Origin of the sequence: Comamonas sp. BIGb0124 (assembly GCF_003752175.1) — a bacterium.
Lineage (GTDB): Bacteria > Pseudomonadota > Gammaproteobacteria > Burkholderiales > Burkholderiaceae_C > Comamonas_F.
Map to the genome: position 1 here is coordinate 228,465 of NZ_RJVF01000015.1, position 57,671 is coordinate 286,135.

Here is a 57,671-nt window from a genome sequence, read left to right on the forward strand (position 1 = left end):
GGGGTAGCGGCCGAATGGGGTGGCCGGGCTCGTTCGCGGTGTCATAACCGGGTTGCCTTTCTCGTCCTTGTGAGGGGTTGCGTAAATACCTCGGGCCAGCGGCCCCAGGCAATGCTGCGCATGATTTTACAACAAGCGCCCCACCCCGTCATGGCCGCACGCCGGCCGAAGCTGCCGGAGAACTGCGGCCCAGATACGTGGCACCCACGCGCGGGTCGCTCGCCACGGCGGCGGCCGGCCCTTGCAGCGAGACCGCGCCGGTCTCGAGCACATAGGCCCAGTCGGCCACACGCAGCGCGGCGCGTGCGTTCTGCTCGACCAGCAGCACCGCCACGCCCAGGGCCTTGAGCCGGGTGACGATGGCGAAGATGTCGCGCACGATCAGCGGCGCCAGTCCCAGACTGGGTTCGTCGAGCATGAGCACGGCCGGCTTGGCCATGAGGGCGCGCCCGATCGCCAGCATCTGCCGCTCGCCGCCCGAAAGCGTCGCCGCGGCCTGGCTGCGGCGCTCGAGCAGGCGGGGGAACAGCGCATAGACGGCATCGAGCTGGTCGCCCGGATTCGCCTCGCCCCGGCGATGCCTGCGGTAGCTGCCCAGCAGCAGGTTGTCCGCCACATTCATGCTGCCGAACAGCTCCCGGCTCTCGGGCACCAGGCACAGGCCGGCCCCCACCCGCTGCTCGATGGGCCAGCGCGAAACATCCTGCCCGGCCAACCAAAGACCGCCCTGCGCCTGGCCATTGGCCGGCAAGGCACCGCCGATGGCGTTGAGCAGGGTCGATTTGCCCGCGCCATTGGGGCCGATCACCGTCACCACCTGGCCCGGCGCGACGTCGAGATCGAGCGGGGACAATGCCGGCACATCGCCATAGCGCACGAACAGGCCGCGCAGCGACAGGATGGGCGGGGCGGTAGCGGCAGGCGAAGAGCGATCGGGCATGGCGGAGGTCAAGGCAGAGAACACGGCAGGTCGGGGTCGCGCGGGCAGACGGGCATGGGGAACGCGGTCGGCTCCTCAGGCCACACGGCTGTCGGTGAAAACGGAATCCGGCGCGGAAACGGGACGCGGTGGCACGGAGGCCGGGACATCGGACCGCACCGCGCCGTCGCTTCCATTCAGCGCATCGTCGTCGGGCTCGTCGCCCAGGTAGGCCCGCCGCACCGCCGGATCGCGTTGGATGGCGGCGGGGTCGCCCTCGGCGATCTTGCGGCCGAACTCCATGACGATCAGTCGGTCGGTCAACTGCATGACGAAATCCATGTCGTGCTCGACGATGAGCACGCCCATGCCTTCATCCCGCAATTGACGCAGCAGCCGGGCCAGCGCTTCTTTCTCTCGATGGCGCAGACCGGCTGCAGGCTCGTCGAGCAGCAGCAAGCGAGGACCCGCGCACAGCGCGCGGGCGATCTCCAGAATGCGTTGCTGACCCAGGGGCAGGCTGCCTGCGGCGTGCCGAGCCACATCGGCCAGGCCGACGCGCGCCAGTTGGCGGCGGGCTTCGGCAAACACCCTTTGTTCTTCTGCGCGGTTGAGCCGCAGCATGCTGCGCAGCATGCCGGCACCCGAGCGCAGGTGTGCACCGAGGGCGACGTTCTCGATCACGCTCATGTCGGCGACCAGCTTGACATGCTGGAAGGTCCGCCCCATGCCCAGGGCCGCCACCTGCCGGGCGCCCTCCCCGGCCAGCGAACGCCCCCGCCACTCGACGCGGCCTTCGCTCAGGGGCAGGACGCCGGAAACGAGGTTGAACATGGTGGACTTGCCGGCGCCGTTGGGGCCGATGAGGCCCACGATTTCGCCGGCATGCAGCTCGAAGCTCATGCCGCCGACCGCCTGCAATCCACCGAAACGTTTACCGGCCTCGCGCACGCGCAGCAGCAGCTCGCCGGTCGCGGTCGCATCCGGGGCCTGGGCCGGCCGGCCTTCGGGCCGTTCGGCGGCGCCCGAAGAAACGCCGGCAGGGTCTGCAGGAAAAGACTGCGGCCCCTGCGGAACAGGCTGGGGCAGCGGCTCGCGCAGGCCCGGCGTGCCGCGAGCATCCGCAGCCCGTGCGCGCTGGGCCATGCCGCGGCGTGCCACGGCCTGTCCGAAACGCTGCACCTGAGGCCACAGGCCTTCGCGCGTGCGCTGCAGCAGGAGCACCAGCAAGGCCCCCAGGACGATGATCTCGTAGTTGCCGTCCGCGCCCAGCAGGCGGGGCAGCCAGCCCTGCAACTGATCCTTGAGCAGCGTGAACACGGCGGCACCGGCCACCGCACCCCACAAATGACCCGCGCCGCCCACCACGGCCATGAACAAGTACTCGATGCCGGCATTGATGCCGAAGGGCGTGGGATTGACTGCGCGCTGCAGGTGCGCATAGAGCCAGCCCGAGACCGACGCCAGCAGCGCCGCCAGCACAAAACACTGGATGCGCAGCGCCAGCGTGTTGACGCCCATGGACTCGGCCATCTGCGCGCCCGTCCGCAGGGCCCGCAAAGCCCGGCCCGGCCGCGACGCCAGCAGGTTGAAGCATGCCAGCAAGGCTGCCACCACCACCAGCCAGATGAGGTAGTACATCTGATGGCCGCTTTGCAGCGCATAGTTTCCCAGCGAAATGGGCGCGATGCCGTTGATGCCGTCGAAACGCCCCAGCACGTCGAGGTTGCCGAAGAGGTAGAACAACGCCAGCCCCCAGGCGATGGTGCCGAGCGGCAGGTAGTGGCCCGACAGCCGCATGGTGATCAGGCCCAGCGCCAGCGAGACGACACCGGTCGATGCCAGCCCGGCCAGCAGGCCCAGCCAGGGCGAGACGCCGTAGGCAGTGCTCAGCCAGGCCGTCGCGTAGGCGCCGATGCCCACGAAGGCGGCCTGACCGAACGAGGTCATGCCGCCCACGCCGGTCAGCAGCACCAGTCCCAGCGCCACCAGCGCGTAAAGCCCGATGTAGTTGGCCAGCGTGATCCAGAACACCGGCACGGGCAGTTGCGGCCAGCAGGCCATGAAGACGGCAAAGGCCAGCAGCCCCAGCGCGGTGCGGCGGGTCCCGGTCATGACTCGTCCTCGTCGTGGCGGCCCTGGCGCGAGCTCGCGATCGAGCGCCACAGCAGCACCGGGATGATCAGCGTGAAGACGATCACTTCCTTGAAGGCACTGGCCCAGAACGACGCAAAGGATTCGATCAGGCCCACCAGCAGCGCACCGCCGACGGCCAGCGGAAAACTGGAGAGCCCGCCGATGATGGCGCCCACGAAGGCCTTGAGTCCGATGAGGAAACCGGTGTCGTAATAGATGGTGGTGAACGGTGCGATCAGCATGCCGCACAGCGCACCGATGGCCGCGGCCAGCAGGAACGCCAGACGCCCGGCCTGCGTGATGGGAATGCCGACGATCTGGGCCCCGCGGCGGTTGACCGCGGTGGCGCGCAGCGCCTTGCCCGAGAGCGTGCGTCCGAAGAACAGGTAAAGGGCCAGCATGATCAGCGCCGTCACGCCCACCACCAGCAGGCTCTGCCACGACACGGCCAGCAGGCCTGCATCGAACGAACCGTCGACCAGGCCGTCGGCGCGGGCGCCCTCGGCGCCGAACATCCAGAGCCCCAGCCCCATCAGGGCAAAGTGGACACCGACCGAAACGATCAGCAGCACCAGCGGCGAACTCGCCGCCAGCGGCTGATAGGCCACCCGGTACAGCAACGGGCCCATGGGCACGACCACGGCGAGGGCGAGCGCCATCTGCACCGGCTGGGCCAGTTGATCGGCCGGATAGCCGGCCTGCGGCAGCGCCCAGAACACGCCGGCCACCGCGGCCGGCCAGCACAGCATGTACCCGGTGGCGCGCAGTACTTCCTGACCCAGCCGCGCACGGCGGTCGGGCGCACGCAGGATGGCGGCCAGCTCCATCAGCCAGGCCAGCAGCGCCAGCCCCAGCAGCAGGTTGATGGAGGCCGGCCAGCGGCCGAGCTGCATCATGGCGAACGTCAGCGCGCCATAGGCCACGAACTCGCCCTGCGGGATGAAGATGACGCGGGTGACGGTGAAGACCACCACGATGGCCAGGGCCAGCAAGGCGTACACGGCGCCGGAGGTCAGACCGTCCTGCGCGAGGATCGCGGCAATCGACAGATCCATCATCAGCAGCCCTCCGGGCATGCTGGGCGGGAAAACGGGACAGGGGCTGCGTCGGTCACGGCGGCAAGGTCAGAAGCGGAGACAGGGTTCGGCATGGGCGGCGGCAGGCCGGTTCAAGGCTGGGCCTGCGCGGCGGACGACTCGGCGAACTGGCGGAAGTAGGTGTCGAGCTGAGCCACGTAGCCCTGCCGGACTTCGGGCTCGACGAAGCTGGCCTCGAAGCTGTTGGCCGCGAGCTGCCACGCCTGCCGTGCATCGAGGCCGGTGGCGGCGAAGGTCTGCACGTAGTTGTCGTTGACGTAACCGCCGAAATAGGCCGGATCGTCGGAGTTGACGGTGACGCACAGCCCGGCATCGAGCAACTGTCCCAGGTTGTGCTGGCCCAGGTCGGGCACCACGCAGAGCTTGAGGTTGGAGAGCGGACACACCGTCAGCGGCACGCGTTCCTTGGCCAGACGGGCCATCAGCGCCGGATCGCGGCTGCTCTGCACCCCGTGGTCGATGCGCTCGACGCGCAGCACGTCCAGCGCGCTCCAGATATAGGCCGGCGGCCCCTCCTCGCCGGCATGGGCGACTAGGCGCAGTCCGCGTTCGCGGGCCCGCAGGAACACCTCCGAGAACTTCTCCGGCGGATGCCCGACTTCGCTGGAGTCGAGCCCGACGCCGATGAAATGGCTGCGATACGGCGTGGCCTCGCGCAGGGTATCGAGCGCGTCGTCTTCGCTGAGGTGGCGCAGGAAACACAGGATGAGGTCGCTGCCCAGGCCCCACTTGGCCTGCGCATCGGCACAGGCCCGCGACAGACCCAGGATCACGGTCTCCATGGCCACGCCGCGCGCGGTATGGGTCTGCGGATCGAAGAAGATCTCCGTCCGCACGACGTTGTCGGCCACGGCGCGCTGCAGGTAGGCCATGGCCATGTCGTAGAAATCCTGCTCGTGGAGCAGCACGCTGGCGCCGGCGTAATAGATGTCGAGAAAACTCTGCAGGTCGGTGAACGCATAGGCCGCGCGCAGCGCTTCGACCGAGTCGTAGGGCAGTTGCACCTTGTTGCGCTGGGCCAGGGCAAAGATCAGCTCGGGCTCGAGCGAACCTTCGATGTGCATGTGCAGCTCGGCCTTGGGCATGCCGCGCAGCAGTTCGGGCAGGCGCTCGGGCGTGATGGCACCGAAATCGATCAGCGGATCCGGCTGGAACGGGGGCTGGGTCATGGGGGCTCCGGTGGGGGGGTGAATGTCGATCGAGGCGCACGGCAGGGGTCGACCTGGCCGGAACGCTCTTTTAGAAGGAGCATGCAGCAGCCCTGACCGGCACATCGCTTCCGGGATTGGACCATAAAAAACCGCCCGAAGGCGGTTCTGTGGAGGCGGCGACCCGGCACGCCGGGCCACTCGGCAAGCCGGCTTACTTGCTGCCGGGCACCTTGCCTTCGACGCCTTGCACGTAGAAGTTCACACCGCGCAGGAAATCGTCGGTGGCGGCTTCACCGGCCTTGACCACTTCCTTGCCGCCGTTGTCGACGATGGGGCCCTTCCAGATCACGAAGGAGCCGTCCTTCAGGCCGGCCTTGGCGGCATCGACCTTGGCCTTGGCTTCGGCAGGCACGTCGCTGGCCAGCGAGACCAGGTCGATCGCGCCTTCCTTGACGCCCCACCAGGTCTGGCCGGTGCTCCAGGTGCCGTCGATCGCATCCTTGGTGGCCTTGATGTAGTAAGGCGCCCAGTTGATGACGGCCGAACCCAGGTGGGCCTTGGGGCCGTAGTTGGTCATGTCCGAATCCCAGCCGAAGCCGCGCTTGCCCATTTTCTCAGCGGTCTGCAGCACGGCCGACGAGTCGGTGTTCTGGAACAGCACATCGGCGCCGCCGTTGATCAGCGCGGTGGCGGCTTCGGTTTCCTTGGGCGGGTTGAACCACTCGTTGACCCATACCACGTTGGTCTTGATCTTGGGATTGGCGACCTGGGCGCCCAGCGTGAAGCTGTTGATGTTGCGGATCACTTCGGGGATCGGCACCGAGGCCACCACGCCCAGCGTACCGGTCTTGGAGGTGTAGCCGGCCACCAGGCCTGCCAGGTAGGCGCCTTCGTAGGTGCGGCTGTCGTAGGTGCGAACGTTGTCGGCGGTCTTGTAGCCGGTGGCGTGTTCGAACTTGACGTCCTTGAAATCGCGGGCGACGTTCTGCACCGGGTCCATGTAACCGAAGGTCGTGCCGAAGATCAGCTTGTTGCCCTGGCTGGCGAGGTCGCGCAGCACGCGCTCGGCGTCGGCCGATTCGGGCACGTTCTCGACAAACGTCGTCTGGATCTTGCTGCCGTACTCGGCTTCGAGCGCCTTGCGACCGTTGTCGTGCGCAAACGTCCAGCCGCCGTCGCCCACCGGGCCGATGTAGGCAAAGGCGATCTTCAGGGGCTCGGCCGAGGCGGCGGCGGGAGCGGCTGCCGGCGCATTCGAGGCGGCCGGCGCGGCCGGCGCCTCGTCCTTCTTGCCGCAGGCTGCGAGTGCCGCCAGGGCCACGGCGGACACCGCGGTCGCCCGCAGCAGGGAACGTTTGTTGAGGTCGGTCATGTCATCTCCTAACGACTGTTGAGAATGGGAAAAAGGGGTGCCGCCGGCGGACTCAGCTGCCGGGATGGAAGGGCTTGCCGAGCGAAGCAGGCATGTTAATGCGTATCCACGTGGGGTTGCGCGACATCAGCGCCAGGACCACGATGGTGGCGAGATAGGGCAGCATGCTGAGCACCTGGGTGGGCACCGACAGGCCCTGCCCCTGCAGCTGGAACTGCAGCATGGTGACGCCGCCGAACAGGTAGGCCCCCAGCAGCACGCGCGCGGGCCGCCAGGTGGCGAAGGTGGTCAGGGCCAGGGCGATCCAGCCCTTGCCGGCTATCATGTTCTCGACCCACAGCGGCGTGTAGATGACCGAGACGTAGGCGCCGGCCAGGCCGCACAGGGCGCCGCCCGCCACCACGGCCAGCAGGCGGATGCGGCGCACGGGATAACCCAGCGCATGGGCGGATTCGGGCGATTCGCCGACCGAACGCAGCACCAGTCCGGCGCGGGTGCGGTAGAGGAACCACACCAGTCCGGCAGCCAGGACCATGGCCAGGTAGACCATCGGATGCTGGCGGAAAATCGCCACGCCCAGCCAGGGGATGTCGGCCAGCAGCGGGATCTCGAAGGCGGTCCGCGGCGGCAGCGTCGCCTGCACATAACCGGTGCCGATGAACGCCGAAAAACCGGCCCCGAACAGGCTGAGCGCCAGCCCCGTGGCGTATTGGTTGGTGCCCAGCCAGATCACCAGCACGCCGAAAGCCGCGGCCAGCACGGCACCGGCAGCCATGCCGGCCACGAAACCGGCCAGGTTGCTGCCGGTATGCACCACCGCAGCGAAACCGGCCAGTGCGGCACACAGCATCATGCCTTCGGCGCCGAGGTTGACCACGCCCGCCTTTTCGTTGATGAGCAAGCCCAGCGAGGCGATCGCCAGGATGGTGCCGCCAGCCAGCGTGGCGGCGACGAGCATTGCACTGCCTTCCATCTCAGGCACTCCTTTGCAGTTTGATGCGGTAGGCGACCAGGGTGTCGCAGGCCAGCAGCGTGAAGAGCAGCAGGCCCTGGAACACGCCGGTGATGGACTTGGGCAGGCCCAGTCGCGATTGCGCCAGTTCGCCGCCGATGTAGAACATGCTCATCAGGATGGCCGAGAGCACGATGCCCACCGGATGCAGGCGGCCCACGAAAGCCACGATGATGGCCGCGAAGCCATAACCCACCGGGATATAGGGGGTGAGCTGCCCGATGGGGCCGGCGACCTCGAGCCCGCCGGCCAGGCCGGCCGCGCCGCCCGAGATCAGCAGGGCCACCCACAGCGAACGCCGGCCGGAGAAACCGGCATAACGCGCTGCCGCCGGGGCCTGGCCGCCCACCAGTTGGGCAAAGCCCGCGCGGGTGCGGAACAGGAAGATCCAGACCGCCACCACGCCCACCAGGCCCAGCACCAGGCCGATGTTCATGCGCGAGCCGTCCATGAGGCGCGGTACGCGTGCCACGGCCTCGAACGTCTTGGTCTGGGGGAAGTTGTAGCCCAGCGGGTCTTTCCAGGGCCCGAAGACCAGGTAGCTCAGCAACTGGATGGCGACATAGACCAGCATGAGGCTGACCAGGATCTCGTTGGCGTTGAAACGGTCGCGCAGCAGCGCGGTGATGCCCGCCCAGGCCATGCCCCCGACCACTCCCGCGATCAGCACGGCCACGACGATGGCACCGCTCGACCCCTTGTCGGCCATCAGCGCCACGCCGGTGGCGGCGATGGCGCCGATCACGTACTGGCCCTCGGCGCCGATGTTCCAGACGTTGGAGCGGAAACACACCGCCAGTCCCAGCGCGATGATGAGCAGGGGCGTGGCCTTGACCATGAGTTCGCCCAGCGCATAACTGGATTTCACGGGCTCCCAGAAAAAGATCTGCAGGGCGCGTACCGGATCCTTGCCCAGGAACGCGAACAGCGCCACGCCGATGATCACGGTGATCAGCAAAGCCAGCACCGGCGATGCGTAGACCCAGAGGCGCGAGGCGACGGGGCGTGCTTCGAGCTTGAGCTTAAGCATGGAGCGCCTCCTGTTCGGCCAGGCTGAGGGCCTCGCCGAGCTCGTGGTCCCACAGTCCGCTCATCCAGGCGCCGATCTGCTCGATCGTGGCGTCGCGCGCCATCACCGGCGGCGACAGCCGTCCCTTGGCCATCACATACAGCCGGTCACTGATTTCAAACAACTCGTCCAACTCCTCGCTGAGCACCAGCACGGCACAGCCCGCATCGCGCAGGGCCAGGATTTCGCCGCGGATCTGCGCCGCGGCCCCGACGTCGACACCCCAGGTGGGCTGCGACACGATCAACAGTTCCGGTCGGGCATCGATTTCGCGGCCGACGATGAACTTCTGCAGATTGCCCCCCGACAGCGAGCGGGCAGCGACATGCACGCCCGGCGTCTTGACGTTGAAGCGGCGGATGATGGAGCGGGCCTGCTCGGCCAGCGCCCCCTGGCGGATCCAGCCGCCCGATCCCACGGCCTCGCGCCGGGTCAGCAGCAGGTTGTGGGCCAGCCCCATGGCCGGCACGGCCCCGCGGCCCAGACGTTCCTCGGGCACGAAGTGCAGGCCCAGTTCGCGGCGCTGGCGCGGGCCCAGATGGGCTACGGGCGCACTGCCGATGCGGATGCTGTCGCGGCCGGAGCGGCGAGCCGCACGGGTGTCTTCGCCGGACAGCGCATACAGCAACTCGCGCTGGCCGTTGCCCGACACGCCGGCGATGCCCACCACTTCGCCGGCACGCACCTGCAGATCGATGCCCTCGAGCGCCACGCCGAACTGGTCCTCGCTGGGCAAGGCCAGTTGACGCACGTCCAGCACCACGCGGCCGCCGGCCGTGCCCCGGGCCTGCAGCCGCAGCGGCTCGGCCCCGATCATCAGGCGCGACAGCGAGGCGTTGTCCTCCTGCCGGGGATCGCAGGCACCGGTCACCTTGCCGCCGCGCAGCACGGTGCAGGCGGTGCACAGCGAACGGATCTCATGGAGCTTGTGACTGATATAGAGAATGCTGCAGCCCTCGGAGGCCAGTTGGTGCAGCACCACGAACAGTTTCTCGACCGCCTGCGGCGTCAGCACCGAGGTGGGCTCGTCGAGAATGAGCAGACGGGGATTGGACAGCAACGCACGGATGATCTCGACCCGCTGCATCTCGCCCACCGAAAGGGTGTGGACCGGCCGGGTGGGGTCGACGTCCATGCCGTATTCACTGGCCTTCTCGACCATGCGGCGCTGCACCTCGGCCAGGCTGAGCGACTTGTCGAGTCCGAGCCACACGTTCTCGGCGACCGTCAGCGTATCGAACAGGCTGAAATGCTGGAACACCATGGCCACGCCCAGGGCCCGTGCCTCCTGGGGATTGCGGACCTGCACCGGCTGGCCGTCGATCACGACCTGCCCCTCGTCGGGGCGGACGGAGCCGTAGATGATCTTCATCAGCGTGGACTTGCCCGCGCCGTTCTCACCCAGCACGGCGTGGATCTCGCCCGGCGCTACAGCCAGCGTGACATCGCTGTTGGCGACCACGCCGGGATATCGTTTGGTGATGTTCTGCAGGACAAGGCGTGGCGAGGTCATGTTCGTAGGGTCTTTGAAGCGTGCGGGATTTTAGTCGGGGCGGACGGGCTGGCTGCGCTCGAACCGCGGCGCGATCCGGACGGGACTAGGCTTTTTCGGCCAGCGTCCTTCTGGCGGCGGGTGGCGGGGGTGCTGCGGGTTCGCCGCCGCCGCGCAGCCCGGCCGCCACGCTCTTGACCGTGTCGCGCAGCCAGCGCACGGCATCCGACTGGTGGGCCCGGGCATGCCAGAGCTGGTAGTACATCATCCGGGGCATGGGCACCGGGCACGGCAGGATCGCCACGGGCAATTCGTCCACGAAGCGCTCGCAGTACTGCCGCCCGGTGGTGAGCACCAACAGGGTATCGGCCACCATGGCGGGAATCTGCCCGAAGTGCGCACAGCGTGCCGTGACGCGCCGGCTCATGCCCTGCAGCGCCAGATGGTCGTCGATGAAACCCTTGGCACCGGGGTGCAGCGGGGTGGGCGCGACGTGGTCGGCGGCCAGCCAGTCGTCGGCGGTCCAGCCCCGCCGAACGGCCGGATGCTGGCGCGACACCAGGCATACCACCTCGTCGCCGAACAGGCGGCCCATGTGCAGATCGTCCGACGGACTGGGCCAGTTGCCGATGACCACGTCGACCTCGCCCTGCTCGAGCTGCTGCCGGTAGCTGGTCTCGCCCGAGAGCGGATAGAACTCGACCGCACACAGGGGCGCCTCCTGCCGCAGACGCACCATCAGGCGCGGCAGGAAGACCGGGTCGAGGTAATCGCTGGCAGCCAGCCGGAAGGTGCGCTGGGCCGTGCGGGCGTCGAAACGGCGCACGTCGGTGAACAGCACCTCGGCGGCGCGCAGGATGCTGGCGCTGGGCTCGATCATGCGCTGCCCGGCGTCCGTCGGCACCATGTTGGCACCGGAACGCACCAGCAAGGGGTCGCCCGCGAACTCGCGCAGCCGCTTGAGAGCGGCCGACACGGCGGGCTGGTGCATGCCCAGCTTGACGGCGGCACGCGAGACACTGCGTTCAGTCATGACGGTGTGGAGGACTCGGATGAGATGGAGGTCTATCTTGTCCAAAAGCGTCTGTTCTCTCATACCGCTCTCCGGATGTATTTCATATGCCCTATCTTATGCAGAGGACGGCGATTGCCACTACCCTCCATGTAACGAAGCCTGCACGCCCAGGCCGCACCCCGATTGTCCGTAGCCCGCTCCACGATGACCTCCGCCTCCACGCCCGCCCCTACGCCGTCCTGCACGCCCATCACCTTCGTGCGGCGAGGCGAACTCGTCACCTTGCACGACGTGCCGCCCGACCGCACCCTGCTCGACCTGCTGCGCGAGGACCTCGGCTGCAGCGGGACCAAGGAAGGCTGCGGCGAGGGCGATTGTGGGGCCTGCACGGTCGTGCTCGCCGAAATCGACGGCGGTTCGCCGGACACGGCGGCCTCGTCCACGGCCGGTCTCAAGTACCGCGCGATCAACAGCTGCATCCGGCTGGCCCACTCCATCAACGGCATGGCGCTGTGGACGGTCGAAGACATCGCAGCCGACCAGCCCGGCTTCGTCTTTCCCGACGAGACGGGCGCAGCGCCCGCGGCGGCCTCAGAGCCGGCCGCTGCCCTGGCCGACCTGCACCCGGTGCAACAGGCCGTGGTGCAGTGCCACGGTTCGCAGTGCGGCTTCTGCACCCCGGGTTTCGTGATGAGTCTGTTCGGCATGTACCAGGCTCAGGCATGCAAGGACAAGGCCAGCCCGGGCGGACGCTGCAGCCAGCCGGCCGTCACGCGCGGCGAGGCCCAGGCGGCGCTGTCGGGCAACCTGTGCCGCTGCACCGGCTACCGTCCGATTCTCGACGCCGCCCAGTCGATGCAGGCGATGCCTCGCCAGTGGGTCGACGAAGCGGCCGTGGTGGCGCGCCTGGACGAAGCCGCGCAGCAGATCATCGGTCGCCCCGGCAGTGCCGGCGAGGCCTATCTGCGCCCCACCACCCTGCCCCAGTTGCTGGCATGGCGCGCCGCTCGTCCGCAGGCCCAGCTGGTGGCGGGCTGTACCGACGTGGGCCTTTGGGTGACCAAGCAGCACCGGCAGTTCACGCAGGTGCTCGACGTCACCGCCGTGCGTGAACTGCAGGCGGTGGCCGAATCGGCCGACGGCCGCTGGCTGGAGATCGGCGCGGCCGCACGGCTGGCCGACGCCTTCGACCACCTTGCCCGGCGCTGGCCCGAACTCACGACCTTCACGCGCCGCTTCGCCGGCCTGCCGGTGCGCAACTCCGGCACCCTGGGCGGCAATGTGGCGAATGGCTCGCCCATCGGCGACTCCATGCCGCTGCTGATCGCCCTGGGTGCGCAGGTGGTGCTGGCCAGCGTGCGCGGCGAGCGCGAGCTGCCGCTGGAATCCCTCTACACCGGCTACCGCCAGAATGTGATGGCGCCGGACGAGGTCCTGGCCCGGATCCGCGTTCCGCTGCGCGACCCCGCAGCGGCGCAGCGGGCCGGCTGGCTGCGCGTCTACAAGGTGTCCAAGCGCTACGACGACGACATCTCGGCCGTGTGCCTGGCCCTCTCGATCCAGCTCGACGCCCATGGCCAGGTGGCCTGGGCATCGATCGGCGCCGGTGGCGTGGCGGCCACCCCGGTGCGCGCCCGGCAGACCGAAGCCCGCCTGCTGGGGCAGCCATGGAACGCCGCGACCGTGCAGGCGGCCATGGCCGCCCTGCGCGCCGAGTTCCAGCCCATCTCGGACATGCGCGCCTCGGGCGCCTACCGCCGGGCCCTGCTCGGCAACCTGCTCTGGCGGTACTGGCTCGAAAGCCAGGCCCCCGCCGGCACGTCCCCGATCCGGCTGGAAGACCCCGACACGATCTGCCCAGGAGTTTCAGCATGAAGATCTCAGGCCACCCCGCGCAAGGCGAAACCGCCGCGCCCTCGCCTGCCGACACGACACACACCGCCCGCACCGCCAGCGGCCAGTCGCACATCCACGAAAGCGCAGCCGCGCAGGTCGCCGGTGCGGCCACCTACATCGACGACATTCCCGAGATCAAGGGCACGCTGTACGCGGCGCCCATCCTGTCGACCGTGGCGCATGGCCGGCTCAAGGGCGTGGATGCCCAGGCCGCGCTGGCCATGCCCGGCGTCAGGGGCGTGGTGCTGGCCAAAGACGTTCCGGGCGACAAGATGCTGGCCTCGTTCACGCACGACGAACCGGTCTTCGCCCTGGACGAGGTCAACTACATCGGGCAGGTGATCGGCCTGGTCGTGGCCGAGACGGTGATGGCCGCCCGCCGCGCCGCCCGCAAGGTCGTGGCGGACATCGAGCCCCTGCCCGCGATCCTGACCGTGGCCGAAGCCCTGCAGGCCGGCAGCCAGGTCGCGCCGCCGGTGACCGTGGTGCGCGGCGATGCCGAGGCCGCGCTGGCACGCGCCCCCCATACCCTCGAGGGCCGTTTCGAAGTGGGCGGCCAGGAACATTTCTATCTCGAGGGCCAGATCGCCTACGCCCTGCCGCTCGAGCAGAAGCAGTGGTGGGTGTACAGCAGCACGCAGCATCCCGGCGAAGTACAGCATTGGGTGGCGCATGCACTGGGCCTGGATGTGAACCGCGTGCGCATCGAGTGCCGGCGCATGGGCGGCGGCTTCGGCGGCAAGGAAACGCAGGCAGGCCACCTGGCCGTGTGGGCCGCCGTGGCCGCCCGCAAGTTCGCCCGGCCGGTGAAGCTGCGCTTCGACCGCGACGAAGACTTCATGATCACCGGCAAGCGCCATCCCTTCGCCTATGCGTACCGCGTGGGCTACGACGACACCGGGCGGCTGTGCGGTCTGCAACTGCAGTTGGCGGCCAACTGCGGCTTCTCGGCGGACCTGTCCGGCCCGGTGGCCGACCGTGCCATCTTCCACAGCGACAACGCCTATTACCTGGAAGACGTGTCCATCGTCTCCCACCGCTGCAAGACCCACACCCAGAGCCACACCGCGTTCCGGGGCTTCGGCGGGCCGCAGGGGGTGATCGCCATCGAGACCATCCTGGGCGACATCGCCCGCAAGCTCGGACTCGATCCGCTCGACGTGCGGCTGCGCAACCTCTACGGCATCGAGGATCGCAACGTCACCCACTACCAGATGACGGTGGAGGACAACATCCTGCAGCCCCTGCTGGCCGAACTGGAGACGAGCGCCGACTACCGCCGCCGCAAGGCCCTGATCGAGACCTGGAACCGGGCCAGCCCCGTGATCCAGCGCGGCATCGCCATCACGCCGGTCAAGTTCGGCATCTCGTTCACGGCCACCCTGTTCAACCAGGCGGGTGCGCTGGTCCATGTCTACACGGACGGCAGCGTGCAGGTCAACCACGGCGGCACCGAGATGGGCCAGGGCCTGCACACCAAGGTCGCCCAGATCGTCGCCGACGAGCTCGGCGTGCCTTTCGATCAGGTCGTGATGACGGCCAGCGACACGGCCAAGGTCCCCAATGCCAGCGCGACCGCCGCATCGAGCGGCACCGACCTCAACGGCCGGGCCGCGCAGTTCGCAGCCCGGCAGGTGCGTGCCAACCTCGCCGAGTACGTCGCCGGCGTGGACGGCTGCACGGCCGAAGCGGTGCAGTTCGTGCACGGCCAGGTGATCACGCCGCGGAACGTGCGCGACTTCGCCGACGTGGTCCACGCGGCCTACGCGGCCCGGGTACAGCTCTGGAGCGACGGCTTCTACCGCACGCCCAAGATCCACTACGACAAGCACACCCTCACCGGCCGCCCCTTTTTCTACTTCTCGTACGGCGCGGCCTGCACCGAAGTGGCGATCGACACCCTCACGGGCGAAAGCCGCGTGCTCAAGGTCGACATCCTGCACGACGTCGGGCGCAGCATCAATCCGGCGATCGACATCGGCCAGATCGAGGGCGGCTTCGTGCAGGGCATGGGCTGGGTGACCACCGAGGAACTGGTGTGGACCGAGCAGGGCCGGCTGGCGACCCATGCCCCGAGCACCTACAAGATCCCGGCCACCGGCGACATTCCCGAACACTTCAAGGTCGCGCTCTGGCCGGAGCCCAACCGCGAGGACAACGTCTTCGGCAGCAAGGCCGTGGGCGAACCGCCCTTCATGCTCGCCGTCAGCGTGTGGGAGGCCCTGCGCGACGCCGTCGCCAGCGCGCGCAGCCGTTCGAACCCGGCCGGCGGTCCGCTGGAAATGGACGCGCCCGCCACGGCGGAGCGGGTGCTGCGGGCACTGGGCGGCATTCCGGACTGAAAGCCGCACGGGCGAGCTGCGGTGGTCGGCGGGGCCCCGGCAGAGCCCAGCGGCTTCGGCAATACTCGGCGCATGACGTCTCCCCCCTCCCCAGCCGGCGCATCGCAGCCCGCCGCTTCGCCGCGCCGCGGCCTGTCGACACCGGTGCTGCTGCTCATGGCCGTGGCCTCGGGCCTGTGCGCGGGCGGCAACTACTTCAATCAGCCGCTGCTGCACTCGATTTCCGTCAGCCTGCGCATCAGCGAGGATCTGGCCGCACTGACGGTCACCCTGGCCCAGGTGTCGTATGCGCTGGGCCTGGTCTTTCTGGTGCCTCTGGGCGACAAGTTCGAGCGCCGTGGCCTGGCCGTGGTGCTGATGCTGCTGGCCGCCGCCGGGCAGTTCGTCAGCGGCTTTTCGGGCAGCCTGGGCCAGTTGGCGCTGGGCACCGCGATGGCCGGCCTGTTCTCGGTCGCCGCCCAGGTGCTGGTGCCGACGGCCGCGGCCCTGTCGGCCCCCCGGCACAGCGGGCGCGCCGTCGGATTGGTCATGAGCGGGTTGCTGGTGGGCATTCTGGCGGCGCGCAGCGTGGCCGGCCTGCTGTCGGGGCTGGGCGGCTGGAACCTGGTCTACCGCGTCTCGGGCGTTGCCATGCTGCTGGTCGCCCTGGTGCTCTGGCGGGTGCTGCCCCCCTCGCGCAGCGAGCTGCGGGCCAGCTACCCCGCCATCCTGCGTTCGCTGGGGGCGCTGGTCGTGCAGCATCCCCGGTTGCGCAGCCGTTCGCTGCTGGGCGCCCTCTCGTTTGCCTCCGTCAGCGTGCTCTTCTCGACCATGGCACTGATGCTCTCGGGTCCGGCCCATGGCCTGGACGACACGGCCATCGGCCTCATCGGCCTGGCCGGCATCGCCGGGGCGCTGATGGCCAACCTGGCCGGGCGGCTGGCGGACCGGGGCTACGAGCAGTCCGTCACCGCCGGCTCGGTGCTGCTGCTCGGCGCCAGTTGGTACCTGCTGTGGCTCGGCGGCGAGACGCTGGCGTGGTTCCTGGCCGGCATGCTGGCCATCGACCTGGCGCTCCAGGGGGTTCATATCAGCAACCAGAACGTGGTCTACCAGCTCGACCCGGCGGCCCGCTCGCGCATCAATTCGGTGTACATGACCAGCTATTTCATCGGCGCGGCCAGCGGCTCAGCCCTGGGGGCGCTGGCCTGGCGGCATGGCGGCTGGAGCAGCGCCTGCCTGCTGGGACTGGCTCTCATGCTGCTCGCCCTGGGGGCGCTGCTCTGGGACCGGCGCCTGGCGGCGCCACGCCACGCCAACGATTAACGGGCGAAAGAGCGGCGCTCGTGCGACAATGGGGGTTGTGCCATGGCTCCAGTTCCATGGCCAGGGCAACGCGCAGGCCTCAGGCCGATCCGCTGCGAGCCTGACCTCTTCAACCCCATCTGCCTTTGACTGGCGCGCATCTGCCCCTGGCGACTGCGTGACAGGCCGATTCCCAGGCCACGCCTAGCCGTGCGCCTGGCTCCCTATTTTCTGTATGACGTTTGAATCACTGAATCTGGCTCCGGCCATCCTGAAGGCCGTCCAAGAGCAGGGCTACGACTCGCCCACCCCCATCCAGGCCCAGGCCATTCCCGCCGTGCTGGCGGGCGTCGATCTGCTGGCCGGCGCCCAGACCGGCACCGGCAAGACCGCCGCCTTCACCCTGCCCCTGCTGCAGCGCCTGAGCACGGGCCGCAGCGCGGTCAGCAAGTTCGGCGGCACCGGCGTGCGCGCCCTGGTGCTCACCCCCACCCGCGAACTGGCCGCCCAGGTCGAAGAGCAGGTGCGCAACTACGGCAAATACCTGCAACTCAAGTCCACCGTGATCTTCGGCGGCGTGGGCATGAATCCCCAGGTCGACCGCCTGCGCCGCGGCGTCGACATCGTCGTGGCCACGCCCGGCCGCCTGCTCGACCTGCAGCAGCAGGGTGCACTCGACCTCTCCACGGTCGAGATCCTGGTGCTCGACGAAGCCGACCGCATGCTCGACATGGGCTTCATCCACGACATCCGCAAGGTGCTGGCCCTGCTGCCCCGCCAGAAGCAGTCGCTGCTGTTCTCGGCGACCTTCAGCGACGAGATCCGGACGCTGGCCACCGGCCTGCTGAACAATCCGCAGTCCATCCAGGTCACGCCGCGCAACACCACCGTGCAGCGCATCACCCAGGTCGCCCATCTGGTGGGACGCAACCAGAAGAAGGCGCTGCTCACGCACATCATCGACAAGAACAACTGGAGCCAGGTCCTGGTGTTCACGCGCACCAAGTTCGGCGCCAACAACGTGGCCGAACACCTGACCAAGGCCGGCATCCCGGCAATGGCCCTGCACGGCAACAAGAGCCAGTCGGCCCGCACGCAGGCCCTGGCCGGCTTCAAGAGCGGCACCGTGCGCGCCTTGGTCGCCACCGACATCGCTGCCCGCGGCATCGACATCGAAGACCTGCCGCACGTCGTCAACTACGAACTGCCCAACATCAGCGAAGACTACGTGCACCGCATCGGCCGTACCGGCCGTGCCGGCGCCAGCGGCGAAGCGGTGAACCTGGTGTGCCTGGACGAAGAAGGTTTCCTGCGCGACATCGAGAAGTTCATCAAGCAGGCCATCACACGCGAAGACATTCCCGGCTACGGCCCCGAGGCCGGCGAGCAGGCCGAACCCATCGCCATGGGTCGCCAGACCCTGTGGGGTGGCGTCGGCAAGCCGCCTAGCCGTGAAGTGATGGCGGCGGCAGCCAAGAACGCCCGTCGCGAAATGATGGAACGCGTGCAGCAGAACAAGCCCCGCCAGGGCGGCAACGGCGCAGGCCGGGGCGCTGCACCCGCCGGTGCCGCACCGCGCGCGGACGGCCGCCGCAGCGGTGGCGGCAACACGTCGGGCAGCGGCCGTGCGGCCAATGCCCACGGCGGTGGCCGCGGTCCCGGCGGCAACGGCGGCGGTGCCCGCAGCGGTGGAGGCGGCACGGGTGCCGGCCGCGGCAATGGCGGCGGCGGTCATCATTCCGGCCGTTCCAGCCGCAACGGCAGCTATTGAGTCTCAGGCGGCCCGGACGTCGACCGACGTCCGTTCGCCGCCCCATCGGGGACAGGCGCAGATCCGCCATCGCGGCGGGTCGTCATCGCGCCGCCCCGGCCTTCCCAGCCCAGGGCCGCAGCGCACGCCCCGTACGCCGTTTGCCGAATAAGGGTTTACCGGGATATTCAAAAATCGACTAAGCAGTGGATTTCTTGTCGCTTAGCGGCCATGCGACGAATGTCTACAGTTCGAGGCTTCCCCGGGCTACTCCAGCAATCATAAAAACTCCCGGGCCACCAGCGTAAAGCGACTGATGACTTCGAGGAGTTGACCATGGTTCATTTCAAGACCGCACTGCCGGCCTACAGCACCCGCACGTTTCTCAAGATCGGCCTGATCGGCGGCAGCCTTCTGGCCAGCGGCCTGGCTTGGTCGCAAAACCCGTCCAGTGCCATTCCCAGCGGTCCGCTGGTGAGCACCGAGTGGCTGGCGAGCAATCTCGAGAATCCCAATATCCGCATCGTGGAAGTCAGCGTCAATCCCGGCGTGTACGAGCGTGGCCACATTCCCGGCGCGGTCAACTTCTCGTGGCATACCGACCTCAACGACCGCATCCGCCGCGACATCGTCACCCAGCAGAACTTCGACACCCTGCTCTCCACGGCAGGCGTCAAGCCCGACACCACGGTGATTCTGTACGGCGACACCAACAACTGGTTCTCGGCCTGGGCCGCCTGGGTGTTCGACATCTACGGCACACCCAACGTGAAACTGCTCGACGGCGGCCGCAAGAAATGGGAAGCGGAAAACCTGCCGCTCAACAACCGCGTGCCGCAGTACGCGGCCACCCACTACAAGTCGCCCAAGGTCAACAGCGAACTGCGCGCCCGGCTCTCCGATGCGCTGGCCGCCGCCGAAGGCAAGAGCGGCAGCAAGCTGATCGACATCCGCTCGGCCGACGAGTACAACGGCAAGGTGTTTGCACCCGCCGGCGTGCCCGAGCTCGCGATCCGGGCCGGCCATATCCCGACCGCCGTCAACGTGCCCTGGGGCCAGGCGGTCAAGGAAGACGGCACCTTCAAGTCGGCCGAAGACCTGAAGAAGATCTATGCCGCAGTGGGCATCGACGGCCGCTCCCCCGTGATCACGTACTGCCGCATCGGCGAGCGCTCCAGCCACACCTGGTTCGCGCTGTCGAAGATCCTGGGCTACAACGTGCGCAACTACGACGGCTCGTGGACCGAGTACGGCAACGCCGTGGGTGTCCCCATCAACAACCCGGCCGGCACCATCTGGGCTGCCAAGTAAGGTGGCGAAAGCAGGAAATCCCCGGCGATTTCCTTCATCACCCCGACCCGCCTCGTGCGGGTTTTTTGTTGCCGCCCCGAGCGCGGCACGGCCCTCTTCCGCCCCCGTCTTCCCATGCCTGCAACACGAACAAACGCCTCCCCGCCCATCCTGCCGCCGCTGGCCGCCGCCGGCCTGCTTCTGGTCCTGGGCGTCCTGGGCCACGAGATCAACCTGCTCAACAACGGCCGGACCCTGGCCTTCGCCCTCTGGCTGGGCGTGGCCTTGGGTTTTGTCTTCCAGCGCGCGCGTTTCTGCTTTTTCTGCCATGCCCGCGACTGGTTCGACAGACGCGATCCACGCGGCCTGCTCGCCATCATCCTGGCCATTGCCGTCGGGCTGATCGGCTACACCGTGGTGCTGGGCAGTTGGCTGCCCACGCCCATCGCGGGCCGACTGCCGCCCGACATCCACATCGGCCCCGTCAGTTGGGTGCTGGTCGTTGCAGGGCTGGCCTTCGGCCTCGGCATGGTGGTCTCGGGGTCGTGCATCAGCGCCCACTGGTACCGGCTGGCCGAAGGCTCCACGGCCTCTCCCTTTGCCCTGCTGGGCACGGCGATCGGGTTCCTGATCGGCTTCAAGACCTGGAACCCTCTCTACGCATCCAGCGTTTCGGATGCCCCCGTCGTCTGGCTGCCCGCCCACCTGGGTTACGGGGGTGCATTGGCCCTGCAGTTGGGCGTGCTGGGCGCACTGGCCTGGCTGCTCTGGCGCCATGGCAAGCCGCCGGCCAAGTCGTCCTCGCCGAACCCTGACCCCAGCGCGACCGCAAGTGCGACGACGGCGCAATCCGCGGCGTCCCCCCGCACGCTGCGATCGCTCTGGCAACACGTGTTCACGGGCCGCTGGCCCTACTGGACCGGTGGCCTGGCCGTGGGTGTGATCGGTTTCCTGGCCATCGTCCGCATGCGCCCGCTGGGAGTGACCACCACGCTGGGCAGCACGACCCGCGGGTTCTCGAGCGAACACGGCTGGATCCCCGAGCGGCTCGACGGATTGGACGGTTTTGCGGGCTGCGCCACCGCCCCCGGCGCGGAATGGCTCACACCGCATGCCGTGCTGCTGGCCGGACTGATCGGCGGCGCCTTCGTCGCTGCGCTGCTGGCGCGGCAGTTCAAGCCCCGCTTGCCCGGTCGGCGCGACATCGTCCGCGGACTGCTGGGCGGCATCCTGCTCGGCTGGGGCGCCATGACGGGACTGGGTTGCTCGATCGGCACGCTGCTGTCCGGCAGCATGGCCGGCGCGCTCTCCGGGTGGGTATTCGGTGCCGCGATGTTCCTGAGCGTGGGCATCGGGCTGCACGTATCCAGACGTGGTTCATGACGTTCAGGAATTACTGAACGCTACAATCCCGCCATGCAACGACAGTCCGTCCGTTATCTGTTCCTCGCCCGCGCCGTTCTGGTGTGGTTCGCGATGACGTTGGCGGTCGCCATGGCCTCGCCGGTGGTGCACCTGTCGTCGATGCAGGCGGTCTGCACGACCGATGGCGGCGTGCGCTACATCTCGCTGCATGACACCGAGGACGCCGACCCAAGCGCCGGCAAGACCCATGCCCTCGAATGTGCCTTGTGCCTGGCCCTCAAGGAGCCGCCGTCGGTCGCCGTCGACGTGCCCAGGCTTGCGCCCCATCCGCTGGCGCATGCGCTCACCCCCACCGTCTCGGCCCGCATCGAGGCGTTGATCGGCGCGCCCTTGCCGCCACGCGGTCCCCCTGCGCCTCTGCACGCTGCCTATCGGTGATCGCGACGGCCCGGCCGTCGGCATGACGCACCGCGCATCGCTGTCTTTCGTACCGGACTCGCGCAGTGGGCCCGCCTTGGGCGCCTGAGCGATTCGTCCGGGCCGATGGCCATGGAGTTCCTGCCCGGCGCAAGACCTTTCGTGGCGAACGACGGCTGTCTCCTGGTTTGCCGAGCCTTCACCCGTGTCTGGGGGCCCGGCTCGTTTCGGCTTTTCCACCATGTCCATTTCTCGACGCCCGAGTGCACGCGCGGCCGCGCGCCTTTCCGTCCTGCTGCCCGCCGCCCTCACGCCGGCCGCCTTCGCTCTTGCCCAATCCGCGGTCACGCTGCCGGCGGTCACCGTCCGCGCTGCCGATGCCAATGCGTCGCCCCTCGCACAGCCCCTGGCCACCGGCTCCAACCTGGGGCTCACGCCTCTGGAAACGCCGGCCAGCGTGGAGACCCTGACCCGCGAGCAATTGGAGGAACGCGGCGACAGCACGCTGATCGACGCCATCACCCGGGCCACGGGCATCAGCAGCATGGCCCACCCGGGCAATGGCGGCAGCGCGCTCGCCGCCCGGGGTTTCACGGACACGGCCTCCGTGCTCCAGCTGTACGACGGCATGCGGCAGTACGGCGGCCTCGGCGTCACCTACCCCTTCGACACCTGGGCCATCGAGCGCATCGACGTGCTGCGCGGTCCGGCTGCGGTGCTGTATGGCGACGGCGCCATCGGCGGCGTGGTCAACGTGATCCCCAAGAAACCCACGCGCGGAGGGGTGGAAAACGAGATCCAGTCCACGATCGGCACGCAGGGGAAAAAGGCACTGGCCTTCGGCAGCGGCGGCTCGATCGACCACCGCGTGGCCTATCGGTTCGATGCCAGCGCAGACCGCTCGCAGGGCTGGGTCGATCGCGGCGACACCCGCCACCTGAGCGTTTCGGGGGCCCTGCTGTGGGATGTGACCCGCGACCTGCAACTGCAGCTCAGCCATGCGCAAGGCCGGCAGAAACCCATGCGTTACTTCGGCACGCCGCTGATCGAGGGGGCCCCCGTGGAGGCCCTGCGCGAGCGGAACTACAACGTCGAGGACAGCAAGATCCGCTACCGCGACCGATGGACCGACCTGTCGGCACGCTGGAGCCCCGACGCCGACACGGTCGTCAAGAGCCGTCTTTACGTCATCCAGAGCGATCGCTACTGGCGCAACGCCGAGGGCTACGGATTCAATGCGGCGACCGGCTTGATCGACCGCTCGGACAACACCGAAATCGCACACGACCAGACCCAGGTGGGCAACACCACCAGCGCCACCTTCAAGGGACGACTGGCCGGCCGCGACAACACGTTCTCGCTGGGCTTCGACGTCAACACCAGCACGTTCCGCCACACCAACAACACCTACACGGGCAGCTCGCCTTCCGTCGATCCCTACAGCCCGATCCCGGGCTACTACAGCAGCGCCGTGCCCTTCATTCCACGCTACGAGAACAGCGCGGACCAGTACGCCCTGTTTGCAGAAGACCGCTTCGCGATCACCGACCGGTGGTCGCTGGTCGGCGGCGTGCGGTACGACCACGTCACGCTCGAACGCAAGAACCTGATCGCCGGCACGCGGGCCTTCAAGCGCAACTACAGCAACGTCGGCGCACGCATCGGCACGGTCTACCGGCTCACGCAGGACACCTCGCTGTATGCCCAGTTCGCCAAGGCGGCGGATCCGGTCGGCTCGCTGCTGACGCTCTCCCCGGCCAACAGTGCCTACGACCTGGCGACCGGCAGGCAGATCGAAGCGGGCATCAAGCATGCCTTCCCGGACGGCAAGGGCGAATGGACGCTGGCCGCCTATGAAATCCGTAAAAACAACCTGCTCACCCGCGATACCGCCAACCCGGCGCTGAGCCAGCAGGTGGGAGAACGGTCTTCGCGCGGCATCGAATCGAGCCTGACGCTGGCCCTGGGCCGCACGATGCGCCTGGATGCCAACGTGGCCCTGCTGCGCGCGCGGTACGACAACTTCACCGAATCGGTGGGCGGCGTGCCGATCTCGCGCAACGGCAAGGTGCCGACGGATGTGCCCGAGCGCCTGGCCAACCTCTGGCTGAGCTGGGATGTGCAGCCCGACTGGACGCTGTCGGGCGGTCTGCGCCACGTGGGCCAGCGTTATGCCGACAACGCCAACACCTTGAAGCTGCCGGCCTACACCACGGCCGACGTCGCCGTGCAGTGGCGGGTGCAGCCGGCCACCACCCTGACGCTGCGCGGCTTCAACGTGTTCGACAAGTACTACTTCACCACGGCCTACTACACCAACACCCAATGGTTCGTGGGCGAAGGGCGCCGGGTCGAGCTGACGCTCAACCATCGTTTCTGAGGCACAGAACACGATGTCGTCCGTGCGCACGCAGGCCCGGCGATGGGTCTACCTGGTCCATCGGTGGCTGAGCATCGGCACCTGCGTTCTGGCCCTCCTGTGGCTGATCAGCGGCGTGACGATGCTGTTCGTCGGTTATCCCAAGCTGCTGCCCGGCGAGCGCCTGCAATCCTTGCAGCCCCTGCAGACGCTCGCCGGCAAAGATTGCTGTCTGCCCACCGAAACGCTGCTGCAGCGATCGCCGCAGACATCGGCCGGCGTCCGGCAGCTCATGCTGATCCGCGAGGGGGACCGGTTTCTCTACCGCGTTCAGGACGCAAAGGGCGCCTGGGCTCTTTTCGATGCCCGCACCGGGCAGCGACAGCCGCCGGCGGACGCCGCCGCCGCACTGGCCGGTGCCCGTCGTTTCGTGCCGGGTGCGGCCGGCGCCGTCGTCGGTCGGGTGCAGGAGGACCGCTGGACGCATGCCGGTTCGCTCGACGCGCACCGCCCGCTCTGGCAAGTCGAGATGCAGGACACGGCCCGTACGCGTCTGTACATCTCCTCCGCCACGGGTGAGGTGGTGCTCGATCTGCCCCGCACACAACGCCTGTTGAACTACATGGGCGCATGGCTGCACTGGCTCTACATGTTCCGCGAAGGCTCGCGCGACCCGGTCTGGAGCTGGACGGTGATCGTGCTGTCGGCACTCGGCACCGTGGCCGTCGTGACCGGGGCAATCGCCGGCATCTGGCGCTGGCGATTTCAGGGCCGCTACAAATCGGGCTCGCGTTCGCCCTATCGGGAAGGCTTCATGCGCTGGCACCACGTGCTGGGTCTGGTCTTCGGTGCCGTGCTGGCGACCTGGATGTTCAGCGGACTGATGTCGATGAACCCCCTGGGGGTGTTCAGCGCCCGGGGCCAGTCGCCCGATCTGCTTGGCTACCGGGGCGGCTCGCCCGGCATGCAGCAGCCGGCGATACCGGCGCACGAGGTGCTCGACGCACTCGCGAGCACGCCGCTGCGGCCGGTCGAGCTGGAATGGCGCGTGCTGGGCGGCACGGCTTTTGTGCTCGCACGCGACAGGCTGGGCGAGACACGCCTGCTGCGCCGAGACGACCACGGCCGGCTTGCCGTCGCGCGCGAATGGACGGACGACGAACTGATGGCGGTCGTCCCCCGGCTGTTCGGCTCGGCGCATCTCGTTTCCGCAGCGTACCTCGGCGCCTTCGACGCCTACTACTTCGCGCGTGGCGACAGCTCCATGTATGCGGGCGAGGACCGTGCCCTGCCCGTGCTGCGCCTGGTCTTCGACGACCCCGGACGCACACGGGTCTACGTGGCGCCCGCGACAGGCGAAGTCGTCCTGAGTGCCGATCGAGCCGAAAGAGCCGGACGCTGGCTGTTCAACCTGCTGCACAGCTGGGACTTGCCGGCGATGCTGCGCCCGGCGCCGGTCCGCGACGGCGTGCTCATCCTGCTGAGCCTGGGCGCGCTGGGCATCGCGGGCACCGGCACCGTGCTGGGCCTCAGGCGCCTGACGCAGAACCGCACGGGAAAACCCAGACCGAAACGGGCCAACGCCTCGCCCGCATCGCCGGCACGACGCTCACCCACCGCGGCGGACCCCGCCCGACGCTGACCCGCCGGGGACGTCATCGATCAATCGAGACCCATCATGCCGCGCAGCTTCGACAGATCCTCGGCCAGCGTGTTGACACGGCCGGCCAGCATCTTGCGATCGCGTTCGGAGAGCTTGCTGTAGGTCTCGAAGCTGCCGTCCGGCTTGCGGTACTTCCTGAGCGTGTCGAACACGACCTTGAAGTTGTTCTGCGTCTTTTCGGCAAAGGCCTTGTCCTCGCGCTGCACCAGCGGCAGCAACAGTTCGACGATCTTGTAGGCCCCTTCGAAGTTGGCCTGGAAATCCCACAGATCGGTGTGGCTGTAGCGGTTTTCCTCGCCGGAGATCTTCGTGGCGGCGACCTCTTCCATCAGCACGGCAGCACCGCCCACGACTTTCTCGGGCGGAAAGGTCAGGGCCGAAAGACGGCTCTGCAGTTCCTGCACGTCCTTGAGCAGCTTGTCGGCAAAGGGCTCGAGGCCCTTGGTGCTCTTGCTCACCCACAGACCGTGTTCGATGCGGTGGAAACCGCCGAACTCAGGATCCTTCTCGGCTTTCTCGTGATCGTCGGCGCGCGAGTCGATGGCGCCGTCCAGGTCGCTGAAGAGCTCGGCCACCGGCTCGATCTTTTCGTAGCTCGTGCGGGTGGAGGGATAAAGCGCCTGGGCCTTGGCCACGTCGCCGGCCTTGACCGCCGCGGTGAAGGCACGCGTGTCGGTCACCAGGCGGCGCACGTTGTCGATCACGTAGAGCTTGTACTCGGTGACGGGCGTGACCAGTTCCTGAGGGGCGACGGCCGCCTGGACCAGGCCGGCGTGGGCACCCAGGCCGGCCAGCAGGCAGGTCGTCAGCAGGCGGCGCGATGCGCGCAGGCGCAAGGGGGATAGGGACAGGGACATGCAGACTCCTTCTTTGATGTTGTGCATGGGAGAAAGAAACCGGTGGACACCTCTCAGGCCGTGGCCGCGAGCAGCGTTCGTCCGAAAAAATCGCCCGCCTCGCGGATGCCGGGCAGAGTAAAGAAAAAACCGCCGCCGACGGGCTTGATGTATTCCTCGAGCGGCTCGCCATCCAGGCGTTTCTGCACGGTGACGAAGCCCTCGAGCAGATCGGCCTGATAGCAGATGAACAGCAGCCCCATGTCGAGCTGGCCCGACTTGGTCACGCCGTTCGAATAGTTGAACGGACGCCGCAGGATGAGGCTGGCTTCATCGCCCGGCCGGCGCGGATTGGCCAGGCGGATGTGGGCGTCCAGCGGCGTCTGCTTGCCGGCGGGGTCGTCGAAATACAGCGGCACATGGTGTTCGGTCTGGCCGGAGGTGCCCAGCGGCGCCCCGCTGTCCTTGACCCGGCCCATGATCGCTTCCTGCTCGCGCAGGGGCGTGCGATCCCAGCGCTCGACGAAGTTGCGGATGATGCGCACCGCCTGGTACGTGCCGCCCGTGGCCCAGGCCGGTTCGCCCCGCCCCGGCCCGATCCAGACCACATCCGCCATCATCTGGCGGTCGGCCGAATCGGGGTTGGCCGAGCCATCGCGGAAGCCCAGGAAATTGCGAGCGCTTTCGGGCGGCTGGCCCGGCCGCGCAGGCACGGAGGGCACGCTGCCTTCCTGCTTCCAGCGCAGCACCAGCAGATCGGGCAAGGCCTTGATGATGTCGCGCAGCGCATGGATATTGGTGTCCGGCGTGTTGGCGCAGAACTGCAGCGTGAGGTCGCCATGGCAGAGCGCGGCATCCAATGCATCGTTGGGATGGCGTTCCATGCGCTGCAGCCGTCGCGGTTTGGCCGATGCCAGGCCATAACGCTCGTCGAACATCGCGTCGCCCAGGCTGAGCGTGACGGTGAGCGCATCGGGTGTGACGATGGGACCGAGCAGTCCCGAATCGGCGGGCGGCAGGCGCGGATCGAGCACGGGGGCGGGGCCGCCCTGGGTCAGGAAGGCCACGCGCTCGGTGAGCGTGCGCAGCAGGCGTTCGAGTTCCTGGCGATCGGCCGCGAGCACGTCGAAGGCCGCCACCATGCCGCAGGCAGGCCTGGGCGTCACGATACCGGCCTGGTGCTCGCCAAGGTAGTCGTGGCGCTGCTGCAGCGTGTCGCTGTGCGGTGCGTCGGCCACCTGGCCTTGCGCGGCAGCGAGGGGCGCAGCCTGCGCGGGGCCGGCTGCAACAGCCGTCCAGGCCGCAGCGCCGGCGCCCAGGCTCTGCAGCAGGCCGCGGCGCGACATCATCGGGCAACCGCCGCCGTCCGGGCCGGGCGTGGATGGACCGGCTGCAACGGCGCGATCGGAAGATGGCATGGAAGGCTTGGCGTTCGGGGAATTCATGGTGGCGTGATCCGGCAATCAGCGTGACGGGGCCTGCGGCACGTCGAGATCCGCGGCCTGCGACAGCAGGTCGAGTGCATCGGCCAGGGGACGAAGCCCGGGGGCTGCCGGTCCGGTGTCGGGCCAGGCTGCCCACGCGCTCTTGGCGGCTGCAACCGCTTCCGGCCGCGACACGGCCAGCACGGGCAGCAGCAGGTCGAGCACCCGTGCCGTACCGGCACGCAGGCCCGCCAGTTCGGCCGCCTCGGTGGCGCTCGGGGATTGCCCGTGCGGCGACAGGCCGTCGGCCTGCCGCCGCACGGCCGAAGCCGTGGCGGCCAGCAGTTGGCGAGGCGTGAGCTCCAGCGTACGCAACCGAGCGGCAAGCGTATCCAGATCCTGTGCGGCCGCCTGCAGGGCGGCCGCCGTCAGGTCCGGGCCCTGGCCCGCCGCGCCATCGAGGGCCAACCGACGCAGGCCCGTGGCGGACGCCCCGTCCCGTCGCGCATCGCGACCGGTACCGCCCTGCGCGGCGGGTGCCACGCTGGCATAACGGGCCACGGCCTGCTGCAGCAGGTGCAGGGTCTCGGGCATGTTGCCGTCCTGCAGGGCGGATTCGGCCTGGCTCAAGGCGTCCTGCGCATCGCTCACCTGCAACAGAGTGAACACCCGATACTCGGCCAGCGCACCGATGAAATCCACCATCTGCGGCGCACGGGCCCGGCTGTCGGACTCCGCGGACGCCGCCACCCGAAGCCGGCCGCGCGGGCTGCTCAGCAGTCCGCAGGTGATGGCGTACTCGCCCGGCTGCAGGCGCACGCTCAGCGTCTGGGTCAAGCCAGGGGCGATGTTCTCGCGCTCGTCGACCACCATCACGCCGTCGAGAATCTCCCACTCCAGCGAACGTTCGGATCGATTGACGATGACAAAACGCGTCCGGCCCGCAGGCACCGCGATGTCGGACGGGTCGCAGGTGTTGTCGCTTACGGTCACGGTCACCACACGCTCGCCGGGCGCAGCCGGTGCGCGCGGGCGCCCGGATGCCGCCTGGAAGGCATACAGTCCAGCCAGCACCAGCACGGCGGATACCCCCAGCATGCCACGCCAGAACGCCGCAGAGGGCGGAGGCACGCCGGCGGATGACCTCTGCGAGGCGCTCGACGGAGCGGCTGCCGGCGCACCGGCCGTGCCGTGCCCAGGCCTTGTCGTCCCCGTTTCAGCAGTGCTCTTGGCCGCCGCGGGCAACGCCCGATTGCGCCGACGTGCACCGATCGCCAGCGCCAACACGCAAGCCAGCAGGTAGACGATGTAGACCGCGAACTCGCTGGCTACCGGCGTGGCCTGGTAACCCAGCAGGCCGGCCAGCACGGAGCCGGCCACGCTGTCCATGGGCAAGGCATCGCTCCAGTCGAAAACCACCTGCTGGCCCAGATTCCAGATACCGGCTTCGTGCAGCTTGCGCAGCGAACCCGCCAGCAAGCCTGCCGCCACCAGCACGATGAGCAGCGACGTCCACGCAAAAAACCGCCGCAGATCGAGGCGCACGCCGCCCCGGTACAGCAACACGCCCAGCAAAGCGGCCACCGCGATGCCGCCCAGGGCACCGACCGGCGACTGCCAGCCCGGACTTTGCTGAAACACGGCGAGCAGGAAAAACACCGACTCCAGCCCTTCGCGGGCGACCGCCAGGAACACCATGCCGACCAGTCCCCAGGCCCCGCCTGCACCGGCCGCCTGATCGACCGCGCCTCGCAGCCGGGCGCTCATGCCGCGTGCCGACCGGCTCATCCAGAACACCATGTAGGTCAGCATCCCCACGGCCAGAAAACCGACGATGGCCTCGAACAGCTCCTGCTGCTTCTGCGGGAAATCCGCAGCCAGCCACTGCAGGCCCGCACCGACGGCCAGGGACAGCGCCACGGCCAGGCCGATACCCACGCCCATCACGGGCATCCAGCCTCGCCGTCCGGTCCGGCCGAGGTAGGTGGCGACGATGCCGATGATGAGGGCGGCTTCCAGCCCCTCGCGGAGCATGATGAGAAAAGGTGCGAGCACAGAGCCCATGAAAGCGAATCCTGTTGTTGTTGTCACGGTTGCCGGGCTCCATCGCCTGCCGAAGCGGAGAGTGCACGACAACCATTTGCATTTACGCCGGAATTCTAGCGGTCCGCGTCATTCCCCTGCCGGCACGCGGATACGGGTCGGTTTCACCCCTTTGCATGGGCAGGCAGGGCAACCGGCCGCCGATGGCCGGCCTGTCGCCGATGCCATACTTGAGCAGACCATGAATCGACTGACGGACCCGGCCATGTCGCCCGCTTCACCCCTGCCCCCGCTGTCCGGCGACGCCACGCAGCCTCTTTACCGCCAGGTCTACGAGCGCTTTCGGCTCGGCATCGTGCAGGGCTTGCTGGCGCCCGGCGACCGCATCCCCTCGGCGCGTGCCCTGGCCCAGGAATTGGGCGTTGCCCGCGGCACGGTCGAGCTGGCCTATTCGCTGCTGAACGCCGAGGGATATGTGCAATCGCGCGGCCAGGCGGGCACCGTGGTCGCGCCCGGACTGCACAGCCTCCAGCGCGTGCCAAAGGCTGCAGCGGCAGCACCCTCCCCTGCAAGAATCGAGACGGCCCGAGGACACGACGTCAAGGCGCAAGACGGCGGTTGGGTCCTGCAACCCGAATCGGTCCTGCCGCTGCAGATGGGCCTGCCCGCGCTCGATGCGTTTCCGCGCAAGATCTGGGCGCGGCTCGGTGCACGCCATCTGCGCGCCACGCAGATTCCGGGGCTGGGCTATCCGCCGCCAGGCGGGTTGCCCGCGCTGCGCCAGGCCATCGCGGCCTATCTGCAAATGGCACGCGGCATCCAATGCCTGCCGTCGCAGGTCTTCGTGACCTCGGGTCTGCGCAGTTCGCTGCTGCTGGCCACGCAGGCGCTGCTTGTTCCCGGCCAGCGGGTCTGGACGGAGGATCCGGGCTATCCGCCCACCCGCCAGTTGCTCACCCATCTGGGCCTGCATTGCGTGCCGGTGCCGGTCGATGGCGAGGGTCTGATGGTGCACCGCGGACTGGCTCTGGATGAACACGCCAAGGCCGCCGTGGTGACACCCGCTCACCAGAGCCCTCTGTCGATGTCCTTGTCCCTGCCGCGGCGACAGGCGCTGCTGGAATGGGCTTCACGCCGTGAGGCCTGGATCGTCGAGGACGACTACGACGGCGAATACCGTTACGCCAGCCGTCCCCTGCCCGCACTCAAGAGCCTGGACCGCGACGGCCGCGTGCTCTATGCAGGCACCTTCAGCAAGGTCCTGATCCCGGCACTGCGCATGGCCTATCTGGTGGTGCCCGAGACACAGGTGCCGCGCTTCGAACAGGTCGCCCAAGTCTGCGGCAGCGGCGCACCCACGCTGACCCAGGAGATCGTGGCTTCGTTCATGGCCGAAGGCCATTTCGTTCGGCACATCCAGCGCATGAGGCGGCTCTATGCCGATCGGCGCGAAACGGCAGTGGCCGCGTTCTCCGGCATCCTGTCGCCCCACATGCGGATCGAACCGCAGCCCGGCGGCATGCACCTGATCCTTCGCATGGCCGGTCACCACACCGACCGGTCCCTGGTCGCCCGCATGCGCGCCGGCGGCCTCTACGCCCAGGCCCTGTCGCGCTGGTCGATCGACACGCCGCCCGAATCCGCCGTACTGGTGAGTTTCACCAACATCGCCACGGCCGAACAGGCCGAAGCCCATGCCCGGCACATCCTTGCCTTGCTGCCGCAGCAGCCGTGACCGGGTCCGGCCGCTGCCGGGTTCGAGGATCCCGCCTGCGCTCGAATCCCTTGCGTGCCAGGCCCGCAAGCCCGAAGGTCGCCCGTTCCGATCAGTGCAGCCCGGCCTTTTCCAGCCCGTAGAGCGCATCGGCCGAGCCCGGAACGACCCGGAAACCGATCGCCAGCCTGTTCCAGCCGTTGATGGCAACGATCAGGAAAGTCAGGTCCGACAACTCCGTCTCGGACAGTTGTTCGCGAACCTCGGCATACACGGCATCGCTCACGCCATGCGGCGGCAACTGCGTGACGGCTTCCGTCCAGGCCAGCACGGCACGCTCCCGTGCACTGAACAGGGTGGACTCGCGCCAGATCGCAAGGTGGTGCACACGCAGCTCGCGCTCGCCGTGGATCTTGGCTTCCTTCACGTGCATGTCCAGGCAGAACGCGCAGCCGTTGAGCTGCGAAGCCCGGATGGTGACCAGATCACCGATCTCCTGCACCCAAGGCGACTTCTTCACGCTGTTGTTGAAATCGAGGTACTTCCGTGCGGCTTCGGCAGACAGCTGGAAGTAGTTCAGACGCTGACTCATGAGATGACCTTTCTGTCGACGGTGTCGTCTTGTCGTGAATAGACGGGCACCGGCCGGCGTGGCGCGCACGCACGCAAGACCGCTTGCCCGCAGGCTGAACCGATGGCTCGTTGCGTCGCATCGTTCGTTCAGCGGTGTGTATCTTCCGCCCCCGCACGCCCGCGCAAAAGTACCAAGAAAGATGTTTTCTCATGGGCCATGATGCCCAGGCCCTAAGGGCGGGCGACGGCAGCCGTCACCTCCCCCGCGCAGACAGTCCCTGCCCGCTACCCCTGGCTCTGGCCGCGCAGCCAGGCGCCCGGCGGCAGGCCCTTGAGCTGCGAGAACACCCGGCTCAGATGGCTCTGGTCGGCAAAACCGCAGGCATCCGCCACTTCTGCAAGGCTCAGGCGCGAGGTCAGCAGCAAGGTCTGTGCGCGCTCGATGCGTTGCGACAGCACCCATTGGTAGGGTGTCATGCCCGTGGTGTCGCGGAAGGCGCGAATGAAGTGGCCGCGTGACAGCTTGCAGGCCGTCGCGACGGCGTCGATCGAGGCCTGGGCCACATCCTGGCTCGACAGCATGTCCTTGGCCCGCTGTTCGTTGACGCGCGACAGCACGTGGCGCTTGCGCGGCGTGCCCTGCGACAGCACACCGCCGTACTGTTCGATCAGATAGGTCTGCATCACGAGACCTATCTGCTCGACGAACAGCGCGCTGGCCTGCTGAGGCCGCTCGAGCGCCGGCAGCACGGCTGCCGCCAGATGGGCCAGCACGGGGTCGCGCAAGCCGGTCACGCACTCCAGGCCGCGCACACGCCGGCCCTGCCGCTCGTCCACCGCGCGTTCGAAAGCCGTACGTGGAATCTCCAGAAGCAGGAAGTCGAATGCGCCGCGCAGATCGGCCTGGTAATCGTGCGAAAAACTGCGCACGTACACGTCCTGCTGCCCAAAGTCATGCGCGGTACTGTGTTTGCCGCCGTGGAAAATGCGGCGGCTGTGGCCCTGGGTCAGCGACACCCCGATCAGATAACCCCGATCGCTGGCGGGCGTGGTCACCTGTTCCAGGAAACGCCCATCCGAGCGCTTGCGATAGAACGACACGTCCTGCCCGTGCAGTTCCTGGCTGGTGCCCAGGCGGCTGGCCGTACAGCCCAGCGAGTCCACGCGGGCAGGCGATGCGCCGACAGCGGCAGGCGTCAAGTTCATGGGGATCCGGGCGGGGCGTGGAGAAAAAACCGTCGACCCGCCGAGGCCGGCAGGTACCAGCGCATGGTAGCGGCATAGCCCGGGCCCGGCCAGGCCCCAGTGGAACGTCCCTGCCGGCAGCCGGGATTCAGCCTTGTCCGGCCGGAGGCCGGTCCTCAGTCCTCGCGAAAGGCTGCGCCGCTGGCCAGATGCCAGACGGTGTGCCAGGCCACCCAGCACACCAGGACGGTCGCCACGGTCAGCGCCACCACCGCCACCGTGGCGGTATAAGGCGACGGCCGGGCCATGTAGTAGCCCAGCGAAGCACCGGCCCAGCCGCCGGCCGGGAAGGTCATCGCCCACCAGCTCATGAAGAAGGGCCCATGCGCCAGATGGCGCCCCAGACTGGCCAGCAGGATCGCGATGAACAGGGCCATGCAGTACAGCAAGTCGCCCAGCGCACCGGCATGGCCACCCGTGAAGGCCAGATAGGACGACAGGCCGATCGAAGGCGGTGCCAGCAGGATGAACAGCGTGGGCATGCTGCGCGCACTCATGGCCGGCACGAACAGCACCCGGTGCAGAACGATGGTGAAGAACGGCAGCCACAGCATCAGGCCCACCGAGAAAAAGAACCAGCTGATCTCGACATGGCCCAGCGGGACACCGCCCACGGGCACCAGGATGTTGCCCACCACCGGGATGAACCAGGCGGGCGTCATCACGGCCTCGTCCTGCGCATGCACGATCCAGCGGCGTATCAGGGTCACGGCCAGCACCAGATGCAGCGCCGCGCCCAGCCACCACAGCGCTTCGGCCCAGTCCGGCGCATAGGGCCGCACACCGATCGACAGCACCACCAGCGACACCGAGGCGGCCGGAAAAAAGCTCGACCGCACCGGATGGGCAAACTCCTCGGCCACCTCGCGCAGGCAGAAGCCGAGCTTGGCCAGATGCGCCAGCGACAGCAGCACGCCGCACGACACCGCCAGCACCAGCAGCACCTCGCTGACGAGCAGCGGCACACCGATCGCGCGGTGAGCCAGCGCCCAGGCATTGGAGAGTCCGCCCAGCCCCATCACGGTGGCGAACATGGCCATCGGCAGGCGTGCCAGCCAGGGCTTTTCAGGGCCGCCGGCCGAGGAAGGCGCGGCGGCAGCCTCTGCGGAGGCGGTGGGCGTCGTCGTGTTCACGACGCGACCTCGGCACCCCGGCCGCCATTCTCGGCAGGCCGGCCACTTCTTGGATCCAGCGCCAGGTAGTGGTGAACGACCGGTTTTTCGGGGCCGATGTGGAAACGCATGACCTCGCGCTGCAGGTCCGCGTCGGCGTTCGAGACCCGGTGATGCTGACGCAGGTGTTCGGCCCACGACTCCACCATGAACCATTCGATCACCCGCCCGGGTTCGCCCGTGTGCTCGGCCACGCCCCAGGCATAGGCCCCATCGCGGCGGCGTTCGCCGCCCACCTGCCGCATGGCATGCAGGAAAGCCGGCAGGTCGTGCGTGCGCACGCGGTACTCCACCTGGATCAGCACGGGCCCGCGATCATGGGCCACCGGCGCGGCCAGCAAGGGCTCCGGCCAATGATTGGAGGCCTGCAGATCGGCCTCGCCACGCGGCAGCTTCACGCGATGGAACAGCAGCGACACCACCACCAGCCCCGCCCCGCCGACCAGCAGCGCGACCGGAATGCCCACCTCCTGCGCAAACAGGCCCCAGGCCAGGCTGCCGCCCGCCATGGCGCCATTGAAGACCGTGAGATAGATCGCCAGTCCCCGTCCACGCACCCAGTTGGGCAGCACCGCCTGGGCCACGCCGTTGAGCGTGGTCAGCGCCACGATCCAGCCCATGCCCAGCACCAGCATGAGCAGCACCGCCACGGCCTGCGGCGGTGCCGTGGCCAGCGCGGCCATGACACCCGCGCTCAGCAGCGAAGCCAGCAGCACCAGCCCATCGGCGTCGAGCCGCTGGCGCAGCCGCGGCAGCAAGATCGCACCGAGGATCGCACCCGCACCGACGGCTCCCAGCATCACGCCATAGAAACCGGCCGAGCCCTCGAGCATGCGCCGGGTCACCAGGGGCAGCAAGGCCCACACCGAACTGGCGAACAGGAAAAACACCGCTGCGCGCAACAGCACCACATGCAGCTCACGGCTCGATCGGGCATAACGCAGACCGGCCCGGAAAGCGCCGCCGAACTGTTCCGACAGCCCGGTGTCGGTCGCCGGTGGCCGCTTCCACCAGATCAGCGCAGCGATCACGAACACATAACTCAGCACATCGGCGCCATAGGCCGCCGCCGCCCCCAGACTGGCCAGCAGCAGACCGCCGGCGGCGGGCCCCAGAGCACGGGCCACATTCACGCCCAGCGAGTTCAGTGCGACTGCATTCTTGAGGTCGGCACGCGGCACCAGCTCGGGCACGATGGACTGCCAGGTCGGCCCCATCAGCGCGGCGCCGATGCCGCCCAGGAAGGTCAATGCCACCAGGTATTCCACCGTCAACAATCCGGTCTGCGACAGCAGCAGCAAGGCACCGCTGACGCCGGCCAGCAGGATCTGCACGCCGATCAGAAAGCGCCGCCGGTCGAGGATGTCCGACAGCACCCCTGCCGGTATCGCCAGCAGGAAGATGGGCAAGGTCGCCGCGGTCTGGATCAGCGCCACGGCAGCCGGACTGGCCGACAGCTCGGTGACCATCCATGAACTCGCCACATCGCGCATGAAACTGCCGATATTGCCCAGCACCGTGGCGGCCCACAGCACCGCAAAAACGGGTTGGCGCAGCGGCGCGAAACTGCCGGCCGTGCGGCTTCGTGAATCAGAAGACATCGTGTCCCCCCAGGTCATGCCAGGCCACCAGCAGGAAAGCCCCGACCAGTCCCCAGTGCTCGAAAAACGCATTCGCGACCATCACCCGCTCGCCCTTCGGCCGCAGCCAGTAGCGGTCGGCCAGAAAGGTCGCGGCCACCGTGAACGCGGCCAGTGCCAGCGCACCCAGCCAGCGGTACCAGCCGCTGATCACCAGGGCCGAGGCCAGCAGTTCGAAGGCGATCGTGACGACCGCCATCGGCACCGCGGGCGAGAGCCCGAAATGCCGCATCTCGTCGACCGCACCGCCGAAATCGCGGATCTTGTCGAAAGCCCCTTGCAGATAGGCCGAACACAGCAGCAACAGGGCCAGCCCATGGATCCAGGGCGACAGGAAGACAGCGGTTGCGGTCTGCATCACACCGCCCAGCAGGCACAGCCCAGCGCGCCCCAGAAGCCCTTCAGATCGGCGATCGGCAGCTTGCTGCTCCAGGCCGTGGCGTGCTGGTGGCCGTGCACGTTGCAGTCGTTGGCGCAGGCACAGGCCGCCGCGGCCTGGCGCAATGTCGCCTGCAGCGGCGCGCCCTCCTGCTCGCCCCAGTTGCCGTAGCCGCCAAAACGGCGCACCGGCGACCAGTCGGGCATGGCGGGCGGCGGCGCACTCTGGTCGTATGAAGCAAACTCGCCGGCGCCATACACCACCTTGCCGCCCACCACCGTGAGCAGCGCCGTCGTGTCGGCGATCTCCGATTCCGCACAGGCAAAGTAATCGCGGTCGGGCACGATCAGATCGGCCAGTTGGCCGGCTTCGATGCGGCCCTTCTTGCCGACCTCGTTGGAGAACCAGGTCACGTTCTCGGTCCACATGCGCAACGCCGCTTCGCGGTCCAGGCAATTGCGCTGCGGATACAGCTGCATGCCGCCCACCGTCTTGCCGGTGACCAGCCACGACAGCGACACCCACGGGTTGTACGAAGCCACCCGTGTCGCATCGGTCCCGGCCGACACGTTCACGCCTTTTTCGAGCATGCGTGCCACGGGCGGTGTCGCCTCGGCCGCGCCGTGTCCGTAGCGCTCGACAAAATACTCGCCCTGGTACGCCATGCGATGCTGCACGGCAATGCCGCCGCCCAGTGCCGCGATGCGGTCGATCGACTGCTCGGAGATCGTCTCGCAGTGATCGAAGAACCAGTTCAGCCCCTGCAGCGGAATCTCCTGGTTCACCCGTTCGAACACATCCAGCGCACGGCTGATGGTCTCGTCGTAAGTGGCATGCAGGCGCCAGGGCCAGCGGTTCTGCGCCAGCACGCGCACCACGCCCTCGAGATCGTCCTCCATCTCGGGCGCCATGTCGGGCCGGGGCTGGCGGAAATCCTCGAAGTCGGCGGCCGAGAACACCAGCATCTCGCCGGCCCCGTTGTGACGGAAATAATCGGTTCCCTGCTTGTACGTCGAAGTCGCCGTCCAATTGAGGAAGTCCTCTTTTTCAGCCTTCGGCTTTTGCGTGAACAGGTTGTAGGCCAGCCGGATCGTCAGCAGATCCGCATCGGCCAGTTCCTGGATGACCTGATAGTCGTCGGGATAATTCTGCGAACCGCCGCCGGCATCGATCGCACCCGTGACGCCCAGGCGGTTGAGCTCGCGCATGAAATGGCGCGTGGAGTTGAGCTGATACTCGTAGGGCAGCTTGGGGCCCTTGGCCAGCGTCGCATACAGAATCGACGCATTGGGTTTGGCCAACAGCAGCCCGGTCGGGTTGCCCGCGGCATCCCGCATGATCTCGCCCCCGGGCGGCGCAGGCGTATCGCGCCCATAACCGACCGCCCTCAGCGCCGCACCGTTGAGCAAGGCCCGGTCGTACAGATGCAGCAGGAAGACCGGTGTATCCGGCGCGACCGCATTGAGTTCCTCGATGGTCGGCAGACGCTTTTCCACGAACTGATGTTCGGTGAATCCGCCCACCACACGCACCCACTGGGGCGCCGGCGTGACCGCCACCTGGCGCTTGAGCATGCCCATGGCATCGGCCAGGCTGCGCACGCCGTCCCAGCGCAACTCCATGTTGAAGTTCAGTCCCCCGCGGATGATGTGCAGGTGGTTGTCGATCAGGCCCGGCAAGACACGCCGGCCGCGCAGGTCGATGACACGCGTGTCCGGCCCTGTCAGCGGCATGACCTCGTGGTCCTGCCCCACCTTCAGAAACCGTCCGTTCTGGATGGCGACCGCACTGGCCCTGGGGTTGGCGCGGTCCAGCGTGGTGAACAGGCCGCGGTGAAGGATCAGTTCGGGAGTGGTGCGTTCAGCCATCGTGGCAAGCTCCGGAGGAAATAAAAAAAGGGGGGCTGGAAAAGGAAAAAGGCGCGGCAGGGCGCGCGCCTTCACTGCACTCGGATCAGCCTTCGTGGGCGCCGAACATGGCGCGGGCGTAGTTGATGCCGATGCCGTAGCCGCCGCCGAACTTCTTTGCGATGCCGGTCGTCATCTCGTAGGAGTCGGTGCGTGCCCAATCGCGCTGCATTTCCAGCAGGTACTGCAGCGAGGTGATCGGCTGTGCGCCGGCCTGGATCATGCGTTGCAGGGCACGTTCGTGCGCTTCGGTCGAGATGTCGCCGCAGGCGTCGGCAATCACGAACACTTCGAATCCCTGGTCGAGCGCCGACAGAGCCGGGCCCACGATACAGACGCTGGTCCACAGGCCGGCCAGCACGATGCGTGTCTTGCCGATCTCGTTGACCCGCTTGATCACGGCGGCATCTTCCCAGGTGTTCATCGAGGTGCGGTCCAGCAGGGCCTGGCCGGGGAACGGCGCCGTCACTTCATCGAACATGGGGCCGGAAAAACTCTTCTCGGCGACCGTCGTCAGGATGGTCGATGCGCCGAAACCCGCTGCGGCACTGGCCACCAGAGCTGCATTCGAGCGCAGTTGCACCGGATCGATCGAGTGCGTGGCAAAAGCCATCTGCGACTGGAAGTCGATCATGATCAGCGTGTGGTCATGGGGGTTCAGCAGTTTGGCGCCGGGGGTGGGGGTTGCGGTGATGGTCATGGTCGGAAACTCCGGTTGTGTCAGAAAAGAAGGGCCGCCAGTGCGGCTAGAAAAAAGAGAGCACGAATCGACTGGCGCACCTTAAAAGAGCGCTCTCATGAGGGATAGACGATTTGTGCGATTTTTTGAACAAAAGTGTGCTGAACTGCCTCCGGAGGCACTCAGCCCGAGGGCAGCCACGAAAGCTTGCCTGCGGTTGCGGCATGCGCCGGCCATGGCGGCGGGGGCAGCCGGTGGAGCGGGCCTCGTCGGTCCCGCCCCACCCCTCAGGGTGCCGTGTCGACCAGCACCACCTCGGCGTCGGTCCGTGCCGTGACGGTGAAGCGGGTCACGTCGCGGATCGCGGCGCCGTCGCGGGCCGACAGGGCCACGCCATCGACCTCGATGTCGCCCACGGCCGTCACCAGGTAGGCCAGGCGCTCGGTGCCGAGTTCGTAAGTCGTCGACTCGCCCGCCTTCAGCGTGGCGCCCAGCACCCGGGCCGGCGTGCGGATCGGCAAGGCCTCGTCGTCACCCGGCAGACCGCTGGCCAGCGCCACGAACTGGCCCGAGCGATCGCCCTTCGGGAAGGGCTTGGCACCCCACGACGGCGGTTGGCCGCGGCCTTCCGGAATAATCCAGATCTGGAAGATCTTGGTCACGCCGGGTTCGTTGTTGTACTCCGAGTGCCGGATGCCGCTGCCGGCGCTCATCACCTGCACGTCCCCTGCTTCGGTACGGCCCTTGTTGCCCAGGTTGTCCTGGTGGGTGATGGCCCCTTCGCGGACATAGGTGATGATCTCCATGTCGGCATGGGCATGGGGCGGGAAACCGGTGCCGGGAGCGATGGTGTCGTCGTTCCACACCCGCAGCGCACCCCAGTGCATGCGGGCCGGATCGTGGTAACCGGCAAAGGAGAAGTGATGCTTGGCATCGAGCCAACCGTGGTTGTCACCGCCCAGGGCTTCGTAAGGTCTGCGTTCGATCATGTTGCGCTCCGTCGTTTGCGTGTTGCGATGGATGAACTTTATGACCGATCGAAAGATAAGAGAATAGAAGAGATAGAAAACCATCCATTCCAAAAATTACATGACCAAACTGCCTGACCTCGAAGCCTGGGCGATCTTCGCCAAAGTCGCTGAAACCGGTTCGTTCGCCAAGGCCGCGGCCGATCTCGCACTGTCCCAGCCGACCATCTCGAAAGCCATCACCCGCCTCGAAAAACGCCTGCGCACCACGCTGTTCCACCGCACCTCGCGCAAGATGTCGCTGACCGCCAGCGGCCTGGCCTCGCTCGAGCGCGCCTCGCGCATCCTCAGCGAGGGCGAGGCGGTGGAAGCAGAGGTCACCGAGCAGTCCAAGACGCTGCGCGGCACCATACGGATCGCCGCCCCCATGTCGTTCGGCGTCGCCCATCTGGCCCCTGCCCTGCCGCCCTTCATGCAGCAACACCCGGAAGTCATGCTCGACCTGCACCTCAGCGACGAACTGACCGACGTCGTGGCCCAGGGCTACGATCTGGCGCTGCGCATCGCCGATCTGCCCGACTCCAGCCTGCTGGCGCGTCGCCTGTGTACCGTCCGGCTGCTGCTGGTCGGCTCCCCCGCTTACTTCGAACAGCACGGCCACCCCAAGCATCCGAGCGATCTCGCCACGCACCGAGCCCTGCGGTATGCGAATGCCCGCAGCGGCGACGCCTGGCGCTTCAGGCACAAGAAAAAAGGAGATTTTTCGCAAGCCGTGCCGTCGGCCCTGCGGGTCAACAACGCCGAAGCGCTGGCGCCGGCCCTGCGTGCCGGCCTGGGGCTGGCGCTGCAGCCCGAATTCCTGGCCTGGGACGACCTGCAGGCCGGCCACATCCAGTCCACGCTGGACGACTGGCAGGTGGCGCCGATCGCGCTGCACATCGTCACGCCGCCCGGCCGCGCCAAGCCGGCGCGTGTGCAGGCCATCATCGACTACCTGGCCGAGCATTTTGCGCAAGCCCCATGGGCCAGAGAGCCGGCCGTCATCCCGACGCCGGCATCACGCCCCGCGCGCAAGCGCTGAGGCCGATCGGCTCAGCGCTTGCGCTGCAGCACGCTGGCTTCGCGTGCCAGGGCCGTGATGCGGCCCCAGTCGCCCTGCGCCACGGCATCCGCCGGCGTCAGCCACGAGCCGCCCACGCAGGCCACGTTGGACAGGCCCAGGAACTCATGCGCGTTGGCGGCGCTCACGCCACCCGTCGGGCAGAACGTCACGTCGCCAAAGGGACCGCCCCAAGCCTTGAGCATGGCCGGACCGCCCGCCTGCATGGCCGGGAAGAACTTCAGCTGGGTGTAGCCGGCTTCCTGCGCCTGCATGATCTCGCTGCCCGTGGCCACGCCCGGCAGCAGAGGCAGACCCAGATCGCGGCAAGCCTGGCCCACCGCCACCGTGTAGCCAGGGCTCACGGCAAAACGGGCACCGGCCCGCTGGGCCGCCTGCGCATCGGCCGCGCTGCGCACGGTGCCCGCACCCGCGACGGCCTCGGGCACTTCGCGCGCAATGGCTTCGATGCAGGCCAGCGCAGCCGGCGTGCGCAGCGTCACCTCCAGCATACGAATGCCGCCGGCGACCAGTGCACGTGCCAGCGGCACGGCATGGGCCACGTCCTCGAGCACGATGACCGGAATCACCGGGGCGTCCCGCATCACATCCAGGGCCGTCAGCGACGGTGCGTTTTGTTGATCGGCATTCACAGCCATGTACAAGCTCCTTCTTCTGCACTCAGGGCATGGCGACGCATGCCCGCAAACAATTCACGACCCAATCCGCTGCCGTTGGCAGCCCGGTGCTGCGCATCCAGCACCGCCGCCGGCCTGGCCTCCCACTCGCCGGCCGCGACCTGCACGTCGAGCAAGCCGGCCTCGGCATCGAGCCGGATCAGATCGCCATCGCGCACCTTGGCCAGCGGACCGCCGGCCAGCGCCTCCGGCGACACATGGATCGCCGCCGGCACTTTACCCGATGCGCCGCTCATGCGGCCGTCCGTCACCAGCGCCACGCGATAACCCTTGTCCTGCAGCACCGCCAGCGGCGGCGTCAGCTTGTGGAGTTCGGGCATGCCATTGGCCTGCGGCCCTTGCCAGCGCACCACGCAGACCACGCCGTTCGACGGATGCGACTGGCACAGCCGTTCGAGTTCACCGGACTTGAACGCCGCCTGCAGCGCCTCCTGTGTATCGAAGACCTTGGCCGGCGCCTCGATCAGATGGCGGTCTTGCGGCACGGCAGAAATCTTGATCACCCCGCGGCCCAGTTTTCCGCGCAGCAGCTTCAATCCGCCTGTCTCGCTGAACGGCGCAGTGGCCGGCCGCACCACGTCGGTATCGCGCGACGCGCCGATCTCGTGCCAGACCAGACCGGCTGCCGGACGTGCCCCCGGCTGCTCGCCGACTGCAGCCGCCGCCCCGGCGAACAAGGCCGGCTCGCGTGTGTACTCGCGGATACCGCCCGTGCGCACCGTCAGCACGTCCTCGTGCATCAATCCGGCATCGAGCAGTTCTCGAATCACGTAACCCGGGCCGCCGGCCGCCTGGAACTGGTTCACATCGGCCTTGCCGTTGGGATAGACCCGCGAGAGCAGCGGAACCACCTGCGACAGCTGGGCAAAGTCGTCCCAGTCGATGACGATGCCTGCCGACCGCGCCACCGCCACCCAGTGGATCAGGTGGTTGGTCGAGCCCCCCGTGGCCAGCAGCGCAGCCATGGCATTGACGATGCAGCGCTCGTCGACCACATGGCCGATGGGTGCGTAGCGCCGCTCGCGCGTGATGCCCAGCACCGTGCGCGCCGCTTCGCGCGTCAGCGCCTCGCGCATCGCATCGGCCGGCGCGATGAACGAGGTCCCCGGCACGTGCAGACCCATCGCCTCGAGCAGCATCTGGTTGCTGTTGGCCGTGCCATAGAACGTGCACGTGCCCTCGCCGTGATAGGCCTGCGATTCGGCTTCCAGCAGCGTCTGCCGACCCACCAGTCCCTGGGCCGCCTGCTCGCGGACCTTGGACTTTGCGGAATTCGACAGGCCCGAGGTCATGGGTCCGGCCGGGACGAACACCGTCGGCAGGTGCCCGAAATGCAGCGCGCCGATCAGCAGGCCCGGCACGATCTTGTCGCAGACGCCCAGCATCAGCGCCGCATCGAACACGTCGTGGCTGAGCGAGACCGCCGTCGCCATCGCGATGGTGTCGCGCGAGAACAGACTGAGCTCCATGCCCGGCGTGCCCTGCGTCACGCCGTCGCACATGGCCGGCACCCCGCCGGCCACCTGCGCCGTGGCACCGTGGCGGCGGGCCTCGTCCTTGATCAGCTCGGGGTAGCTGCCCAGCGGCACGTGCGCCGACAGCATGTCGTTGTAGGCGTTGACGATGCCGATGTTGGGCGCGCGCTGCGTCACCACCCTCAGCTTGTCGTTTCCGGGCATGGCCGCAAAGGCGTGGGCCACATTGGCGCAGCCCATGCGTTCGGCGCCCGGCGCACGGGCCGAATACTCGTCGATACGGGCGAGATAGGCCGCGCGCAGCGGCTGGCTGCGTTCGCGGATGCGGTCGGTGACAGCCTGGACCTGGGCATGCACATTCATCGTGGACTTTCTCGTGGGGCACGGCGGAACGGCAACCGCGTGCATTGGTAACTTAATTACATGCACATGTTACCAACACCGGCATGACGGGGCCAGCCTTCACCGAAAAATCCAGGGTTTACCCTTGGTCTTGAGCGATCGGGTCATGATCGCCTTGCAGGGGTCGCGGTCATGGGCCCACCATGGCAGTTCATTGCACTCCAGGAGACGACATGCGATTCATGGTGTTGATCAAGGCCGACCGCGACAGCGAAGCCGGCGTCATGCCCAGCGAACAACTGCTCGCGGAAATGGGCCGTTTCAACGAAGAACTCGTCGCGGCGGGCGTGATGCTGGCCGGCGAAGGCCTGCACCCCAGCGCCAAGGGGGCCCGCGTGCTGTTCGACGGCACGCGGCGGCAGGTGGAGCCAGGCCCCCTGGGCGACCCCGATCACTTGATCGCCGGCTTCTGGATCTGGTCGTGCGCCTCGCTCGACGAGGCCATCGACTGGGTGCGGCGCTGCCCCAATCCCATGCAGGGCCGGTCCTGGGTCGAGATCCGGCAGATCTTCGAAGCCGAAGACTTCGGCGCCGCCCTCACGCCCGAACTGCGCGAGCAGGAAGAGCGGCTGCGCACCGCCGTGGAACTCAATCGGCCAGCGTGACCTCGACCCGGCGCGCCTGTTCGGCGTCGCCGCTACCCGTGCTGTCGGCCGGACGGCGGTACTCGATGCGCCCCTGAGCCACGCCCAGGCCCTGCAGGGTCTGGCCCACCGCCACCGCCCGCTCCTTGGCCAGTGCGGCATTGAGGATGGCATCGCCGCTGGCGTCGTGGAAACCGGAAATCACCGCCCGGCGGCCGGCTTGCACGCCCTGCACGATGTCGGCCAGGGCCGCACCGGCATCCGCGGGCAGCGCCGCGCTGTTGACCGCAAAATAGAAGCTCACGACACCGGCCGAGACTTCGACACGGCTGGCAGGCGAGCCGGCCGCACCTGCGGCATCGCCCGTGAGCGGCGCAACGGATTGGGCAATCTCGCGTTCCTGCTGGCGTGTGAGATCGGTCTTGAACACACCTTGGTGATACAGGACCGCAGACAGCACGCTGACCACCACGACCCCCACGAGCGTGAACACCAGGCCCAGGGCAAAGCGCGATTGACCATCATCTTGTTGTTGCACAGCTGACACGTATGACTCCATTGAAGTTGTCGCACCGCCCGGAACGGCGGCACCATTCCACCATTCTAGGGAATTGCCTGTCCGGGCAAGTGTCTCTGCAAGTGTTTACAGTCCAGGCATGATTTTCGACCCGTCCGAGCCCACTCCATCCCCTTCGGCATCCGATGCCGCGGCCGCCGGCGCACGTCTGCGCGAGCAGGTGCTGCGCGGCTGGCAGCCGGGGACGGATATGTGGCTCTTTGCCTATGCCTCGCTCATCTGGCGTCCCGACTTCGACTGCCCCGAACAGCGGCCCGCCCGGATTCGCGGCTACCACCGTGCGCTCAAGATGTGGAGTCACGTCAATCGCGGCACGCCGCAATGCCCCGGTCTGGTGTTTGCCCTGCTGCCCGGCGGCAGTTGCCGCGGCCTCGCGCTGCGCGTGCCGGCCGACCAGGCCCGCCAGATCTTCGAGCAGCTGTGGCTGCGCGAAATGCCCACGCTGACCTACATCCCGCGCTGGCTGCGCTGCGAGACACCGCAGGGGCCTGTTCAGGCCCTGGCCTTCACCCTGCCACGGTCGAGTCCCGGTTACACCGGGCTGCTCAGCCCCGACCGCTACCGCGAGGTCTTCGCGCAGGCCCGCGGCTGCTTCGGCACCACGCTGGAATACGCCCACCGCACCCATGACAGCCTGCGGGCCCTGGGCATCGAGGATGACGCCCTGGCCCGCTTGCTGGCCTTGACCGCGCCGGCCGACCCTCCCTTGCCGCAACCCCGTCGCCGTTCACATCCGGCCCAACCAGACCGCGCCAAGCCTGCAGCGCAGGCCCGGCAAGAGGACAATCGCCCCATGGCGCACGCTGGCGCCGCCAGACCGGAATCAACGACATGAGCAAACTCTCCGACACCATTGCCGATCTCCGCAAGAGCTACGAACAGGCCGAACTCGACGAGAACCAGTCCAGCGATCGACCGCTGCGCCAGTTCGAACTCTGGCTCGATCAGGCCATCGAGGCCCACGTGCCCGAGCCCAACGCCATGACGCTCGCCACGGTCGGCAGCGACCTGCGGCCCTCCACGCGCATCGTGCTCATCAAGGGTTACGACGAGCGCGGCCTGGTCTGGTACACCAACCGCGACAGCCGCAAGGGCCGAGAACTGGGCGGCAACCCCTATGCCGCACTGCAGTTTCACTGGGTCGAGCTCGAGCGTGTCGTGCGTATCGAGGGCCGGGTGGAATTCACCAGCGACGAGGAAAGCGATCGCTACTTCAACAGCCGCCCGCTCGATTCACGCATCGGGGCCTGGTCCAGCCCGCAGAGCCAGCCCATCGGCAGCCGTGCCGTGCTGGTCGGCAATGCGGCGAAGTACGCCGCGAAATTCGGACTCAAGCCGCCGCGCCCGCCGCATTGGGGCGGCTACCGGCTGGTGCCCGAGCGCTGGGAATTCTGGCAGGGCCGCAAGAGCCGCCTGCACGACCGCCTGTGCTACCAGCTCGAGGCCGGTCAATGGCAGCGCAGCCGGCTGGCCCCTTGAACCGCTCAGCGGCCCAGGAAGTGCGGCAGGCCGACCGACAGCCAGGGCACCAGGGTCAGCGCCATCAGGATCAGGAAGTGCGCGACCAGGAAAGGCACGAGTTCACGTGTCAGGGCGCTCAACGGCACCTTGGCGCTTGAACACACCACGAACAGCAGGCTGCCCACCGGCGGCGTGATCATGCCCAGCGTCAGGTTCACGATCACGACGATCGCGAAGTGCACCGGATCGATGCCCAGAACACCCGAGATCGGCGCCAGGATGGGCACCAGAATCATCACCCCGGGCAGCGGCTCCATGAAGATGCCGAACACCAGCAGCAGCACGTTCACGGCCATCAGGAACGCGATGGGCCCCAGGTTCCACGCCACGATCATGTCGGCCAGGGCCTGCGGCGTGCCTTCGATCGTCAGCACCCATGCAAAGGCCGCAGACGCCGCCACGATCAGCAGGACCGAGGCCGTCAGCAGCGCCGAACGCGCCAGGATGCCCGGCAGCGCCGACCACTTGAGCGTGCCGTAGACCCACTTGCCGCATGCCAGCGCATAGAACACGGCGACCACCGAAGCCTCGGTGGGGGTGAAGATGCCCAGCCGGATCCCGCCGAGCACCAGCACCAGCAGCAGCAGTGCGGGGATCGCCTTCCAGGTGTTGATCAGCATTTCCCGCAACGAGGGGCGCGGATCGCCGCTGCGGTAGCCGCGTTTGCTGCACACCCACCAGTTGACCGCCGCCATGCCCAGGGCGATCAGGATGCCCGGCACCACGCCGGCCAGGAACAGCGACAGCACCGAGACCCGCTCGTCCTGCAGGCAGTACACGATCATGATGATCGAGGGCGGGATGATCGGCCCGACGATGGCCGTCGCCGCGGTCAGGGCCGCCGGATAGGCACGGCCGTAACCGGCCTTGTCCATCATGCGGATCATCATGGCGCCGGGCCCCGCAGCGTCGGCCAGGGCCGAACCCGAGATGCCCGAGAAGATCGTCAGCGACAGCACGTTGGCGTAACCCAGCCCACCCCGGAGGTGGCCGACGAACTGCGCCGCAAAACGCAGCAGCACCACTGTCAGCGCCCCGCCCGACATGATCTCGGCGGCCAGGATGAAGAACGGCACCGCCATCAGCGGGAAACTGTCGATGCCGGTGAACATCTCCTTGAACACCACCACCATCGGAAACTCGCCGCCCACCAGCACGGCCAGGGCCGCGGCGATCGCAAGCGAGAACGCCACCGGCACGCCCAGCGCCAGCAACACAATCACGGAAACGAAAAGTGTGATCCACATGTCTTTGTTCCCTTCAGATCGAAGCCGCGGTTTCCGCGTCGATCTCGTCCGATTCGATGAAGCGGTGCTCCAGCACATAACGCCGCGCCACGAAGGCCAGGTGCAGCATCAGCAGGCCGAAGCCCACGGGCGAAGCCAGATACACCCACCAGTAGGAAATGCCCATGACCGGCGTGGTCTGGAACTGCATGAAGTCCATGTACTCCAGCCCCCACCAGGCCATGGCCGCAAAGAACGTCATCAGCCCGGCCACCACCAGTGCCCGCAGCACCTGGCCGGCGACTCGCGGCAGGCGGTTCTGCAGATCCTCGATGGCGACGTGGCCGCCGAAGCGCAGCACCAGACCGGCGCCCAGGAACGTCACCCAGATCATCAGGTAACGGCCCACCTCCTCCGCCCAGACCAGCGAATCGTTGGTCAGGTAACGCAGCACCACATTGGCGAAGATGATGCAGGCCATCGCGCCCAGCATCAGGATGAGCAGCCAGCGGTTCACCCGTACCACCAGCCCTTCGAGTCGATCGATCATGTTGTTGTATGTCTGTGCATCAAGAAGAAATCACGCCGGTGACGGCACCGGCCCAGAACGCCAAAGCGCCTGCCGGATCGCGGCAGGCGCTGGCAACGATGCGCGCCGCCCGGCAAGGGCCGCACGCAAGGAGTCAAGCCGTCACTGAGTGGCGGCGATGCGGTCGAGCAGTTCCTTGCCGAACTTGGTCTCGTACTGCGCATAGGCCGGTGCCAGGGTCTTCTGGAACGGCGTCTTGTCGGTGATGGTGTTGACCTGCATGCCGGCGGCCTTGAGCGTGGCCACGCCCTTGGCATCGACGTCGTCCACAAAGGCGCGCATGGCGGCGGATCCGGCCTTGGCGCCTTCCAGGAAAGCGGCCTTGTCGGCGTCCGAGAGCTTGTTCCAGAAACGCGGCGACACGATCAGCAGCGTGGGTGCATACACGTGGCTCGACAGCGTCAGGTATTTCTGCACGTCCGAGAGCTTGGCCGACACGATCACCGACAGCGGGTTCTCCTGACCGTCGATGGTGCCCTGCTGCAGCGCACCCGTCACTTCGGGCCAGGCCATGGGCGTGGGCGCGGCGCCCAGCGTCTTGAAGGCCGTGATGTGGACCGGGTTCTCCATGGTGCGGATCTTCAGGCCCTTGAAGTCGTCGGGCGCGGCCACCGCATGCTTGGCATTGGTCAGGTGGCGGAAGCCCTGCTCGCCCCAGGCCAGCGCGACGATCCCGCGCGGCTGGAACTTCTTGATCAGGTCCTGGCCCACCGGGCCGTCCATCACGCGGCGGGCATGGCCGATGTCGCGGAACAGGAAGGGCACGTCGACCACGCCCACTTCGGGGACGAAGTTGGACAGCGTGCCGGTCGAGACGATCAGCGCCTGCACCGTACCCAGTTGCAGGCCTTCGATGGATTCACGCTCGCCGCCCAGCGCGCTGGCCGGGAAATGCTTGAACTTGTAGCGGCCGGCCGTCGACTTCTCGACCGAATCGGCCCAGGCCTGCGCGCCGGCGCCGTAATGGGAATTCACGGCCAGGGCGTAACCGATCTTGACTTCGGTCTGGGCCTGTGCACCGGCACCCGTCAACAGAGCGCAAGCCGCAGCCACGCTTCCCAGCCAGACGCGCACCCGCGTCGTTGCATTCATTGCCATGAAAACTGTCTCCTCGTCGATGTAATGGATCAAAAGCCGGCTGCCGAGCTCATTCTTGTTCTTGGCATGCGGACCCCAATGGCCGCCGCTTGGACCGTCACACGATTCAAGCCCAGGGGCATTTCAAGGGGCAGTATGGTAAACCCACAAACTGCCCATCGTTTCGTCAATCAAGATGGAAGGCTTCGCGATTCACGACAGCCGAGACTGCCAGAAGCCGTCCGGCGTGTGCTCAGAGTCCGCCGCCGCGCTGGCGCAACGCTTCGTAGAGGCAGACCCCGCTGGCGACCGACACATTCAGGCTCTCGACCGCACCGCGCATCGGAATGCTGACCAGTTCGTCGCATCGCTTGCGGGTCAGCTGGCGCATGCCCGGCCCTTCCGCGCCCAGCACCAGGGCCACCGGTGCCTTCAGGTCGACCTGGTAGACCGACTTGTCGGCCTCTTCGCTGGTGCCGATGCACCAGATATTGCGCTCCTGCAGCTCACCCAGGGTGCGCGCCAGGTTGGTCACCATGAAGTAGGGCATGGTCTCGGCCGCGCCGCTCGCCACCTTGGCCACCGTGGCATTGATGCCGGCCGCATGGTCCTTGGGGGCGATCACGGCATGGGCGCCGGCGCCATCGGCCACGCGCAGGCAGGCACCGAGGTTGTGCGGATCGGTGATGCCGTCGAGCACCAGCAGCAGAGGCGGCTCGTTGAGCTGGTCGAGCAGGTCGTCGAGCGAGCGCGCCTGCGCCACGGGTTCGACCCGGGCGGCGACGCCCTGGTGGCCGTGCGAGCCGGCCAGCTTGGCCAGGCGCAGGCCGTCGGCCTCGATCAGCCGGACCCCCGCTTCCTTGGCGCGCTCGACGAACTGGCGCATGCGCGCATCCCGCCGAGAAGAATCGAAATACACCTCGATCACCGAGGCCGGCGCGGTCTTGATGCGCACGCCGACGGCGTGAAAGCCGAACAGAATTTTGGGAGTCGTTGCCATAGGGGCGTGATTATCCCTGTTCGGCGGACAGGTCCATCCGGGCACGCCCCGCATCCACGACCACGCGGCGCTGGCAGAGGCTGGCAATGCGGGTGTCGTGCGTCACCAGGATGAGCGTGGTGCCGAGCTCGGCATTGAGCTGGAACATCAGGTTCATCACGGTTTCACCGGTGGCAAAGTCGAGGCTGCCCGTCGGCTCGTCGGCCAGCAGCACGGCCGGCTGCACCACGAACGCGCGGGCCAGCGCCACACGCTGCTGCTCGCCGCCGCTCAGCACCTTGGGGTAATGGCCCAGCCGCTGGCCCAGGCCGACCCGCTCGAGCATCTCGGTGGCGGCCTCGCGCGCCTGACGCCGACCGGCCAGTTCCAGAGGCAGCATCACATTCTCGAGTGCCGTCAGGTTGGCCATGAGCTGGAAGCTCTGGAACACGAATCCGATCTTCTGAGCCCGCAACGCGGCCCGGGCATCCTCGCCCAGCGCAAAAAGATCCTGCCCGTCGAGGTGAACCGATCCTGCACTCGGTGTATCCAAACCGGCAATGATGGACAGCAACGTGCTTTTGCCCGAACCGGATGCGCCGATGATGGCGGCGGTCTCGCGGTAGGCAAAATCGAGGTTGATGTCGCGCAGAATATCCAGCGTTCCGGTGGAATCGCTCACCGACTTGTAAACCCCGCGGACGGCGATGATGGAAGGCGCAGGCGCAGAAATGGAATCGGACATGAAACGGAAAACCTTTTTTTCGACAACGGATCGACGACACTTTATCCTGCAAGCGGGCCTGGGCGCGCTGGCGCTGGCAACCGCCGGTACGGGCCATGCACAAGCCGGGCCAGCAGGCGGCGCCCGCAAGATCGTGATCCTCGGCGACTCGCTGAGTTCCGAGTATGGCCTGGCGCGCGGCACGGGCTGGGCGGCGCTCCTGGTGCAGCGCCTCGCCGAGCAGAAGAAGACCGGCTGGCAGGTGGTCAACGCCAGCATCGGCGGCGACACCACCTCGGGCGGCCGCAGCCGCCTGCCTGCGCTGCTCAAGCAGCACCGGCCGGCCGTGCTGGTGATCGAGCTCGGCGGCAACGACGCGCTGCGTGGCCTGCCCCTGAACATGACCGAAACCAATCTCGACGCCATGGTCAAGGCCGGACTCGAAGCCGGCGCCAAGGTGCTGCTGGTCGGCAACCAGGTGCCGCCCAACTATGGCCAGCGCTACACGCAGGATTTTGCCGCGCTGTTCCCCAAGATCGCCGCAGCCAACCGCGTGCCCGTGGTGCCGTTCATGCTCAAGGGCATTGCCGATACGCCGGATGCCATCGACAGCTTCCAGGCCGACCGCATCCATCCACTGGCCAAGGCCCATCCGCTCATCCTCGACAACATCTGGCCCGAACTGCAGAAGCTGATCGGTTGAGTGCGAGGCAGGCGGCTAGGCGGAGCCCAGCACCTGCAGCGCCTGTTCGAGGTCGGCCCGCAGATCGGCCACGGCCTCGAAGCCCAGCGACAGCCGGACCAGCACGCCGCCATGCGGCCAATCGGTCACGGCCGGGTCGCGCATGGACGCGATGTCGTAGGGAACGACCAGGCTGACCGGCCCGCCCCACGAGTAGCCGAGCTTGAACAGCTTCAGCGCATCGCAGAACGCATCGACCTGAGCCGTGCCGTAGCGGGCATCGAACACCACGCTGAACAAACCCGCGGCCAGGCCTTCCGGGCCGCACAGCGCCTGCCAGTGGGCATGGCCCGGCGAATCCGGACGGGCAGGATGCAGCACCTGGACGATTTCCGGGCGCCGGGCCAGCCAGTCGGTCAGCGCGCGTGCGTTGCGGTCCTGCGCCCGATAACGCAGGTCCATCGAAGGCAGGCTGCGCAGAACGGTTTCCACATCGTTGACGCCCACGCCCAGTCCCAGGCTGGCCCGCATGGCCTTGACACGGGCATGCAGCGCCGCATCGCGCGTGACGACGCTGCCCATGAGCACGTCGCCGCCGCCGCTGGGGTACTTGGTCAATGCATGCACCGAGAGGTCGACGCCGGCCTCGAACGGCTGGAACGCCAGGCCGGCCCCCCACGTGTTGTCGAGCGCCGACGGCACCCCGCGTGCGCGGCAGACGGCCGCCAGCGCCGTCAGGTCGGGAAACTCCATCGTCACCGAGCCGGGGGCCTCCAGCCACACCAGGCGCGTCCGCGGCCCGATCCGGCTCGCCAGGTCGTCCGGATCCATCGGATCGTAGAGTTGGCAGCCGATGCCCCAGCGCGCCAGCGTCTCGGCCGAGAAGGCCTTGTTCGGGTCGTAGGCGTTGTCGGGGACCAGCACCTCGTCGCCCTGGGCCAGCAGGGCCAGCGAGACCAGGGTGATGGCTGCCAGCCCGCTGGGCACCAGCACGCAGTGCTCGCCGCCCTCGAGCGCCGCCAGCCTCTCCTCGAGCAGGAAGGTGGTGGGCGTCCCGTGCAGGCCGTAGCTGTAGACATGCTTGCGGCGCCGGTCGGCGCCTCGCATGGCGGCCGTGTTCCGGAAAAACACCGTCGAGGCCTTGTGGACGGCCGGCTGGGGCGCCGCGAAGCCCGGCTCGGGCTCGTAGGGGTGATGGATGAGATGGGTGGTCAGGTCGAGGCTCATGGCGGAATCATAGACCGCGTCGGCACCGGTCCGGCGGGGCAAAGGACCGCACGGCCCCTGCCCCGCCGAACCCGCCCCGGGCTAGAACCCGAAGCGCGCACTGCTTTCCGGTACATACCCGAGAACGCGCAGTCGGTCGTAGAAGTCCAGGAGATCTTTCTGCGACTTGATCTGCACGGGGCTCTCCTGTCCCGGGATGATGAAGATGGGCATGTCGGCTTCGTCGAAACCGGCGCTGAAGGGGTTGCCGATTTCATCGCCATGCCACACCAGTTTGCCCCCCTTGTACCCCTCCTGCCCCACTTCCTTGTTCAGACCGCGGATGATGGCTTTTCCGAAGACGTGGACATTGCCCATGTTGGGGTCCTCCTCGCCCTTGTTTTTGAACAGGGACAGCCGCTTTTCGATCCATTCGCCATGAACCAGGCGCGGCGCCACCTGGATGCTGCGCGCGTTGTCCGCCTGGTTGGCGCGCGGAAAGATGCCGAACAGGTCGTAGTCGGCCGTGATCGGCTTGGCGTTGAACGACTCCCGTCCTTTCTCGGGCGGATTCGTCAGCACCTGCACGGCTTGGCCGGTCGCATCCGTCACCCGGCCATCCGGACCGATCGAGAACTCGAACCGCCCCAACGGGTAGTTGGCCGCATACTGTCCATCGCCGATCGACTCGAGATGACCCGTGCGCACCAGCTCGTCGAGCCGCTGCGGCGAGAGTTCCAGATCGACCAGCCGGGCACCGTTCTTCAACGCCTCCGCGACATACTTGGCCTGCACCTCGAGCTTGCTCGCCGGCAGCTTCGAGTAGCGCGGGTCTGCGGCGATGAAACCCGCAGTGGGGCCGGTCGGACTCGACTTGGCCTTGACATGGAAGTTCTTCGACGGGAAGCCCTCACGCAGCAGCGTTTCGCCCAGCGCATTGGGCGCACGCACGCCCAGCACCACCTTGTACTTGTTCGCGACACGCTGGAACGCATCCGAGTAGAGCAGTCTGACGGGCGCTTCGCCCCCCGCGGCGTCCGGCACGCGAGGCACCGTGGGAGCGTCCACCTCGGTCTCGCCCTGCGACGCGGGCGGCTTCTCGAGGCGAGACCAGTTGTCTCCCGCCACACGGCCGGCGGTGCCGTCCGGACTACGGGATGTCTTGCGCATCTGCACGTCTTCGGGAAACTCCGCGGCGTTGTCGCTGTCGCCCAAGCCCGAATCGTCAGATCTCTTGCGGCTCCGACTGTTGCGGCTGGCCCGGCCGGTTCGAGCGGCAAAGGCGAGCGCCGGCGCTTCGGCGTTCCCCGGCGCTTGCCCGTCCTGCAGGGGCTGCTCGATCATGCCCACCGGCCGGGGCAGACGCGATCGGGCGGCCGAAGAATCGCGCATCGTCACCTCGCCCGCATCGGGCGGCGTCGCGTCCACGGCTCCACGGTGCGAAACGGATCCCGCGCCGCGTCCCTTCTTGGGGGACAGAGGCGGCGGCTCGTCGCCACCCGACGGATCGTTGGAGGCATCCCCGTTCTGCCATCCCGTCTTGGGAGCCAGCGGCGGCGGCGTGTCGGGCGCCACTTCCCGCCAGATGTGGGGACTGTCCGGAATGTCCTGCCGGATCGGCGTTGCGGGATCCGCATACGTCTTCAGGAACGGCTCGCCCGCACGGTAGCCCGGTTGTGTACCGCCGTAGCGAGCGACATCCACCGTTCGTGTGTCCGGAATGCCCAGGGCCTTCTGGATGGTCGATTCGCGCTTGGCATACAGATGTCCCGCGCCGATGAGCATGAGAGCGCCCGGCTGCCGGGGGTCGGAGACCTTGCGGAAGTACTCGCCCGCAGCCGCTTCGCGCTCGACGAAGTTCTGCAGGTCGTCGAGCGTGCGTGCAGGCGTGTCGAAGAAGAACACCTCGGCATCGCCTGCGATCGCCTGCTTGATCAGCGGGTAGAAGCCCATCTCGGGATGCGCCTTGTCGCCGTCGAAGGTGCGGTTGGCGTAGTCGCGCAGGGCCGTCCAGAAAGGGCTGCTCTCGTCGATGTCCTTGCCGCGCGACTGCCTCAGATAGTCGCTGACCGTCATGCCCTCGGGCAAAGCGTAGTCGAACCGACCCAGCGCATGGGTGGCAGGATCGGGAAACTCGAGAAACAGCTGCTTGACCTTTCCGCTGGCGATGAGACCTGCGACCAGCAGTTGTCCATCCGGCTGGTCATGCAGTTCGCCGACGATCAGCGGGCCGGTCTCGAGTTGTTTGGCCGCATAGGTTTGCGCCTGGTCCAGATGCGGCTCGAGCGAGGCATTCAGCACGCCTTGATCCACCGCTCGGCGAATCGCCATGGCGGGAAGCTCCGCACCTGGCCTGACCGAAGGCATACCGGGCTTCAGCGAAGCAGGTGCGGCACCCGCGGCAGGAGCGGCAGGCCGTGTCCCGATGGCCTCTCCGCGCGGAGCCGTCGTCGGACTCAGCGGGTAGCCGATCCGGCCATCGGCCAGTTTCTGCGGTGGCCTGAAGCCGCGGCGGCGTTGAGCCTCACCGGAGGGCGGAGTCGACACCGCAGGAACAGAGGCCGTCGGTGCATCGGTCTGTGCCTCCAGCTCGAAGTAGATGCCTTCGGCCGCAGGCGCCGGCTGCTCGGCACGCTTGCCCAACTCGTAGATGAGGGTGTTGTCGACATCCACCACGTCGCTGCCCTGGCGATCGTTCGGGCGCGCAGGATTGCGTTCATCGGGCACACCGCCGGTCTTTGTACCTGCCGGCTCCGCGCCCAAGGCACGCCGTGCCGAGGGGTCCGTCGCCTGGAAGCGTTCCGACATGCCACTCGGCCGTGCTCTGCGGGCCTCGCCCGACTGCGGTTTCGGGCGCAACGTCACCTCGCCCGAGGACGATGGGGTCGCCGATGGCTGGCGCGGGCCGTCGCCCTGGACCTCCGACTCCCACATGGCCATATTGGACCGTTCCACCGGTTGTTCGACGCCCCGGTCGTAGACAGGTTCGACATCCGAGCCCTTGTCCGATCGGCCAAACGGGCGAGCAGGACTGCCTGCGTCGGCCATGTTATGGAGCGTCGAATAGACCGAATCCTGGGTCTCTCCGCCTTGATCGGCGCGCCCCGAACGCGTCGGCTTTTCTGCCGATTTTCCGGGCTGGATACGGTTGGTTGCACCGGCTGGCCGGTCGGCGCTCTCGCCTTCCGGGATGGGCGGCAGGGGGCGCTTGGCCCGACGGTCCGGTTGGCCGGTCTTCGTTTTCTGCGCGTCGCGGGCCGGCTTTTCAACGGTACCGGACCGGTCCGGTGCAGCCGCCCTGAACGAGCCGGGACTCACGTCGCCGATGGTCTCGTAGACCGACTCGACAGGCACCTTCGAGGGCTGCTCGACGGGCTTGGCCAACTCGTAGACAGGGCGGTCGTCGCCGGCGTCTTCCGAGCCGCCGTCCCGATCGCCGCTCCGGCGAGCCGGGCTTGTTGCGTCATCGCCCACACGGCGGATCGTCGCATACATCGTCTCGATGTCCATGCCCGAGCGTGCCGGAGCCTCCGCCGCGGGCGCCTCATCTGCCGCACCGCTCCGGCCATCGCCGCGCGGGGGTTTCGGCCGCATCGTCACCTCGCCCGATTGGGCCTGATTCGCCGTCGACTGGCCAGACCTATCGCCTTGAACCGCCCTCTCCAAGTCCGCCTCGAAGGTTCCCCTGTCGGACCAGCCGGCACGCTGCTCGACGCTCTGGCCCAGTTCGTAGACAAGGCTGCTTTCGCTCGCTGTCTCCGAATCGCTGCTCCGACGGGAGGTCGGGCGAGACGGGCTGTTGTCATCGGCGACATCGCCGATCGTCGAATAGATCGAATCGGCGCCCGACGCACGCCGCGCCGGAGCATCCGGCGTCGGCAACCTGCCCACCATGCCGCTCGGTCGGGTTCTGCGGGCATCGCCGGTCTGCGGATTCGCTTGCAGTTTCGCGGCGCCCGAGGACGACGGATTCGTCGCTGGCTTGAGAGGCCCATCGACCTGCTCTTCCAGCTCGAAGTACACCCTCTCCGGCGCATCCGATGGCTGTCCCGGATTCTTGCCCAGCTCGTAAATCAAGGTGTTGTCGATGTCCACAGCGTCGCTGTCCCGGCGATCGCGGCCGTCCGGCGTGGCCGCCGGTTGTTCGGTGCCCACGTCGTAGACGTTGTCGCCTTCCGAGCCCTTGTCACGACGGCCGAACGGACGAGCCGGACTGCCCTCGTCGGCCATGTTGTTGAGCGTCGAATACACCGAATCCTTGTTCGCTCCGCCTGGGCCAGGGCGGCCCGAGCCAGCCGGACCATCCGGGGGTGGCGATGACAGAGGGGTGACACGCTCCAGAGCAACCGATCGGGAAGGCCCCTTCACTTCGACAGCGGTCTGCACCTCCGACTCCCAGCTTGCCATATTGAACCACGCCCCCGGTTTTTCGACACCCGGGCCGTAGACGTTGTCGACGTCCGAGCCTTTGTCCGATCGGCCGAACGGGCGAGCAGGACTGCCTGCATCGGCCATGTTGTGAAGCGTCGAATACACCGAGTCCTGGATCTCTCCGCTTTGATCCGCGCGCCCCGAGCCCGTCGGCTTATCTGCCGATTTTCCGGGCTGGATACGGTTGGTTGC

45 protein-coding genes (1 of these 45 only partly in view) are annotated in these 57,671 nt (G+C 67.7%); 15 read left to right on the forward strand and 30 right to left on the reverse strand.

What is annotated here, in order from left to right:
• Positions 1-148 precede the first annotated feature (148 nt).
• The 9 genes from EC845_RS20695 to EC845_RS20735 form a co-directional block, all read right to left on the reverse strand.
• Positions 149-940 carry an ABC transporter ATP-binding protein gene (locus tag EC845_RS20695; RefSeq protein ID WP_123300073.1) on the reverse strand — a complete coding sequence of 264 codons (792 nt, stop codon included), beginning with the start codon at positions 938-940 and terminating at the stop codon, positions 149-151.
• 75 nt (positions 941-1,015) lie between these two features.
• Positions 1,016-3,034 (reverse strand): ATP-binding cassette domain-containing protein, encoded by a 2,019-nt coding sequence (locus EC845_RS20700; RefSeq protein ID WP_199739877.1) that lies wholly within the window; start codon positions 3,032-3,034, stop codon positions 1,016-1,018.
• Positions 3,031-4,110 (reverse strand): branched-chain amino acid ABC transporter permease, encoded by a 1,080-nt coding sequence (locus tag EC845_RS20705; RefSeq protein WP_123300209.1) that lies wholly within the window; start codon positions 4,108-4,110, stop codon positions 3,031-3,033. Before EC845_RS20705 ends, EC845_RS20700 begins: the two co-directional genes overlap by 4 nt.
• 113 nt (positions 4,111-4,223) lie before the next feature.
• Positions 4,224-5,321 (reverse strand): adenosine deaminase, encoded by a 1,098-nt coding sequence (locus EC845_RS20710; protein WP_123300075.1) that lies wholly within the window; start codon positions 5,319-5,321, stop codon positions 4,224-4,226.
• A 193-nt stretch (positions 5,322-5,514) separates the two neighbouring features.
• Entirely contained in the window at positions 5,515-6,675 is a 1,161-nt protein-coding gene (locus tag EC845_RS20715; RefSeq protein ID WP_123300077.1) for a BMP family ABC transporter substrate-binding protein, read from the reverse strand.
• 52 nt (positions 6,676-6,727) lie between these two features.
• Positions 6,728-7,648, reverse strand: coding sequence for an ABC transporter permease (locus tag EC845_RS20720; RefSeq protein WP_123300079.1), 921 nt, complete (start codon positions 7,646-7,648; stop codon positions 6,728-6,730).
• A gap of 1 nt (position 7,649) precedes the next feature.
• Entirely contained in the window at positions 7,650-8,717 is a 1,068-nt protein-coding gene (locus EC845_RS20725; RefSeq protein WP_123300081.1) for an ABC transporter permease, read from the reverse strand.
• Positions 8,710-10,269: an ABC transporter ATP-binding protein gene (locus tag EC845_RS20730; protein ID WP_123300083.1), complete on the reverse strand. Its 1,560-nt coding sequence runs from the start codon at positions 10,267-10,269 to the stop codon at positions 8,710-8,712. Before EC845_RS20730 ends, EC845_RS20725 begins: the two co-directional genes overlap by 8 nt.
• Positions 10,270-10,354: 85 nt before the next feature.
• Positions 10,355-11,344: a LysR family transcriptional regulator gene (locus tag EC845_RS20735; RefSeq protein ID WP_123300085.1), complete on the reverse strand. Its 990-nt coding sequence runs from the start codon at positions 11,342-11,344 to the stop codon at positions 10,355-10,357.
• Between the two features lie 123 nt (positions 11,345-11,467).
• Between EC845_RS20735 and xdhA the strand changes: the two genes are divergently transcribed.
• The 9 genes from xdhA to EC845_RS20780 all read left to right on the forward strand — a co-directional run bounded on the left by xdhA (position 11,468) and on the right by EC845_RS20780 (position 25,608).
• Positions 11,468-13,138 carry a xanthine dehydrogenase small subunit gene (gene xdhA / locus EC845_RS20740; protein WP_123300087.1) on the forward strand — a complete coding sequence of 557 codons (1,671 nt, stop codon included), beginning with the start codon at positions 11,468-11,470 and terminating at the stop codon, positions 13,136-13,138.
• Complete coding sequence (gene xdhB / locus EC845_RS20745; protein ID WP_123300089.1) at positions 13,135-15,501, forward strand: xanthine dehydrogenase molybdopterin binding subunit; 2,367 nt, start codon at positions 13,135-13,137, stop codon at positions 15,499-15,501. The genes xdhA and xdhB overlap by 4 nt, the downstream gene beginning before the upstream one ends.
• 72 nt (positions 15,502-15,573) lie before the next feature.
• Entirely contained in the window at positions 15,574-16,806 is a 1,233-nt protein-coding gene (locus EC845_RS20750) for an MFS transporter (RefSeq protein WP_123300091.1), read from the forward strand.
• A 214-nt stretch (positions 16,807-17,020) separates the two neighbouring features.
• The gene (locus EC845_RS20755; RefSeq protein WP_123300093.1) at positions 17,021-18,556 is read left to right on the forward strand and encodes a DEAD/DEAH box helicase; all 1,536 of its coding nucleotides are present in this window, start codon (positions 17,021-17,023) and stop codon (positions 18,554-18,556) included.
• Between the two features lie 315 nt (positions 18,557-18,871).
• Positions 18,872-19,846: a sulfurtransferase gene (locus EC845_RS20760; RefSeq protein WP_123300095.1), complete on the forward strand. Its 975-nt coding sequence runs from the start codon at positions 18,872-18,874 to the stop codon at positions 19,844-19,846.
• A gap of 114 nt (positions 19,847-19,960) precedes the next feature.
• Positions 19,961-21,208, forward strand: coding sequence for a YeeE/YedE family protein (locus EC845_RS20765; protein ID WP_123300097.1), 1,248 nt, complete (start codon positions 19,961-19,963; stop codon positions 21,206-21,208).
• Between the two features lie 33 nt (positions 21,209-21,241).
• A complete protein-coding gene (locus EC845_RS20770; RefSeq protein ID WP_123300099.1) occupies positions 21,242-21,628 on the forward strand; it encodes a DUF2946 family protein in 387 nt (128 codons plus the stop codon).
• A 220-nt stretch (positions 21,629-21,848) separates the two neighbouring features.
• The gene (locus EC845_RS20775) at positions 21,849-23,987 is read left to right on the forward strand and encodes a TonB-dependent siderophore receptor (protein ID WP_148077364.1); all 2,139 of its coding nucleotides are present in this window, start codon (positions 21,849-21,851) and stop codon (positions 23,985-23,987) included.
• 13 nt (positions 23,988-24,000) lie between these two features.
• Positions 24,001-25,608, forward strand: a complete 1,608-nt coding sequence (locus EC845_RS20780) for a PepSY domain-containing protein (protein WP_199739879.1) — start codon at positions 24,001-24,003, stop codon at positions 25,606-25,608.
• Between the two features lie 20 nt (positions 25,609-25,628).
• Here EC845_RS20780 and efeO read toward each other — a convergent pair whose 3' ends face one another.
• Genes efeO through efeU form a run of 3 tightly spaced genes read right to left on the reverse strand, consistent with a single transcriptional unit; the run spans position 25,629 to position 29,953 of the window.
• Complete coding sequence (gene efeO, locus EC845_RS20785) at positions 25,629-26,486, reverse strand: iron uptake system protein EfeO (protein ID WP_123300213.1); 858 nt, start codon at positions 26,484-26,486, stop codon at positions 25,629-25,631.
• 53 nt (positions 26,487-26,539) lie between these two features.
• Positions 26,540-27,883 carry an iron uptake transporter deferrochelatase/peroxidase subunit gene (gene efeB / locus EC845_RS20790; RefSeq protein WP_233598200.1) on the reverse strand — a complete coding sequence of 448 codons (1,344 nt, stop codon included), beginning with the start codon at positions 27,881-27,883 and terminating at the stop codon, positions 26,540-26,542.
• A gap of 45 nt (positions 27,884-27,928) precedes the next feature.
• A complete protein-coding gene (efeU, locus tag EC845_RS20795) occupies positions 27,929-29,953 on the reverse strand; it encodes an iron uptake transporter permease EfeU (RefSeq protein WP_123300103.1) in 2,025 nt (674 codons plus the stop codon).
• Between the two features lie 220 nt (positions 29,954-30,173).
• On the opposite strand from efeU, the gene EC845_RS20800 reads away from it, so the two are divergent.
• Complete coding sequence (locus tag EC845_RS20800; RefSeq protein WP_233598201.1) at positions 30,174-31,667, forward strand: PLP-dependent aminotransferase family protein; 1,494 nt, start codon at positions 30,174-30,176, stop codon at positions 31,665-31,667.
• A gap of 91 nt (positions 31,668-31,758) precedes the next feature.
• Here EC845_RS20800 and EC845_RS20805 read toward each other — a convergent pair whose 3' ends face one another.
• From EC845_RS20805 to EC845_RS20840, 8 genes are all read right to left on the reverse strand, one after another.
• A complete protein-coding gene (locus EC845_RS20805; RefSeq protein ID WP_123300107.1) occupies positions 31,759-32,238 on the reverse strand; it encodes a carboxymuconolactone decarboxylase family protein in 480 nt (159 codons plus the stop codon).
• 266 nt (positions 32,239-32,504) lie between these two features.
• Entirely contained in the window at positions 32,505-33,425 is a 921-nt protein-coding gene (locus EC845_RS20810) for an AraC family transcriptional regulator (protein WP_123300109.1), read from the reverse strand.
• Positions 33,426-33,580: 155 nt separating this feature from the next.
• Positions 33,581-34,597 (reverse strand): SLAC1 anion channel family protein, encoded by a 1,017-nt coding sequence (locus EC845_RS20815; protein ID WP_123300112.1) that lies wholly within the window; start codon positions 34,595-34,597, stop codon positions 33,581-33,583.
• On the reverse strand, positions 34,594-36,237 hold the full coding sequence (locus tag EC845_RS20820; RefSeq protein WP_199739880.1) for an MFS transporter: 1,644 nt from the start codon (positions 36,235-36,237) through the stop codon (positions 34,594-34,596). Before EC845_RS20820 ends, EC845_RS20815 begins: the two co-directional genes overlap by 4 nt.
• The gene (locus tag EC845_RS20825; protein WP_123300117.1) at positions 36,227-36,634 is read right to left on the reverse strand and encodes a DoxX family protein; all 408 of its coding nucleotides are present in this window, start codon (positions 36,632-36,634) and stop codon (positions 36,227-36,229) included. Before EC845_RS20825 ends, EC845_RS20820 begins: the two co-directional genes overlap by 11 nt.
• Entirely contained in the window at positions 36,634-38,523 is a 1,890-nt protein-coding gene (locus EC845_RS20830) for an amidohydrolase (protein WP_123300119.1), read from the reverse strand. The genes EC845_RS20825 and EC845_RS20830 overlap by 1 nt, the downstream gene beginning before the upstream one ends.
• An 85-nt stretch (positions 38,524-38,608) precedes the next feature.
• On the reverse strand, positions 38,609-39,262 hold the full coding sequence (locus tag EC845_RS20835; protein WP_123300122.1) for a hydrolase: 654 nt from the start codon (positions 39,260-39,262) through the stop codon (positions 38,609-38,611).
• A gap of 266 nt (positions 39,263-39,528) precedes the next feature.
• Complete coding sequence (locus tag EC845_RS20840) at positions 39,529-40,230, reverse strand: pirin family protein (RefSeq protein ID WP_123300215.1); 702 nt, start codon at positions 40,228-40,230, stop codon at positions 39,529-39,531.
• A gap of 100 nt (positions 40,231-40,330) precedes the next feature.
• Between EC845_RS20840 and EC845_RS20845 the strand changes: the two genes are divergently transcribed.
• A complete protein-coding gene (locus tag EC845_RS20845; protein ID WP_123300124.1) occupies positions 40,331-41,290 on the forward strand; it encodes a LysR family transcriptional regulator in 960 nt (319 codons plus the stop codon).
• 11 nt (positions 41,291-41,301) lie between these two features.
• Here EC845_RS20845 and eda read toward each other — a convergent pair whose 3' ends face one another.
• Both eda and edd read right to left on the reverse strand, forming a co-directional pair.
• Positions 41,302-41,967, reverse strand: coding sequence for a bifunctional 4-hydroxy-2-oxoglutarate aldolase/2-dehydro-3-deoxy-phosphogluconate aldolase (eda, locus tag EC845_RS20850; protein ID WP_123300126.1), 666 nt, complete (start codon positions 41,965-41,967; stop codon positions 41,302-41,304).
• Positions 41,958-43,844: a phosphogluconate dehydratase gene (edd, locus tag EC845_RS20855; RefSeq protein WP_123300128.1), complete on the reverse strand. Its 1,887-nt coding sequence runs from the start codon at positions 43,842-43,844 to the stop codon at positions 41,958-41,960. Before edd ends, eda begins: the two co-directional genes overlap by 10 nt.
• 212 nt (positions 43,845-44,056) lie before the next feature.
• Between edd and EC845_RS20860 the strand changes: the two genes are divergently transcribed.
• A complete protein-coding gene (locus EC845_RS20860; RefSeq protein WP_123300130.1) occupies positions 44,057-44,488 on the forward strand; it encodes a YciI family protein in 432 nt (143 codons plus the stop codon).
• Here the strand turns inward: EC845_RS20860 and EC845_RS20865 are convergent.
• Positions 44,472-45,005, reverse strand: a complete 534-nt coding sequence (locus EC845_RS20865; protein WP_158615746.1) for an OmpA family protein — start codon at positions 45,003-45,005, stop codon at positions 44,472-44,474. The two genes, EC845_RS20860 and EC845_RS20865, sit on opposite strands and share 17 nt — an antisense overlap.
• 118 nt (positions 45,006-45,123) lie before the next feature.
• Between EC845_RS20865 and EC845_RS20870 the strand changes: the two genes are divergently transcribed.
• Both EC845_RS20870 and pdxH read left to right on the forward strand, forming a co-directional pair.
• Entirely contained in the window at positions 45,124-45,879 is a 756-nt protein-coding gene (locus tag EC845_RS20870; RefSeq protein WP_123300134.1) for a gamma-glutamylcyclotransferase, read from the forward strand.
• Complete coding sequence (pdxH, locus tag EC845_RS20875; RefSeq protein WP_123300136.1) at positions 45,876-46,523, forward strand: pyridoxamine 5'-phosphate oxidase; 648 nt, start codon at positions 45,876-45,878, stop codon at positions 46,521-46,523. Before EC845_RS20870 ends, pdxH begins: the two co-directional genes overlap by 4 nt.
• Before the next feature lie 5 nt (positions 46,524-46,528).
• Here pdxH and EC845_RS20880 read toward each other — a convergent pair whose 3' ends face one another.
• From EC845_RS20880 to EC845_RS20900, 5 genes are all read right to left on the reverse strand, one after another.
• Positions 46,529-47,812, reverse strand: coding sequence for a TRAP transporter large permease (locus tag EC845_RS20880; protein ID WP_123300138.1), 1,284 nt, complete (start codon positions 47,810-47,812; stop codon positions 46,529-46,531).
• A 13-nt stretch (positions 47,813-47,825) separates the two neighbouring features.
• Positions 47,826-48,341 carry a TRAP transporter small permease gene (locus EC845_RS20885; RefSeq protein WP_123300140.1) on the reverse strand — a complete coding sequence of 172 codons (516 nt, stop codon included), beginning with the start codon at positions 48,339-48,341 and terminating at the stop codon, positions 47,826-47,828.
• A gap of 141 nt (positions 48,342-48,482) precedes the next feature.
• Positions 48,483-49,478, reverse strand: coding sequence for a TRAP transporter substrate-binding protein (locus tag EC845_RS20890; RefSeq protein WP_233598202.1), 996 nt, complete (start codon positions 49,476-49,478; stop codon positions 48,483-48,485).
• Positions 49,479-49,710: 232 nt separating this feature from the next.
• The gene (gene rlmB / locus EC845_RS20895) at positions 49,711-50,457 is read right to left on the reverse strand and encodes a 23S rRNA (guanosine(2251)-2'-O)-methyltransferase RlmB (protein ID WP_123300145.1); all 747 of its coding nucleotides are present in this window, start codon (positions 50,455-50,457) and stop codon (positions 49,711-49,713) included.
• A gap of 10 nt (positions 50,458-50,467) precedes the next feature.
• Entirely contained in the window at positions 50,468-51,181 is a 714-nt protein-coding gene (locus tag EC845_RS20900) for an ABC transporter ATP-binding protein (RefSeq protein ID WP_123300147.1), read from the reverse strand.
• On the opposite strand from EC845_RS20900, the gene EC845_RS20905 reads away from it, so the two are divergent.
• Positions 51,180-51,863: an arylesterase gene (locus EC845_RS20905; protein WP_123300149.1), complete on the forward strand. Its 684-nt coding sequence runs from the start codon at positions 51,180-51,182 to the stop codon at positions 51,861-51,863. The two genes, EC845_RS20900 and EC845_RS20905, sit on opposite strands and share 2 nt — an antisense overlap.
• Before the next feature lie 15 nt (positions 51,864-51,878).
• On the opposite strand, the gene EC845_RS20910 is transcribed toward EC845_RS20905, so the two are convergent.
• Both EC845_RS20910 and EC845_RS22520 read right to left on the reverse strand, forming a co-directional pair.
• Positions 51,879-53,069, reverse strand: a complete 1,191-nt coding sequence (locus EC845_RS20910; protein WP_123300151.1) for a PLP-dependent transferase — start codon at positions 53,067-53,069, stop codon at positions 51,879-51,881.
• Between the two features lie 81 nt (positions 53,070-53,150).
• A protein-coding gene (locus EC845_RS22520; RefSeq protein ID WP_199739881.1) for an anthrax toxin-like adenylyl cyclase domain-containing protein crosses the window boundary here: on the reverse strand, positions 53,151-57,671 show its 3' portion. Its footprint extends 1,503 nt past the window's final position; only the last 4,521 of its 6,024 coding nucleotides appear in the window; the start codon falls outside the window, past its right edge; its stop codon occupies positions 53,151-53,153.

Excerpts from the sequence above, each read along its gene's own strand:
- rlmB (WP_123300145.1), bottom strand. The coding sequence starts at position 50,457 with ATGGCAACGACTCCCAAAATTCTGTTCGGCTTTCACGCCGTCGGCGTG.
- EC845_RS20905 (WP_123300149.1), top strand. The coding sequence starts at position 51,180 with ATGAAACGGAAAACCTTTTTTTCGACAACGGATCGACGACACTTTATC.
- EC845_RS20830 (WP_123300119.1), bottom strand. The coding sequence starts at position 38,523 with ATGGCTGAACGCACCACTCCCGAACTGATCCTTCACCGCGGCCTGTTC.
- EC845_RS20780 (WP_199739879.1), top strand. The coding sequence starts at position 24,001 with ATGTCGTCCGTGCGCACGCAGGCCCGGCGATGGGTCTACCTGGTCCAT.
- EC845_RS20800 (WP_233598201.1), top strand. The coding sequence starts at position 30,174 with ATGAATCGACTGACGGACCCGGCCATGTCGCCCGCTTCACCCCTGCCC.
- EC845_RS20845 (WP_123300124.1), top strand. The coding sequence starts at position 40,331 with ATGACCAAACTGCCTGACCTCGAAGCCTGGGCGATCTTCGCCAAAGTC.
- EC845_RS20710 (WP_123300075.1), bottom strand. The coding sequence starts at position 5,321 with ATGACCCAGCCCCCGTTCCAGCCGGATCCGCTGATCGATTTCGGTGCC.
- EC845_RS20885 (WP_123300140.1), bottom strand. The coding sequence starts at position 48,341 with ATGATCGATCGACTCGAAGGGCTGGTGGTACGGGTGAACCGCTGGCTG.
- EC845_RS20725 (WP_123300081.1), bottom strand. The coding sequence starts at position 8,717 with ATGCTTAAGCTCAAGCTCGAAGCACGCCCCGTCGCCTCGCGCCTCTGG.
- efeU (WP_123300103.1), bottom strand. The coding sequence starts at position 29,953 with ATGGGCTCTGTGCTCGCACCTTTTCTCATCATGCTCCGCGAGGGGCTG.
- EC845_RS20720 (WP_123300079.1), bottom strand. The coding sequence starts at position 7,648 with ATGGAAGGCAGTGCAATGCTCGTCGCCGCCACGCTGGCTGGCGGCACC.
- EC845_RS20715 (WP_123300077.1), bottom strand. The coding sequence starts at position 6,675 with ATGACCGACCTCAACAAACGTTCCCTGCTGCGGGCGACCGCGGTGTCC.
- EC845_RS20900 (WP_123300147.1), bottom strand. The coding sequence starts at position 51,181 with ATGTCCGATTCCATTTCTGCGCCTGCGCCTTCCATCATCGCCGTCCGC.
- efeB (WP_233598200.1), bottom strand. The coding sequence starts at position 27,883 with ATGCCATCTTCCGATCGCGCCGTTGCAGCCGGTCCATCCACGCCCGGC.
- EC845_RS20810 (WP_123300109.1), bottom strand. The coding sequence starts at position 33,425 with ATGAACTTGACGCCTGCCGCTGTCGGCGCATCGCCTGCCCGCGTGGAC.
- efeO (WP_123300213.1), bottom strand. The coding sequence starts at position 26,486 with ATGTCCCTGTCCCTATCCCCCTTGCGCCTGCGCGCATCGCGCCGCCTG.
- EC845_RS20765 (WP_123300097.1), top strand. The coding sequence starts at position 19,961 with ATGCCTGCAACACGAACAAACGCCTCCCCGCCCATCCTGCCGCCGCTG.
- EC845_RS20770 (WP_123300099.1), top strand. The coding sequence starts at position 21,242 with ATGCAACGACAGTCCGTCCGTTATCTGTTCCTCGCCCGCGCCGTTCTG.
- EC845_RS20775 (WP_148077364.1), top strand. The coding sequence starts at position 21,849 with ATGTCCATTTCTCGACGCCCGAGTGCACGCGCGGCCGCGCGCCTTTCC.
- EC845_RS20805 (WP_123300107.1), bottom strand. The coding sequence starts at position 32,238 with ATGAGTCAGCGTCTGAACTACTTCCAGCTGTCTGCCGAAGCCGCACGG.
- xdhA (WP_123300087.1), top strand. The coding sequence starts at position 11,468 with ATGACCTCCGCCTCCACGCCCGCCCCTACGCCGTCCTGCACGCCCATC.
- EC845_RS20910 (WP_123300151.1), bottom strand. The coding sequence starts at position 53,069 with ATGAGCCTCGACCTGACCACCCATCTCATCCATCACCCCTACGAGCCC.
- EC845_RS20860 (WP_123300130.1), top strand. The coding sequence starts at position 44,057 with ATGCGATTCATGGTGTTGATCAAGGCCGACCGCGACAGCGAAGCCGGC.
- EC845_RS20870 (WP_123300134.1), top strand. The coding sequence starts at position 45,124 with ATGATTTTCGACCCGTCCGAGCCCACTCCATCCCCTTCGGCATCCGAT.
- EC845_RS20730 (WP_123300083.1), bottom strand. The coding sequence starts at position 10,269 with ATGACCTCGCCACGCCTTGTCCTGCAGAACATCACCAAACGATATCCC.
- eda (WP_123300126.1), bottom strand. The coding sequence starts at position 41,967 with ATGGCTGTGAATGCCGATCAACAAAACGCACCGTCGCTGACGGCCCTG.
- EC845_RS20840 (WP_123300215.1), bottom strand. The coding sequence starts at position 40,230 with ATGATCGAACGCAGACCTTACGAAGCCCTGGGCGGTGACAACCACGGT.
- EC845_RS20755 (WP_123300093.1), top strand. The coding sequence starts at position 17,021 with ATGACGTTTGAATCACTGAATCTGGCTCCGGCCATCCTGAAGGCCGTC.
- edd (WP_123300128.1), bottom strand. The coding sequence starts at position 43,844 with ATGAATGTGCATGCCCAGGTCCAGGCTGTCACCGACCGCATCCGCGAA.
- pdxH (WP_123300136.1), top strand. The coding sequence starts at position 45,876 with ATGAGCAAACTCTCCGACACCATTGCCGATCTCCGCAAGAGCTACGAA.
- EC845_RS20705 (WP_123300209.1), bottom strand. The coding sequence starts at position 4,110 with ATGGATCTGTCGATTGCCGCGATCCTCGCGCAGGACGGTCTGACCTCC.
- EC845_RS20700 (WP_199739877.1), bottom strand. The coding sequence starts at position 3,034 with ATGACCGGGACCCGCCGCACCGCGCTGGGGCTGCTGGCCTTTGCCGTC.
- EC845_RS20695 (WP_123300073.1), bottom strand. The coding sequence starts at position 940 with ATGCCCGATCGCTCTTCGCCTGCCGCTACCGCCCCGCCCATCCTGTCG.
- EC845_RS20835 (WP_123300122.1), bottom strand. The coding sequence starts at position 39,262 with ATGACCATCACCGCAACCCCCACCCCCGGCGCCAAACTGCTGAACCCC.
- EC845_RS20880 (WP_123300138.1), bottom strand. The coding sequence starts at position 47,812 with ATGTGGATCACACTTTTCGTTTCCGTGATTGTGTTGCTGGCGCTGGGC.
- EC845_RS20890 (WP_233598202.1), bottom strand. The coding sequence starts at position 49,478 with ATGGCAATGAATGCAACGACGCGGGTGCGCGTCTGGCTGGGAAGCGTG.
- EC845_RS20760 (WP_123300095.1), top strand. The coding sequence starts at position 18,872 with ATGGTTCATTTCAAGACCGCACTGCCGGCCTACAGCACCCGCACGTTT.
- EC845_RS20735 (WP_123300085.1), bottom strand. The coding sequence starts at position 11,344 with ATGAGAGAACAGACGCTTTTGGACAAGATAGACCTCCATCTCATCCGA.
- xdhB (WP_123300089.1), top strand. The coding sequence starts at position 13,135 with ATGAAGATCTCAGGCCACCCCGCGCAAGGCGAAACCGCCGCGCCCTCG.
- EC845_RS20825 (WP_123300117.1), bottom strand. The coding sequence starts at position 36,634 with ATGCAGACCGCAACCGCTGTCTTCCTGTCGCCCTGGATCCATGGGCTG.
- EC845_RS20750 (WP_123300091.1), top strand. The coding sequence starts at position 15,574 with ATGACGTCTCCCCCCTCCCCAGCCGGCGCATCGCAGCCCGCCGCTTCG.
- EC845_RS20820 (WP_199739880.1), bottom strand. The coding sequence starts at position 36,237 with ATGTCTTCTGATTCACGAAGCCGCACGGCCGGCAGTTTCGCGCCGCTG.